The following is a 57,025-nucleotide window of genomic DNA, read 5'->3' as shown; positions in this document are numbered from 1 at the left end:
CGGTGACGACGGTGAACGTGCCGCGCGGCAGCGTCAGGTCCACGCCGTGCACGCCGCGCCCGCCGGGGTGCCGCACGGTCAGCCCCCGCGCCTCCAGCACCTCCAGCACCTCGCCGACCGGGGGCGTCTCCGCAGGAGGGGGCGATGGGGTGTGGCGGAGGTGGAGGGTGCGGTCGCGGGTCAGGTCGGCGGCGTCCTGGTGCGGGGCGAGCAGCGCCGTCAGCCGTTCGGCCGAGACCTCCGCCCTGGGCAGCCGGTACAGGACGGAGCCGATCGTGCGCGGCAGCGCCGTCAGCCAGCCGACGTAGCTGGTGAACAGCGCCAGGTCGCCCACGGTGAACTCGCCCCGCCGCATCGCCCCGGCGGCCAGCAGCAGCACGACGCCGACGCCCAGCTCGACCGTGGTGCCCGTGGCGGCCTCCATCAGGTCGGTGGCCAGGCGGCTGCGTACGGCGGCGTCGCGGCGGCGGGCGTTGAGCGTACGCAGCCGGTCCAGCGCCGCCCGCCCGGCCCCGGCCGTCTTGATCGCGAGCACGCCGCCGAACAGCTCGCCGACGAAGGCCGTCACGCCCGCGCCCAGCTCCCTGGCCCGCTGGTGCCGCCGCCCGACCACCCGTCCCATGAGCCTGCTCAGTAGGCCGATCGCGAGCATCGGCACGACCAGCGTCACGGTGACGACGGGGTCGATCGAGACCATGACGGCCAGCGCCGCCCCGCCGAACAGCACGCCTCCGGCCAGGGGGACCGACTCGTCGGCGAGCTCCACCAGCTCGGCCACGTCGTCGCGCAGCCGGGCCAGCGACTCGCCCGGGGAGCTCGGCAGGCGGGCGGCGACCGGGCCGCGCGCCGTCAGCACCGAGCCCAGCACGTTGGCGCGCAGCAGGGTGGCCGCCGCGTCCCACCAGTAGGAGCCGTAGGCCCAGGCGAACGTCAGGACGACGCCGCGCAGCAACTCGACGCCCGCGAACGCCGCGCACAGCCACAACGACTGTCGCAACGTCGCCGGGCTGTGCCCGCTGACCTGGTCGAAGAGCTGCCGCAGCACCAGCCCGCCGCCGAGCGGGAGCACGTGGACCGGCAGCCACAGCAGGATCTGCAGCACGTACAGGCGCGGGTCGAAGCCGATCAGGCGGCCCGTCACGCCCAGGGCCCGGCGCGGGCTCATCGGCTCACCCCCGCGGCGTCCAGGAGCCTGCCGAACCTGCTGTGCGGGTCGGCGGCCAGGTCGGCGCGGCGGCCGTACTCGACGAGCTTGCCGCCGTCCAGCACGGCGACCTTGTCCACGTGGGCCAGGGAGGAGAGCCGGTGGGCGATGAGCACGCCGGTCCGCCCGTCCAGCAGCCGCCGTACGCCGTCCTCGACGTGCCGTTCGGTGGCCGGGTCGAGCCTGCTGGACGCCTCGTCGAGAATGACCAGACCGGGGTCGGCCAGGAACGCCCGCGCGAAGGCGAGCAGCTGCGCCTCGCCGGCGGACAGGCCGCCGGGTTCGCTGTCGAGCCCGCCGGGCAGGGCCGCCAGCCAGCCGCCCAGCCCCACCCCGGCCAGCACGTCCCGCAGGCGGTCGTCGTCGTCACCGGAGAGCGCGCCGAACAGGGTGAGGTTGTCGCGGACGCTGCCGGCGAACAGCCGGACGTCCTGGGTGACCACGCCGACCCGGCGGCGCAGCGACTCCGGGTCTGCCTCACGCAGGTCCAGACCGCCGAGCGCGACCGTGCCGCCGGTCGGGTCGTACAGGCGCAGCAGCAGCTTGGCGAGGGTGGTCTTGCCGCTGCCGGTGCGTCCCACCAGGCCCAGGCGTTCGCCGGGGGCCAGGGTGAGGGTGATGCCCGACAGCGTGGTCTCGCCGTCGTCGGGATAGGCGAAGCTCACGTCGTCCAGCCGCAGGGCGAGCGCGCCGGAGGCGGGCAGCGTCCGGGGCGCGGCGGGCGCGGGCAGCGCGGGCCGCTCGGCCAGCAGGGCGCCGATGCGGGCGAACCCGGCCAGCGCCCCCTGGAACTGCCTGAGCTGGTCGATGAGCCGCTCGAACGGCGTGCGGATCATCATCGTGTACTGGAAGAGCAGCACGGCGGCCCCGACCGTGAGCGCGCCCGCGTCCAGCAGCCAGGCGGCCAGGGCCAGCATCAGCGCGGTCCCGGCCGCGAACGCCACGTTCGTGGCCGCGAGCAGGCCGCCCGCGATGCGGGAGCCGTGCCACTCGGCGCGGAACCAGGCCCCGGCCACCTGGTGGAAGCGGCCGAGCGCGTGCCGGCCCGCGCCGTTGGCCCGCAGGTCCTCGGCCCCGGCCAGCCGCTCTTCGAGGTGGCCGTAGAGCGCGGCGCTCGCCTCCCGCGACCGGGTCGCCGACGGCACGGCGAGCCGCTGCGCGACGGCCATCCCGAGCCCGGCCGCCAGGCAGTACGCCAGCAGCGCCGCGCCCAGCCGCCAGTCGACGGTGAACACGACGGCGAGCACGCCGGCCAGCAGCAGCAGCCCGGCCACGACGTCGAGCACGAAGGCGACGACGAAGTCGGCCACGGCCGCCACGTCGCCGTCCACGCGTTCGATCAGCTCGCCGGGCGAGTGGCGGGCGTGGAAGGCCAGGTCGAGGCCGAGCACGTGCCCGGCCAGGTGTTCGCGCAGGTGGTTGGTGCCGTCCCAGGCCAGGCGGCCGGCGAGCCACGCGGCGGCCATGCGGGCGGCCTGACCGGCGGCGGCCAGGGCGAGGTAGCCGAGCGCGATCAGGATCAGGTGGCGCAGCCCGGCGCCGCCTGCGGCGTCGTCGACGAAGCGGCGGGTGATCTGGGGCGCGGCCAGCGGCAGCGCCGTGGCCGCGGCGGTGGCGGCGGCCAGCGCGAGCGCGGCGCGCGGGCCGGGGAGCAGGTGGCGCAGCGCCTGCCGGGCGGGTCTATCTACATGCGGAAACGTCTCGGTACGCGGAGATGTCAAGAAGCGTCATGCCCTCTGAATAGGTGGGATTCCTGTGCTGAAAGGTCATGAACGCTGCTCTCATCGTGCCGCTCCTCCGGCCGGTTACTGGTGCCGCCGGGAAGTACAACAGCCGCCCGCGCCGCGCCGCAACGGGTTTTCGGCCGTCTACGGGATCTATACGCCGCCTATACAGCCGCTGATCACGCTGAGCACCGAACAGCCTTACACCCCCCGCGGAGGTTGGACGGTGTTGAAGAAACGCAGGCGGCTGACTCCCTTGCCGCCGATCCTCGTCCTGTTGCTGACGTCCACGGCCCTCGCGCCGCTCCCCGCGCGGGCCGCCCCGCCCGCGCCCGCCAAGGCCGCGGCGACCGCGGTCTGCCCGGACGAGATGCCCACCGAGATCTCCGCCCGGCTGGCCGCCACGGTCTGCGGCAAGCGGATCAAGGCGGTCTCGCTGACCACCGAGACCGACGAGTTCTTCGTCAACCCGGCCGGCACGGTCACCCAGGAGCACCGCTACCGCCCGGTCCGGGTCAGGCGGGGCGAGGCGTGGGTGCCCGCCGACCCGACGCTCGCCCTGGACCAGGACGGCACGGTGGCGCCGAAGGCCGCCGCGGTCTCCTACCGCTTCTCCGGCGGCGGCGACGGCCCGCTGGTGACCGCCACCGAGCGGGGCACCCGGCTCAGCCTCGGCGCGCCGCTCGGCGCCCTGCCCAAGCCGGTGCTGGACGGCGCCACCGCCACCTACCCCGAGGTGCTGCCGGGCGTGGACCTGGTGCTGACCGCGGACGTGGACGGCTTCGCCGAGAAGCTCGTCGTCAAGACCCGGCAGGCGGCGGCGAACCCGGCGCTGAAGGAGCTGACGTTCGCCACGTCGGTGAAGAAGGGCGAGGCCAGGACCGACAAGCACGGCAACGTCTCGATCCTCGACGCCGAGGGCGAGCCGGTGTTCGGCTCGGCGGCCCCGGAGATGTGGGACGCCGCCACCGAGTCGGCCATGACCCGCAACCCGGCCACCCCGGCGCTGGCCGCCCAGCCGGGCCGGCGGGCCAGGATGGGCGTGCGGCTGACGGGCCGCGAGCTGCGCGTCACCCCCGACGCCGCCCTGCTGGCCGACTCCGCCACGGTCTTCCCGGTGACGATCGACCCGAGCTTCACCTCGGCCAAGTCCGGCTGGACGTACGTGGACTCGGCCTATCCCACCAGCGCGTACTGGAACTCGACGAACGACGCGACGGCCGGCACCAGCAACGGCGGCGGCTACAAGCGGCGGTCGTTCTTCAACATGGGCCTGTCGGGCCTGGCCGGCAAGCACATCACGGCGGCCACCTTCAACATCAAGGAGACGTGGGCCTGGTCCTGCTCGGCGCGGAACGTCGAGCTGCACAGGACCGCCGCCGTCGGCTCGGGCACCACGTGGAACAACCAGCCCGCCTCGAACCTGAACGTCGGCGCCAAGAACGTCGCCTACGGCTGGTCGTCGGCCGGTCAGGGCGGCGCGTCGACCTGCCCGGCGGCCTGGGTCGGCTGGGACGTCACCAGCGCCGTGCAGAGCGTGGTGAGCGCGAACGGCACGTCGGTCACGTTCATGGTCAAGGCCGGGAGCGAGACCGACAACTACTACTGGAAGCGCTTCGCCAACAACCCGAACATCGCCATCACCTACAACTCGCTGCCGGGCACACCGTCGGCCCTGGCCGTCGCGCCCTGCTCGGTGTGCGCCAGCCCGGCCATGGTGGGCGCGGCGCAGCCGACGCTGTCGGCCAAGGTGAGCGACGCCGACGGGCAGGCGCAGCGGGCCGACTTCGAGGTCTGGACGGCCGACCACGCGACCAAGGTGACCGGCGGCTCGGCCGCGAACGTCGCGAACGGCGCCACCGCGTCCTGGAAGGTCGGCACGGCCCTGGCGAGCACGTCCTACGCCTGGCGGGTGCGCTCCCATGACGGCACCGACTACGGCCCCTGGTCGGCCTGGTTCGCGTTCACGGTGGACGCCGCCCCGCCGCCCGCCCCCGAGGTGTCCTCCGGCGACTACCCCGAGGACGCGTGGGCCAAGGGCGCCGGTCAGGCCGGCCAGTTCACCATCACGCCGGCCTCGGCCGACGTGTCCTCGGTGTCGTGGTCCTTCGACGGCGGCACCCAGCAGTCGGCGGCGAGCACCGGCTCCCCGCACACCGTGAGCTGGACGCCGCCCGCCGACGGCCCGCACACCCTCAAGGCGTGGGTCAAGGACAAGGCGGGCAACCTGTCGGAGGCGACGACGTACGCGTTCAACGCGGGCGGCTCGGCGGTCACCTCGCCCAAGGACGGGCAGTCCACCGCCCGCCGGACGGTCCTGGCGGCGACGGGCAGCGCGGGGCTGAGCGCGGTCACCTTCTCCTACCGGCGCGGCGAGGCCGACTCCTGGCACCAGGTGCCGGCGGCCGACGTGCGCAGGAAGTCCGACGGGTCGGCGGTCGCCTGGCCGGTGGCGATGAGCGCGGGCGCCTCGCCCGAGCTGGTCTGGGACACCACGCACACGCTGACCGAGGACGGCTCGATCGAGATCAGGGCCGAGTTCACCACCTCCTCGGGCACGGCCGCCTCCCAGCCGGTGGACCTGGTCGTGGACCGGGACGGCGAGGGCGCCTCCACCCAGCCGGTCGGCCCGGGCTCGGTCAACACGCTCACCGGCGACTTCAGGATGGCCGCGACCGACGCCAACGTGTACGGCATCGGCCTGATGCGCTCGTTCTCCTCGCGTGACCCGCGCAAGGGCTCGGCGCTGCCGGGCGTGGCGGCCGTCTTCGGCACCGAGTGGACGCCGACCGGGCTCGCCCAATCGGGTCAGGGCACGTTCGCCCAGCTCCGGGCCACCTCCTCCACCTCGGTGGAGCTGAGCGGCGAGGGCTCGGCGCTGGCCTTCACCAAGAACGCCGACGGCTCGTACGAGCCGCAGCAGGACGCGGCGAGCCTGAAGCTGACCTTCGACGCCGCGGCCGACCGCTACACCCTGTCGGACACGAACTCGGCCGAGCGCACGGTGTTCGCCAAGGTGGACGCCGCGGCGCCGATCTATCTGGTGCGGGCGGTCTACCCGGCCAGCGGCAAGGGCAGCACGGCGTTCGTGTGGCAGTCGGTGACCGGCTCCGACGGCAAGGCGCTGGCCCGGCCGGTCAAGATCATCGCGCCGTCGTACACGCAGGCCGACTGCGACGTGGACACGCTGGCGAGCCTGCCCCAGGGCTGCCGGCTGATCAAGCTGGACTACGCCACGACCACGACCGCGGGCGCGCAGCTCGGCGACGTGGCCGGGCAGGTCAAGGCGATCAGCCTGTGGGAGGGCGGCGCGAGCGCGCCGATGGGCCTGTCGGAGTACCGCTACGACGACCTGGGCCGCCTGCGCGAGCAGTGGAACCCGGCCACCCCCGAGATCAGGACGCGCTACGACTACGACCTCGGCGGCCGGGTGAACCGCTACACCCCGCCGGGCGAGCTGCCGTGGACGTTCACCTACGGCAAGGCGGGCAACGCCGACACCGCCGCGGACGGCATGCTGCTGGCCGTCTCCCGGCCGACGCTGCGGCCCGGCACGCCGAGCGAGACGAACGGCACCGCGGTCACGTCGGTGGTCTACGACGTGCCGATCAGCGGGGCCGGGGCGCCGTACGGGCTGGGCGAGACGGCCACGGCCGCCTGGGGGCAGAGCGACTCCCCGGTGGACGCGACCGCGATCTTCCCGGCCGACCAGGTGCCGGCCAACCACACCGGGCGGGGCGGGCTGGCCGCCTCCGACTACGGCCGCGCCACGATCACCTACCTGAACGCCTCCGGCCAGACGGTCAACCGGGTGGAGCCCGGCGGCGCCGTCTCGACCAGCCAGTACGACGCGCAGGGCAACACGGTGCTGTCGCTGTCGGCGGGCAACAGGGCGCTCGCCCTCGGGCAGTCGCCGAACGCCGGGACCGAGCTGACCCGGCTCGGGCTGCTCAACGCCTCGACCGCCGACCGGGCGCGGCTGCTGGCCGAGGAGTCCGCCTACAGCTCCGACGGGCAGCGGATGGTCTCCGAGCTGGGCCCGCTGCACCTGGTCACGCTGAACGGCACGCAGGCCGCGGCCAGGAAGCACACGGTCAACACCTTCGACGAGGGCCGGCCGGCCGACGCCAAGGTGTCGAACCTGGCCACGACGGTCGCGGTGGGCGCCTACGTGCCCGGCGCGGCCTCCGACGCCGACGTGCGGACGAACCGGACGTACTACGACTGGAACACCGGTAAGAGCGTCAAGACCGTGGAGGACCCCGGCGGTCTGGCGATCACCAAGACGACCGTGTACGACTCCGACGGCCGAGTGGTCGCCACCACGATGCCGAAGTCGTCCGGCGACGACGCGGGCACCACGACCAGCGAGTACTACACCTCCGACGGCACCGGCGCGTGCGGCGGCAGGGCCGAGTGGGCCGGGCAGCTGTGCCGGACGAAGTCGAAGACGGGCGTCGGCGACAACGGCACCCGTCCGGCCGAGCTGGTCACCAAGGTGTACGCCTACGAGCCCGGCGGCCGCGTGTCGTCGGTGACCGAGACGGCCAACGGGGTGACCAGGACCACGACGACCACGTACAACCCGGCGGGCGACATCGTCAAGACCGTCGTGAGCGGCGGGGCCGGCACGGCGGTGCCGGAGGTGAGCACCACCTACGACGCGGCCGGACGGGCCGTCAGGACCACGGCCTCCAACGGGACCGTGATCATCCGCGAGTACGACGCGCTGGGCCGCCAGACGGCCTACACCGACGCCGACGGCGGCGTGACCAGGGTCGAGTACGACGCCCTCGACCGCATCACCAAGAAGACCGACGGCGCCCCCTCGACGGTCACCTACGCCTACGACGACGTGCGCGGCGCGCTGGCCACCATGACCGACTCGGTGGCCGGGACGTTCACCGCCACGTACACCGTCGACGGCTCGATCAGCCACGAGAACCTGCCGGGAGGCATCTCCTACGACCTCACCCGCGACCCGTCGGGCGCGCCCTCCGCCCGCGTCTACCAGACCGCGGCCGGGGTGCGGCTGCTGGACGACTCGGTGACCTGGTCGATCCACGGCCAGCAGGTCACGCACAACGGGCTGTCCGCGCAGAAGATCGGCTACGACAAGCTGGGCAGGATCGCCTCGGTGGACGACACCGTCAGCGGCACCTGCTCGCGCCGGGCCTACGGCTACGACGCCAACTCCAACAGGACCGGGCTGACCACGAGCGCCTGCGACGGCTCGGGGGCGGTCACCGAGAACCACGCCTACGACGGCGGCGACCGGCTGGCCGACGCCGGCTACGAGTACGACGCCTACGGCCGCACGACGGCCACGCCGGCCGGGCTGAAGGCGGAGTACTACACCACCGACCTGGTCAGGCAGATGACGTCCGGCTCGGTGCGGCAGTCGTACACGCTGGACCCGGAGCTGCGCCGCAACACCACCACGCTGGAGCAGCTGTCCGGCGGCACGTGGAGCCCGGCCGGCAAGCGGGTCGAGCACTTCGACGCCGACGACGACACGCCCGCCTGGGTCGTGGAGGGCGGCGCCGTCACCAGGAACGTGCACTCCATCTCCGGCGGCCTGGCCGCGGTCACCTCGGCGACCGGGGACGTGCGGCTGCAACTGACGAACCTGCACGACGACATCAACGTGGTCTACGCCGGCGGCGTGCCGCTGGCGCTGGACTTCGACGAGTTCGGCAACCCGCGCGCCGGCCAGCCGGCGATGCGGTACGGCTGGCACGGCGCGGCCGAGCGGGCCGCCGACACCCCCGACGGCACGATCCTCATGGGCGTCCGGCTCTACCAGCCCAAGCTGGGACGGTTCCTGCAGACCGACCCGGTGGAGGGCGGCAGCGCCAACGCCTACGACTACGCCAACCAGTCGCCGACCTCCAACGCCGACCTGGACGGCAAGAAGTGGTACTGGTGCACCAACTTCTGGCACTTCGCCTTCAACCACTGCGGCGTCAGCTACGCCTACTACCACGGGAGCTGGCGTTACGTGCAGTGGAAGAAGACGCCGGCCGGCTGGTGGGTGCGCGGCGTGTACTACGACTACTGCACCAAGTCCCCCGACAAGCCGCTCGGCTACGACTTCCGCCAGGCGTGCATGATGCACGACTACGGGTACGCCCTGCGCAACATGGGGTACGTCCATAGCAAGTACCAGGTGGATTACATCTTCTACTACGTCCTGTACTGGGGCGTCTGCTCCCACTACTTCTTCAAGGGGACATGTCGCAGCATCGCGTACGCGTACTTCCTTTCGGTGGTCGCCTTCGGCCACCCGTGACCTAGGATGAGCCACCGGCGGGAGCTACCACGAAAGGCTCCCGCCGGTGCCCTTTTCTCCCGGTCGGCACAGGGTTGACGGGAGTCGGACGTTGATGCACATTGAAGCAGCTTTGATCTTCCTTGTGCACCAACGTCCTTGCCGGGAGCGCGATGGAGTTCGCCGTACTTGGGCCGCTTCACGTCTCGGGAGACCAAGGGCCGCTGCCGCTCGGCGTCGGCAAGCAGCGCACCCTGCTGGCCGAGCTCCTGTGCCGGGCCGGCCGCCCGGTCTCCCCCGCCACCCTCGTCGAGGCCCTGTGGCAGCAGCGCCCGCCACGCACCGCCGCCGACAACCTCCGCCTGTACGTCCACCAGCTCCGCCGCACGCTCGGCCAGGACCGCATCACCCGCACCGACGCCGGCTTCGTCCTGGCCGTGCACCCGGGCGAGCTGGACGCCGAACGCTTCGAGACCCTGGCCGGCCGGGGCGGCGCCGCGCTGACCGGCGGCGACCACGAACGGGCCGCCGCGCTGCTGCGCCAGGCGTTGGAGCTGTGGCGCGGCCCCGCGTACGCGGGGCTGAACCTCACCGCCGGGCTCCGCGACCACGCCCGCCGCCTGGAGGAGGAGCGCCTGGCGGCGCTGGAGCAGCGGATCGAGGCGGACCTGGCCCGCGGCCTGCACGCCGTGCTCATCGCGGAGCTGACCGAGCTGGTCGCCGAGCACCCCCTGCGCGAACGCCCGCGCCGCCAGCTCATGCTCGCCCTGGCCAGGTCAGGACGGCAGGCCGAGGCGCTGGCCACCTACCGCGAGGCCCGCCGGGTGTTCGCCGCCGAGCTGGGCCTCGACCCCGGCGACGAGCTCAACCGCCTGCACCAGGCCATCCTCACCGGCACCCTCGACCCGGCCCCCGCCGGCGCCGCGACGCCCGCCGCGCGGCCGCCCGCCCAGCTCCCGACCGACATCTCCGACTTCACCGGCCGCGACGAACAGCTCGCCCAGCTCGCCGCCCTCCTCGGCGACGAACCGCCGCAGGGCCCCGGCCAGGTGCGCATGTGCGTGATCGCGGGCATGGGCGGCGTCGGCAAGACCACGCTGGCCGTGCACGCCGCGCACCGCATCGCCCGCCACTACCCCGACGGCCAGCTGCACACGAACCTGCACGGCGCCGAGGCCAGCCCCGCCGACCCCGGCCAGGTGCTGGCCGCCTTCCTCACCGCGCTCGGCGTGCCGCGCTCCACCCTGCCCGAGACCGTGGACGAGCGGGCCGCGCTGTTCCGCAGCAGCCTGGCCGAGCGCCGCATGCTGATCGTGCTCGACAACGCCGCCTCCGAGCAGCAGGTGCGCCCGCTGCTGCCCGGCACGTCCGGCTGCGCCGTCGTCATCACCAGCAGGGCCAGGCTGAGCGGCCTGTCCGGCGCGGCCCTGATCGAGCTGTCGGTGCTGCACCTGCGGCAGGGCGTACGCCTGCTGGCCAGGATCGCCGGCGCCGGACGCGTGCAGGCCGAGCCCGAGGCGGCGGCGGAGATCGTCCGGCTCTCCGACGGGATCCCGCTGGCCGTGCGGGTGGCCGGGGCCCGGCTGGTGGCCCGGCCGCACTGGCCGCTGACCCGGCTGGCCGGCCAGCTCAAGGACGAGCGGCGGCGGCTCGACCAGTTCGCGACCGGCGACCTGGCGGTCCGGGCCAGCCTGGCGCTCAGCTACGTGGGGCTGGAACCGGCCGCGCGGCGGGCCTTCCGGCTGCTCGGCGCGCTGGAGGTGCCCGACTTCGCCGGATGGGTGGCGGGCGCGCTGCTGGACGTGCCCGTACCGGTGGGCGAGGAGCTGGTGGAGTCGCTGGTGGACAGCCAGCTCGTGCTGATCAGCGGCGTCGACCCGGCCGGGCAGCCGCGCTACCGCTTCCACGACCTCGTCCGCCTGTACGCCCGCGAGCGCGCCGAGCTGGAGGACCGGCCCGAGGCGGTCGCGGCGGCGCTCGGCCGGGCCTTCGGCGGCTGGCTCGCGCTGGCCGAGCAGGCGACCGAACGCGTCCAGGGCAGCTCCTCGGCCATCATCCACGGCTCGGCCGCGCGCTGGAGCTCGCCCGACGGCACGCCGTGGGAGATCCGGCAGGACCCGATGGCCTGGTTCGACACCGAACGCACCGCGCTGGTCGCGGCGATCCGGCAGGCGTGCGCGCTCGGCCTGGCCGAGGTCGCCTGGGACACCGCCTGCTGCGCCGAGCGCTACTTCGACGTGAGCGGCCTGTTCGACGACTGGCGGGCGCTGCACGAGCGGGTGCTGGCCGCGTGCCTGGCCGCCGGCGACCGGCTGGGCGAGGCGGTGATCAGGCGCGGCCTCATGCACGCCACCACCTGGACCGAGACCGGCGAGGCCATGGCCGCCCAGTACGACGGCGCCGAACAACTCATCGCCCTGTTCACCGACCTGGACGAGCGGCGCGGCCTGTCGGACGCGTACGTGCTGCGCGCCTGGGGCGAGGCCGCCAGGGGCGACATGGCGCAGGGCCTGCGCTCGGGCCGCCTCGCGCTGGAACTGGCCGAACGCAGCGGCCACCAGGGCGGCGAGGCCAGGGCGCACGTGTGCATGGCCGTGGCCTACGGCACCAGGGACATCAAGATGGCCATCGTCCACCTGCTGCGCGGCCTCGACCTGGCCACCAAGCTCGGCAACCCGCGTTTCGAGGCCACGACCCTGCAGTTCCTCGGGCTCGCCCACGCCCACGCCAAGGAGTTCGAGGCCGGGCTGGAGTACATGGTCCGGGCGCTGGCCATCTACCGGCAGATCCGCGACCCGCTGCTGGAGGCGATGGGCCTGGTCGCGCTGGCCAAGCTGTACGCCGGGCACCACGACCCGCGGGCCAGGGCGGTCGCCGAGGCGGCCGAGCTGCTGAGCCGCTCCCACCGGCTGGCCCACCACCGGGCCGACGCGCTGTGGGTGCTGGGCGGGGTGGACCTGGCCGAGGGCCGGGTGGAGGAGGCGGTCGCGCATCTGGAGGAGTCGGTGCGGCTGTGGCGCACGCGGGGGTGGCAGGAGTTCCTGGCGGGGGCGCTGGGCAGCCTGGCCGAGGCGTACACGGCGGCGGGCGACCACGCGGCGGCGGCCACGGCCCGCCTGGAGGCCGAAGAACTCGCCGGCTCCCCTCAGCCGGGCTGAGCCAGGCGCCCCGCCTGCTTGCCTGTTCTCCCAGGCGGGTCGAGCCGGACGCTTGCCTGTTCTCCTCAGGCGGGTTGAGTAGGTGAGCGCTCGTGTCCCCGGGCCCGCTGCGGGCATGCTGGCCCTCAGGACCAGTGTGAGGAGTGAGATGCCGCGTTCCGCCGTGCTGTGGGCAGTGATCCTGATCGCCGGAGGCGTCGCCGCCGTCGCCGTGTGCGTGCTGACCGCGCCCGCGGTCGCCCCGGACGCGCCCAAGGACGTCCTCGACTCGCCCGCGCTGCTTCCGGCCTTCGCCGCGCTGGCGGTCCTGGCCGGGCTCGCCGCGTGGGCCGTCCCGCATCCGCTGTGGGGGGCCGTCGCCGCCGCGCCGTTCTTCGTGCACTTCGCCGCCGGGGTGGTGGGCGAGCTGCGGTCGGGCGGGCAGGGGTTGTGGCCGGTCGGGCTGCTGTTCCTGGCCGGCCTGACGCTGCTGCCGCTGGCCGCCTCGCTCGTCATGTCGTTGATCGCCCGGTCCCGCTGATCGCCGGTTTTCCAGGAGCCCACGGCCACCGTATGGCGTACGGTACGATCGCCTACCCTGCTCCCCATTTGATGTGACAAGAAGGGATTCCGTGGCCACCAGCGCCAAGACCGACGCCGTACGCGCCCGCTCCTCCGATCACACCGCCGCCGACAGCCACGACATCATCCAGGTACGCGGCGCCCGCGAGAACAACCTCACCGGCGTCGACCTCGACCTGCCCAAGCGCCGCCTCACCGTGTTCACCGGCGTGTCCGGGTCCGGGAAGTCCTCGCTCGTCTTCGACACGATCGCCGCGGAGTCCCGGCGGCTGATCGACGAGACGTACACCACGTTCGTCCAGAACTTCATGCCGAGCCTCGCCCGTCCGGACGTCGACTCGCTGCGGAACCTGAGCGCGGCGATCATCGTGGACCAGGAGCGGATGGGCGCCAACGCCCGCTCGACCGTGGGCACCGCCACCGACACGTACACGATGTTGCGGATCCTGTTCAGCCGGCTCGGCTCTCCGCAGGTCGGGCCGCCGTTCGCGTTCAGCTTCAACCGCGCCGAGGGCATGTGCCCCGAGTGCGAGGGGCTCGGCAAGGTCGCCGGCGTCGACGTCGACGAGCTGGTCGACCGGGACAGGACCCTGAACGAGGGCGCGATCAAGGTCCCCGGTTTCGCGGTGGACACCTGGTACTGGCAGATCATGGTCGGCTCCGGCCTGTACGACCCCGACACCAAGCTGCGCGACTTCACCCCCGAGCAGTGGGCGGACCTGCTCGACAAGCCCGCCACGAAGATCAAGTACGGCACGAGCAACTTCACCTACGAGGGGCTCGTCACCAAGGTCAAGCGCCAGTACCTGGCCAAGGACCGCGAGTCGATGCAGCCGCAGGCGCGGGCCTTCGCCGACCGGGCGCTCAAGCTGACCGGCTGCACCGCCTGCGGCGGCTCCCGCCTGAACGAGGCCGCCAGGTCCTCCCTCATCGGCGGCCGCAACATCGCCGACTGCTCGGCCATGCAGATCAACGACCTGGCCGAGTTCGTCAAGGGCATCGACGAGCCGAGCGTCGGCCCGGTGCTGCTCGGGCTGCGCGACACGCTGGACTCGCTGGTCGAGATCGGCCTCGGCTACCTCAGCCTCGACCGCGAGTCCGGCACGCTGTCGGGCGGCGAGGCCCAGCGCGTGAAGATGGTGCGGCACCTGACCTCCAGCCTGACCGACGTCACCTACGTCTTCGACGAGCCGACCGCCGGGCTGCACCCGCACGACATCCAGCGGATGAACAACCTGCTGCTCCAGCTCCGCGACAAGGGCAACACCGTGCTCGTGGTCGAGCACAAGCCCGAGGTGATCGAGATCGCCGACCACGTCGTGGACCTCGGTCCCGGCGCGGGCACCGGGGGCGGCCGCATCTGCTACGCCGGCGACCTCGGCGGGCTGCGCGACTCCGGCACCCTGACCGGCCGCTACCTCGGCCACCGGGCCGCGCTGCGCACCGGCGTCCGCCCGGCCAAGGGGCACCTGGAGGTCCGCGGCGCGACCCTGCACAACCTGCGGGGCGTCGACGTGGACATCCCGCTCGGGGTGCTCACCGTCGTCACGGGCGTGGCCGGCTCGGGCAAGAGCTCGCTCATCCACGGGTACGTCTCCGGCCGCGAGGGCGTGGTGGTCGCCGACCAGTCGCCGATCCGCGGGTCCAGGCGCAGCAACCCGGCCACGTACACGGGCGTGCTCGACCCCATCCGCACGGCGTTCGCCAAGGCCAACGGGGTCAAGCCGGCCCTGTTCAGCGCGAACTCCGAAGGCGCCTGCCCGGCCTGCAAGGGCATCGGCCTGATCTACACCGAGCTGGCGATGATGGCCGACGTGGCGTCGGTGTGCGAGGCGTGCGAGGGCCGGCGGTTCACGCCGGAGGTGCTGACGTACCGGCTGCGCGGCAAGAACATCAGCGAGGTCCTGGAGATGCCGGTGGCCGAGGCGCGCGAGTTCTTCACCACCGGCCAGGCCAGGACGATCCTCGACCGCCTCCACTCGGTCGGCCTGGGCTACGTCGGGCTCGGCCAGCCGCTCACCACGCTGTCGGGCGGCGAGCGCCAGCGGCTCAAGCTGGCCATCAACATGGCCAGGAACGGCACCACGTACGTGCTGGACGAGCCCACCACGGGCCTGCACCTGGCCGACGTGGACAAGTTGCTGGCCCTGCTGGACCGGCTGGTGGACGACGGCAACACGGTCATCGTGATCGAGCACCACCAGGCCGTGATGGCCCACGCCGACTGGATCATCGACCTCGGTCCGGGCGCCGGCCACGACGGCGGCCAGGTGGTGTTCACCGGCACCCCGGCGCGGCTCGTGGCGGAGGGCGACTCGCTCACCGCGGTGCACCTGCGCGACTACGTGGGACACCAGGCCCCGTAGCGGGCCGGACCTCCCGGGCCGCCGGGCCCGGGGAGGTCCGCGCGTCATCCCGGCGTGCCGCCGCTCCCCCGCTGCCGGGACCTGACGACCGCCACCACGTCGGAGGCGCGCAGCAGACCGAAGTGCCGCGAGTCCACGCTGCACCGCGGGTTGTCACCGAGGACGGCGATCCGCCCGGCGGGCACGAGCCCGCCGCCCAGGACGGCGGGCAGCCGCTCGCCCCCGCCCGCGACCAGCCGCTTGACCAGCAACGGCGGGTTGGGGGCGGTGGCGTTCGGGTTGCGCACGATCACGATGTCGCCGGTCGTCCCCTCGACCCGCCGGGCCAGCAGCCGCTGCCCCGGCCGCAGCGTCGGCTCCATGCTGACGCCCTCGACCCGTACCGACAGGAACCGCCGTCGCGCCCACACCAAGGCGGCGGCGGCCACCACCAGCACGAGCCCGGCCAGGTAGCTCATCCGGCCGGCTCCTCGACGTAACCGGCGGACTGCAGGGTGAACAGCCGGGCGTAGGGGCCCCGCCGGGCCATCAGCTCCTCGTGCCGTCCCCGCTCGGCCACCCGTCCCTCCTCCAGCACGACGATGAGGTCGGCGTCGCGGACGGTGTTGAGCCGGTGCGAGACGAGCAGCCCGGTACGCCCCGCCCGCCCGGCCCGCATCCGGACGTGCACGTCGTGCTCGGCCTCGGGGTCCAGGCCGGAGCTGGGCTCGTCGAGGATCATCAGGTCGGGGGCGTCGCGCAGCAGCGCGCGGGCTATGGCGACGCGCTGCCACTGCCCGCCCGACAGCTCGACCCCGGCCCGCGCGCCGTCTCCCTCTCCGTCGTCGCCGACGAAGAGCCTGGTCAGCGGGGTTCGGTAGCCGTGCGGGAGGGCGGCGAGCGTGTCGTGCACGCCGGCCTGCCGGGCCGCGGCCTCGATGGCGGGCCGGTGGCCGAGCTGGGCGAGGTTGCCCAGGCCGATGTTCTCGGCGGCGGTCAGGTCGTAGGCCATGTGGTCCTGGAAGACGGCGCCGATGCGGGCGCGCAGGGTGGCCGGGTCGAGGCGGCGCAGGTCGGTCCCGTCCCACAGGATCGTGCCCCTGGTGGGGTCGTAGAAGCGGCACAGCAGCTTGACCAGGGTGCTCTTGCCCGCGCCGTTCAGGCCGACCAGGGCGAGGCTGTGGCCGCGCGGGATGAACAGGCTCACGCCGCGCAGGATCCAGGGATGCTCGTCGCCGTAGCGGAACCACACGTCGCGCAGTTCGATGCCGTGCCGCAGCTCCGGCGCCGGGGCCGCCGCCACGGGCAGGTCGGAGGGGGTGCCGGCGACGTCCAGGTAGTGGCCGAACAGGCGCAGGCTCTGCGCCATCTGCGCGATCATCTGCACCATCGTGTTGAGCCCCGCCTGTGTGCCGGCCATCGCGCCGATGAACATGGCCACGTCGCCGACGCCGATCCGGCCCGCGCCCGCCGCCACGCCCGCCCAGAGCAGCCCGCCTCCGGCCACCAGCGCCGCCAGCAGTTCGAGCGCGCCGTTCGCGGCCAGGCGGCGCAGGTCGAGGCGGCGCTCGGCGCGGTCGATGCGGGCCCGTTCGGTCAGCATCCGCCCGCGCAGGAACCCGCCGATCCCGAACAGCCGGACCTCCTTGGCGGCCTCGGCGCTGGTCAGGAGCTGTCCGTAGAACAGCTCCCGCCGCTCGGCGTGGCTGGTCTGCCAGAGCATCGCCACCTGCCTCCTGGCCAGGCGCAGCTGTACGGCGAGCGCCGGCACCAGCGAGGCCAGCACGACGGCCGCCAGCCACGGATCGACCACGGCCAGCACGCCGAGGAACCCGGTGACCGTCAGCGCGGCCCTGCCGACGTCGAAGGCGGACCCGAGCAGCGTGGGACAGGTGACGGTGGCCTGCTGCGCCAGCCGCAGCCGGTCCAGGAACGCGGGGTCCTCGAAGTGGCGCAGTCCGGCGAAGCGTTCGGTGGCGGCGAACAGCCGGTCGGTGGCGCGCAGCCCGGCGGCCCTGCCCAGGGCGGCGTTGGCGTAGCCGGACAGGCTCGGCAGCACGCCGGCGGCCAGCCCGCTCGCCGCCAGCCCGAGCGCCGGGCCCGTCACCGATCCGTCGTGGGCGGTCAGCACGTCGAACACGCTCTTGGTGAACCAGGCCGCCGCGATCGGGACGGCGGCCTGCGCCAGGGTGGCCGCCAGGTAGCCGACGACCATGGCCGGCGCGCTGCTCCAGGCCAGCCGGGCCACCGCGAGCGGCCCGGACCGCTCAGTCACGCGCGACCGCCGTCACGCCGGCCAGGTCGTGTCCGGCCGCGAGCACGGTACGGCTGTCGTCGACGAGGAAGACCTTGGGGAAGACCTCGACCTTGAACGCCCGCGCCGGCTGCCCGCCGTCGGGCTCGCCGGCGAAGACCGTGGCCACCGGGTCGAGCAGCGCGCGCATGGGCTCCGCCTCGCCGGGCGGGCCCGCGATCACGGCGACGACCTGCGCGCGCGGCATCGTGGCGGCCAGTTCGGCGAACCGGGGGGCCAGTTCCTCGCACGGCGCGCAGGACGGGGAGAAGAAGCCGACCAGCGTGCGCGCGGGCAGGTCGGCCCCCGGCAGGAACTCCGCGGCCGTGTCGCCGGGTTCGAGCGAGGGCGGCGGGCCGCCGGCGGATCCGTCCAGGGCGTCGAGCCGTTCGGCGTGCGCCCGCAACCGGCGGACGATCCCCAGGCCCACCATCAGGTTGAGCACGGTCAGCGCCGCCAGCACCAGCACGGCCGCCGCCAGGGCGTGAATCACTGAGACCTCCTCGTCACGGGGGACAGCGGGCCGGACCCCGTCGGCGGAGCCCGGCCCGTCACGTCAGATCGCGGTGCCTACAGGCAGTACGTCGACCAGCCGTTGCACCTGACGCCCTTGTCGCCGTAGTCGCAGCAGCGGCGGCACAGACCGTTCTTCCGCTCGACCCAGCAACCGGCCGCCGCGGCGGTCACCTGGGGGACGAGACGCGCGACGAGACGGTCGCAGAGTCCGGTGAGAATACGCATGTACCCCTGCCTTCCGTGATCCCCGCCGGATCCGGCCCGGCGGGAGGACGAACTGACCCGGGCAGCCTCACCCGGCCGTCTGAGCGACTTCTCAATGACTTCTCAATGCCGTCTCGAAGACGTGACAACGCGGGATGAACCGGTCCCCCTTGATTAGGCTCGAAGATCATGATGATTCGGTTGCTCGGACCGGTGGAGCTGGAGCGCGCGGATCAGACCAGGCCGGTACGGCCTCCGCAGGCCGCGCTCGCGCTCGCCGCGCTGGCCTGGGAGGTGGGCCGGGTCGTGCCCGCCGAGACGCTGGAGGCCCGGATCTGGGGCGAACGCGTGCCGCCGGGCGCGCGGAACACGCTGTACACGATCATCACCCGGCTGCGTCGCGAGGTGCTCGGCGACGAGGGCCGCGTGCTGCGCCGGGTCGGCGGCTATCAGCTCGACGTGGCCGAGCCGGGCGTGGATCTGCGGCGCTTCCGGAGCCTGGCCGAGGTGGCGGCGACGGCGGCCGATCCTCGTCCGCCGCTGGAGGAGGCGCTGGCGTTGTGGCGCGGCGACCCGCTGACCGGGCTGCCGGGCGAGTGGACCGAACGGGTGCGCCGGCGGTTGTGGGAGGAGCGCAAGGAGGTCGTGCTGCGCTGGGCCCGTACGGTGTCGGCCGAGGACCCCGGGGCCGCGGTCGCGGCACTGTCACCGCTGGCCGAGGCGTACCCGCTGGACGAGCTGGTGGCCGTCGCGCTCATCGAGGCGCTGCACGAGGGCGGCCGGACCGCCGAGGCACTGGCCCGCTACGCCGGCGTACGCCGCACCCTCGCCGAGGAACTGGGCGTCGAACCCGGCGCCGCCCTCCGCGACCTCCACCACCTGCTCCTCCGAACAGGCGGGACAGGCCGGACAACCGGAACACGCCGTCAGGCGGCACCGGAGCCCCGGCCGGGCCCGCCGGGCGGGGACGCTCCGGGCGGGACCGCGCCGGGCGTGGACGCGCCGCCGGTTCCCGCGCAGTTGCCCGCCCGACTCGCCGGTTTCGTGGGCCGCAAGGCCGAGCTGGAGCGCCTGGCCGGCTCCGCGGCCGTCTGCGTGATCTCGGGACCGCCCGGCGTCGGCAAGTCCTCGCTGGCGCTGCACTGGGCGCACCACCACCGCGACCGGTTCCCCGGCGGCCAGCTCCACGCCCACCTCGGCGCCCTCGACCCGGCCGACGCCTCAGCCGTCCTGTCCCGCTTCCTGGGCGCGCTCGGCGTGCCGGAGACCCGGATCCCGCCGGGCGTCGAGGACCGGACCGGGCTCTACCGCAGCCTGCTGGCCACCCGCCGGGTGCTCGTCGTGCTGGACGACGTCCGCGCCGCCGAGCAGGTCACCCCGCTCCTGGCCACGGCACCCGGCTGCCTGACCGTGATCACCAGCCGGACGGAGCTGCCCGCGCTGTCGGTCACCGTGGGCGCGTCCCTGCTGCACCTGGACGTCCTGTCCGCCGACGAGGCGCACGGCCTGCTGGCCGCCCGGGTGGGCGCGGACCGCCTGGCCGCCGAACCCGAGGCCGCGGAGCTGATCGTCGACAGGTGCGGCCGCCTGCCGCTGGCCCTGGCCATCGTGGCGGCCCGTACGGTCCGCCGCTCCGACCTCCCCCTGGCCGAGATCGCCGCCGGTCTGGACCGCGCGGGTACGGATCTGGAGCCGTTCGCCGACACCGATCCCGCGATCGACCTGCGGACCGTGTTCGGCCGGTCCTACCGCGAGCTGCCCGAGGAGGCCGCACGGCTGTTCCGCCGGCTCGGCGGCCAGGCCGGACCGCACCTCGCGCTGGCCGCGGTCGCGAGCCTGGCCGGCCTGCCCGTGGAGCGCACCCGCGGGCTCGTCGACCAGCTCGACCGCGCCAACCTGGTCGAGCTGTCGGCCCGCGGCCGGCCGCGCCTGCACGACCTGCTGCGCGCGTACGCCGCCGAGCAGGCACGGGCCGCCGACCGCCCGGCCACCCGCCGGGCCGCCACGCGCCGCCTGCTGGACCACTACCTGCACTCGGCCTGCGCGGCCAGCGCCGCCTGCTACCCGCACCGCGAGCACATCGCCCCGGCGCGGCCCGCCCGCGGCGTCACCGTCGAGCGCTTCACCGCCCCGGAGGAGGCCCTGCGCTGGTACGCCGCCGAGTCGGTGGCGCTGCCCGCGCTGGTGGCGGAGGCGGCGCGGGCCGGGCTGGACCGGCACGCCTGGCAGCTCGCCTGGGGGTTCGGCGAGTTCATGCAGCGCCGCGGCCCCTGGGAGGAGATCCTGGGCGTCCAGGAGGTGGCGCTGGAGTGCGCGGAGCGGCTCGGCGACCTCCTGGCCCAGGCGGGCTGTCACAGCCGCCTGGCCCGCGCCCACGCCAAGCTCGGCGACGACCAGCTGGCGGTCGCGCACTTCGAGCAGGCCGTCGAGCTGCACCGCGACCTCGGGGAGCCGGTCCTGGAGGCGCACCTGCACCTCGGCCTGGCCGTTCCGGTCAGCCGGGTGCGGCCCGGCGAGGAGCTGCGCCACGCGCTGCGGGCCCTGGAGCTGTTCGAGGCGGGCGGCGACGCCATCGGCCAGGCCCGCGCGCTGAACAACGCCGGCTGGTGGCGCGCCCAGCGCCGCGAGTACGACCAGGCGTACGCGGACTGCAGCCGGGCGCAGCGCATCCTGGCCGACCTCGGCTACGCCCAGGGCGAGGGCCACGCCTGGGACAGCGTCGCCTACGTCCTGGACGCCATGGGCGACCACGTACGGGCCGTGGCCTGCTACGAGCGGGCGGCCGAGCTCCTGCTGGCCTGCGACGACCCGCACCCGGCCGCGGAGACGCTGGTGCGGCTCGGCGACACGCACGCCGCCGCAGGCGACCCCGCCAAGGCCCTGAACGCCTGGAGGCGGGCCCTGGAGTGCTACGACACCCTCGGGGACGCCCAGGCGGAGTCGGTCCGCGCCCGCTGCGCGGCCCTGCGCCACGGGGAACACCCGCCGCGGGGCCGGTGAGCCGTCCGGCGGGTCAGACGGCCAGGCGGGCGATGATGCGGGCGAACTCCGGCGGCGGCGCCACCACCAGCCTCGTCTGCCCCTGCTGCACCACGATGTCGGCCCGGATCAGCGTCAGCCGCCCCTGGTGCCACCAGTAGACCTGCGGGCTCATCCCGCCCGTACGCGCCGCGTGCACCCGCAGCCGCTCGATGGCCCGCACCACCCCGATGCCGTCCACCGGGTGCACCAGCATCGTGTACGGGTCCGGCAGCACCACCAGCACCCCGTCGGCGGGCACCGCGAGGTGGTCGCCGAGCCAGCGCAGATGGGTGGCGGCCGCCGGGGTCATGCCGGTCAGCCGGGTCACCGGCGTGCCGCCCAGCTCGATGCTCTCGGCCCGCAGCCGCTCCTCCCGCCGGACGTTCGCGACGGCCAGGTCGAGCGCCTGAGCGGTCGGGACGGGCCAGCAGCCGGCCTCCTCGGGCCGCACCAGGCGGGAGCCGACGGTCAGCAGCTCCACCAGGTCGGCGTTGAGGTGCCGCCCCACCACCCGGGTCAGGTCGGCGACCTCGTCGACGGCCTCCACCCGGGTGCGCAGCAGGGACGCGACCTGGTCGAGGTCGCAGGCGTCGTAGCGCTCGTCGGCGGTGGCGAGGGCGTGCGCGAGGTGCTCGGAGACCAGCACCGGCCAGTCCTCCCTGGCCCGGCGCCCGGCCTCGCGGCGCAGCCCGGTCAGCTTCACGACCAGCTCGGCGATGCCGTCGCCGCGCAGGGTCAGCGACGCGCCGTCGCGGGCGAACTCGCACACGAACCCCAGGGACTCCGCCACGAGGCCGAGCAGGGAGTCGAGGTCGACGTCCTCGATCGGCCGGCGGGAGGGCTCAGGGTCGCGCCTGAAGAAGCTCACACACCGTCCCCTCTGTCGGGTTCGTCCCTTTACGTGTCTTCCTACCTTGCCTGCTCCCCATCGCGGAACGGACCAGCCAGGGAGCACGATTCGGTATCGATAGCCCCAAGCTCCCCCAGCCACACGCTCATCTGTGGTGACCCGTGTCCCACCGGAAGCCCGGCCACCACGGGCACCCCGAGCGGCGCCAGCCGGTCCACCAGCACCGGGTACGGATCGCCGCAGTCCACCCACGACCCCAGCACGATCCCGCGCACCCCGTCGAACGCCCCCGCCTGGAGCAGTTGCGTCACCATCCGGTCGATCCGGTACGGCTCCTCCCCGATGTCCTCCAGCAGCACCAGCCTGCCGTCGAACGAGGGCTGGTACCGGGTGCCGCACATCGAGGCGAGCAGCGACAGGTTGCCGCCGGTGAGCACGCCCTCGGCCCGGCCGGGCACCAGCACCCGGTCGCCGCGCACGGTCGCGCGCTCCCCGGCCAGCGCCGCCCACAGGCTCTCCCACGAGCTCGGCTCGGGGCCCTGCTCGCCGGCGATGAGGTCGCAGGCCGGCATCGGGCCGTGCAGCGTCGGCACGCCCAGCTCGATCGCGAAGGCGTTGTGCAGGGCCGTGATGTCGCTCGACCCGACGAGCACCTTCGGCCCGGCCGCGCGCATGGCGTCCCAGTCGAGCAGGTCGAGCAGCCTGGCCGCGCCGTAGCCGCCCCTGCCGCAGAAGACCACCGAGACGGCCGGGTCGCACCAGGCTGCCTGGAGGTCGGCGGCGCGGGCGGCGTCCTCACCGGCCAGGTAGTCGAGGTCCTGGCGGTCGAGCGCGTGCGGCCCGGCCACCACCTTCAGACCGCGGGCCTCCAGCCGCTCGACACCCCGCCCGAGCAGGACGGCCGAGGGCGGCCCCGACGGCATGACGATCGCGACGGTGTCACCTTGCTGCATCGATCAACTCCTGGACGCCTGGGAGCGCCGGGGCCCGCGTAAGCACCGAAACGCTGATTGGCTCGTTCACCTGCCAAACGGTGTCACACTTGTGGTCCAGTATGCGACTTCCGCCCCACATCCTCGTGGTCAACGGCATCAAGGTCCGCAGGCCCGTCTTCCTGCTCGGCGCCCCGCACTCCGGCGCGGACCTGCTGGCCCGTGCCCTGAAACGCTCCCCGGGCTTCCACGTCACGATGGGCCGCGCGAACGTGGCGCACGTCGTGTACGCCTTCGCCCGCAAACCGTCCATCGGCCGCACGTCGGGCGCGGTCCGCGTGCTGCGCGACGCGCTGGCCGAGTCCTGGCAGGTCTCCCCGCGTTCGTGCGCGCAGTGCGCCGAGCCGTGCCGGGAGGCGGGCGGCGTGACCGGCAGCGGCCCGTGCGTGGCGGCGGAGGAGGTGACGCGGTTCGGCGACGGCAGCCCCGACCTGCTCTACAGCGCGCTCGTGCTGCTCCAGGCGTTCCCCGACGCCCGTTTCGTCCAGCTGATCAGGGACGGCAGGGACGCCGTCGCCGGCATGCTCGGCGACCCGGCGTGCCTGGCCTGGTTCAAGCCCGCGATGCTCTCCGAGAGCACCGAGTTCCCCAACGCCTTCCTCGGCGTCAACAAGGACGAGCACCTCGACCGGTGGAAGGGCATGCCCGCGGCGGGCAAGGCGGCGCTGCGCTGGCGCAGCGCCGTGCGGCTGAGCGCCGAGCTGCGCCGGGAGCTGCCCGAGCAGCAGCTCCTCACCGTCCGCTACGAGGACCTGGCGCTCAAGCCCGCCGAGACGATCGCCGCGCTCACCGGCTTCCTGGAGACGCGGGTGTCCAAGATCGCCCTGTACGGCTCCCGCGCCCCCGAGGTCGGCGCCTGGCGCGAGCGGCTGCGGCCGGCCGACCTGGAGCTGGTGGAGAAGGTGGCCCGCCAGGAGCTCACCCGGCTGGGCTACCTCCCGAGCTGAACTGCGTGCGGTAGAGCTCGGCGTAGTGGCCGCCGCGCTCCAGCAGCTCCTCGTGCCGGCCGCGCTCGGCCACCCGCCCGTCGTGCACGACGAGGATCTCGTCGGCCTCCCTGATCGTGGACAGCCGGTGGGCGATGACCAGCGACGTACGGCCCTGCAGGGCCTTCTTGAGCGCGAGCTGCACGGCCGCCTCGGACTCGGAGTCGAGGTGCGCGGTCGCCTCGTCGAGCACGACCACCCGTGGCGCCTTCAGCAGCAGCCTGGCCAGCGCGAGCCGCTGCTTCTCGCCGCCGGACAGCCGGTAGCCGCGGTCGCCGACGACGGTGTCGAGCCCGTCGGGCAGCCCCTCGACGAGGTCGCCGATCTGCGCGGCGCGCAGGGCGTCCCGGATCTCCTCGTCGCTCGCGCCGGGCCGGGCGTAGCGGAGGTTGGCGCCGATCGTGTCGTGGAAGAGGTGGGCGTCCTGCATGACGACGCCGACGGTGTCGCGCAGCGAGTCGAGCGTGGCCTCGCGCACGTCGAGCCCGTTGATCCGGACGGCCCCCGCGCCGACGTCGTAGAGGCGGGAGACCAGGGAGGTGATGGTGGTCTTGCCCGCGCCGGAGTGGCCGACCAGAGCGATCATCTCCCCGGGACGGGCGGTGAACGAGACGCCCTTGAGCACCTCCTGCGACGGCCCCCCGGAGTCCTGCCGGGCCACCGACTCCAGCGAGGCCAGCGAGACCTCCTCGGCCGACGGGTAGCGGAAGCGCACGTCGTCGAAGTCGATGGTGACCGGCCCCTCGGGCACCGGCCGCGCGCCGGACCGCTGGGCGACCATCGGCTTGAGGTCGAGGATCTCGAAGACGCGGTCGAAGCTGACCAGCGCCGTCATCACGTCGACGTGCACGTTGGACAGGGACGTCAGCGGGCCGTACAGGCGCATCAGCAGGGCGGTCAGGGCCACCAGGGTGCCCAGCTCGAAGGCGCCCCCGACGGCGAGCACGCCGCCGATGCCGTAGACCAGCGCGGTGGCCAGGGCGGCGACCAGGCCGAGCGCGACCCGGAACACCGTGCCGTACATGCCGACGGTCACGCCGACGTCGCGGACGCGGGCCGCGCGGGCGGCGTAGGTGGCCGCGTCGTCCTCGGGCCGGCCGTAGAGCTTGGCGACCATGGCGCCGGCCACGTTGAAGCGTTCGGTGGTGACCGAGCTCATCTCGGCGTCGAGCTGCATCTGCTCGCGGGTGAGCGCGGACATGCGCCGGCCGACGTACTTGGCGGGCACGATGAAGATCGGCAGCAGCACCAGCGCGACCAGCGTCACCTGCCACGACAGCGCCAGCATCGCGCCCAGCACCAGGACCAGGCTGACCACGTTGGACACCACCGACGACAACGTGCTGGTCAGCGCCCGCTGGGCGCCGATCACGTCGCTGTTGAGCCTGCTGACCAGCGCGCCGGTCTGGGCCCGCATGAAGAAGGCCACCGGCATGCGCTGCACGTGGTCGAACACCTCGGTGCGCAGGTCGTAGATGAGCCCCTCGCCGATGCGCGCGGAGAACCAGCGTTGCGCCAGCGTCAGCCCGGCGTCGAGGACCGCGAGCGCGGCGATGGCCACGGCCAGGCCGATCACCACGCCGGTGCGCCCGGTCAGGATGCCGTCGTCGATGATCGCCTTCATCAGCAGCGGGTTGGCGACCACGATCACCGCCCCCACCGTCACGAGCAGCAGGAACGCCACGATCTTCCTGGTGTGCGGGCGCGCGTGCCGCCCGATGCGCCGGACCGTGCCCGGCGCGATGCGCTGCTTGGTCACCGAGCCGTCACGGCGCAGCGACGTCCAGACATGAGGGCCGAAGCCCCCTCCCATCATCGCCATACGGGGGATCCCTCCTCCTCCCCCGGGTCAGCGTCACGAGGACACCCGGCGATTCCACGATCCGCTCACGGCGAACCAGAGCCCCGCCCCCGAGCGGTGGCTCTAACGCGGTCCGAACAGGGATGTGATGCGCTTGGCCTGTTCCCTGCCCTCGGCCGCACTCTGCTCCTCCAGGGAGCGCGCCCGCGCCCCCTGGAGGAGGCGCTTCGTCGCCACCGCCGCGTCCCGGTTCGTCGACAGCAGCTCCGCGATCTTGTTCTGTACGGTCTTGTCCAGGTCGCCCCCGGCGACCACCTGCTCCGCGAGGCCGATGCGCATGGCCTCCTCGGCGTACACGTTCCTGGCGGTCAGGCAGATGTCGATCGCCTTGGCCAGTCCGACCAGCTCGACCAGCGGTTTGGTCCCCGTCAGATCCGGGACCAGGCCCAGTGCGGGCTCTTTCATGCAGAAGGTGACGTCGTCGGCCACGATGCGCAGGTCACAGGCGAGCGCGAGCTGGAACCCCGCGCCGATCGCGTGCCCCTGCACGGCGGCGATGGAGACGATCTCCGGGCGGCGCAGCCACAGGAACCCGTCCTGGGCCTGACGTATGCGCTGCTCGAAGGTCTCGCCGTCGGTTGCGGCGGCCGAACTGAACGAGCCCTGTCCGGGCACTCCCTCTGGTGTGAACATCCGCAGGTCGATTCCTGCCGAGAAGGACGGTCCCTCACCTTTGACGACGACGACGCGCACCTGCTCGGGCAGGCTCTCGCCGATGCGAGCCAGCGCCGACCATGTCGCGAACGTCTGTGCGTTGCGCTTTTCCGGCCGGTCCAGCGTGATCGTCGCTATCTCACCGTCCACCTCATGACGAAGCCCGATCTCCGCCAGCCTTTCGGCAGAGACGTCCTCCGCGTTCCCCCCGCGCTGTTGCGCCTGTGCTTCCGCCATCGCCTGCTCCCTCCGTCCGGTCGCGCACGGGGTGCGAGACCAAGGCTGACCGTCGCGCCCGAGCTTACAGAATATGATTCTGGCTCGGGCGCGACAGCGACTGACAAGGGACGGGCGGCTGCGGTCGCACGTACCGAGGCAGCCGTCAGCGCTTGGACTTGCCTCGAGTCGCCCCGCCGCGCCCGCGCAGAGTCACACCGGACTCGCTAAGGATGCGGTGGATGAACCCGTAGGACCGACCGGTCGAAGCGGCCAGGGCGCGGATGCTCTCGCCCTGCGCATAGCGCTTCTTGAGATCGCCGGCCAGTTTTTCCCGGTCGGCCCCGGTGACCCGGGTGCCCTTCTTCAGTGTCTCGGCCACGAGTACCTCCTGTAGTGCCGGACTTCCGCAGCGTTACTCCGCCATGATCAGTCATTTCAGCGGGATCGGCTACCTACTCCACGGGAAAAGATCCGTACCCACTCAAATTAAGATCAGGCAAGTGCCACAAGATCGGAAAATTCGTCGCTCCACGCGTCTTCAGTTCCGTCAGGCAGCAAGATCACCCTATCCGGTGACAAGGCGTCAACGGCACCCTCGTCATGGGTGACGAGGACGATTGCTCCTGAATACGACCTCAGAGCGTTGAGAACCTGCTCGCGGCTGACCGGATCGAGGTTGTTCGTGGGCTCGTCGAGCAGCAGGACGTTGGCGCTCGACAACACCAGGATGGCCAGCGCCAGCCGGGTCTTCTCGCCGCCGGACAGGACACCGGCGGGCTTGTCGACGTCGTCGCCGGAGAACAGGAACGAGCCGAGGACCTTGCGCAACTCGGTGTCGGTGAACTCGCCGCCCGCCGAACGCATGTTCTCCAGCAGCGTACGAGAAGGGTCGAGAGTCTCGTGCTCCTGGGCGTAGTAGCCGACCTTCAGGCCGTGGCCGGGCTTGAGGTCGCCGGTGTCGGGGGACTCGATGCCGCCGAGTATGCGCAGCAGCGTGGTCTTGCCGGCGCCGTTGAGGCCGAGGATGACGACCCTGTGACCTCGGTCGATGGCCACGTTGACGTCGGTGAACACCTCAAGGGAGCCGTAGGACTTCGACAGGCCCTCGGCCATGAGCGGCGTGCGGCCGCACGGCCGGGGCTCGGGGAAGCGCAGGCGGGCGACCTTGTCGCTCTGGCGCTCCTCCTCGGTGCCGGCCAGCAGGCGGTGGGCCCGGCGCATCATGTCCTGGGCCGCCTTGGCCTTGGTGGCCTTGGCGCGCATCTTGTCGGCCTGGGCCAGCAGCGCGCCCGCCTGCTTCTCGGCGTTGGCCCGCTCGCGCTTCCTGCGCTTCTCGTCGGTCTCGCGCTGGGCCAGGTAGGCCGTCCAGCCGACGTTGTAGTGGTCGATCACCGAGCGGTTGGCGTCGAGGTGGAGGACCTTGTTGACCGTGGCTTCAAGAAGGCCGACGTCGTGACTGATGATCACCAAGCCACCTTGATGAGAGCGCAAAAAATCACGAAGCCACCCGATTGAGTCCGCATCTAGGTGGTTTGTCGGCTCGTCTAGAAGGAGAGTTTCCGCTCCGCTGAAAAGAATTCGCGCCAATTCCACGCGGCGCCGCTGGCCGCCGGAAAGCGTTTGCAACGTCTGGCCGAGGACCCGGTCGGGCAGACCGAGGCTGGAGGCGATGGAGGCGGCCTCGGATTCGGCCGCGTAGCCGCCCAGAACGTGCATCTGGTCTTCGAGCCGGCCGTACTTCCTGACGGCCTTCTCGCGGGTGCGCTCGTCGGCCGAGGACATGCCGACCTCGGCCTCGCGCAGCTTGCGCAGGACCTCGTCGAGGCCGCGCGCGGACAGGATGCGGTCGCGCGCCAGCACCTGCAGGTCGCCCTGACGGGGGTCCTGGGGCAGGTAGCCGATGCTGCCGGAGGAGGTGACCGCGCCCGCGGCGGGCAGCGCCTCGCCCGCGAGCACCTTGGTCAGCGTGGTCTTGCCCGCGCCGTTGCGGCCGACCAGACCTATCTTGTCGCCGGGGTTGACCCGGAAGGAGGCGTTCTCGATGAGCAGACGCGCGCCCGCGCGCAGCTCGATGTCACTGGCGATGATCATGTTGGCGGACACTCCCGAGCTAGGAAACGAGGATTGGGCGTGCGACCGCCGGTCAATCGGGAGTATGCATACAGATCAGTGTAGGGCCCCCGTGCCAGGCGCTACCTCTGCTTATAGGGGCTCCAGGTGCCCCGCGGTACGCGTGGGACGGGCGTTCTCAGCCGGGAAGAGGAGTCGCCGCACCGGCGGCCATCCCGTCGAGCACGAGGTGCAGATACTTCTCCGGACGGGCGGCCACCGGGCCGGGCAACCCGTCCGGATGGCAGGTGAAGACGTTGAGCAGGCTGACGACGTCCTCCCAGGTCACGTCGTGACGCATGCCACCCTCCGACTGGGCCCGGCGGACGAGCCCCTGGAGCAGGCCGAGCCAGCGCTCCTTGCTCTCGGCGAACTCCGCCGTGCCCGCGATCGCCGCCTGCGGCAGGTGGGCCAGGGCGGCGGCCAGCGCGACGCGTCCGGGGGCGGCGGCCCACAGCACGAAGCCGCGCAGCGCGCTCCAGGCGTCCCGCTCGCCGTCCGTGGCCTGTTCCAGGGCCTCGGCCAGCGACTGGACGTAATGCTCGCCGAGCGCGGCGATGAGCGCCTCGCGGTCGGGGAAGCGGCGGTAGAGGGTGCCCACGCCGACGCCCGCGTGCCGCGCGATGAGCTCCATGGGCGCGTTGACGCCGCGTTCGGCCATCACCTGGGCGGCGGCGTCGAGGATCTTGACCAGGTTCCTTCTGGCGTCCGCGCGCACGGGGCGACCTCCTAAGTGGACGAATTGTTTCCGCTTAGTGTACCGTCCAGCCAAGCGGACGAAGAGATTCCACTTAGGAGGCCATCATGATCGTGATCACCGGCGCGACCGGTTCCATCGGCCGGGCCCTGGTCGCCCAGCTCGCCGGCCAGGACGTGCTCGCGGTGTCCCGTAAGCCCGCCGACCTGGGCGTACGGCACGCCGTCGGCGACTTCACCGCCCCGGAGACGATCGGCAGGCTGCTGTCCCCCGGCGACCGGCTGTTCCTCAACAGCTCGCCGTTCCCCGCGTTCGCCGAGCGGCTCAACGAGGTGATCGACCTGGCCGCCGAGGCGGGCGTGGCGCAGATCGTCGAGGTCTCCGTACGCGACGCCGCCCCCGGAGCCGCGCTCAGTGCCGGACCCCACGGCGAGGTCGACGAGCACCTGCGGGCCTCGGGCGTGCCGCACGCGATCCTCCAGCCGACCGGGTTCATGCAGAACCTCCTCGGCGAGGTGCGCGGCGACCGCTTCCACGGCTCCTGGGGCACCGGCGGCATGAACTACATCGACGCCAGGGACATCGCCGCCGTGGCCGCCGCCCTGCTGACCCGGCCGGTGGGGGCGTCGGGCTCCTACCTGCTGACCGGGCCCGAGTCGCCCAGCCACGAGGAGATCGCCGCGACGATGACCGGCGTGCTCGGGCGCCCCGTCTCCTACGTGGACCTGCCGGTGCCGGAGATGGCCGCGCGGCTGGCCGGGCAGGGCATCCCGGAGCCGTTCGCCACCGAGCTGGCCACCGCGCAGGCGACGCTGAGCCGGACCGGCTGGGCGGAGATCACCACGGCCGTCGAGGAGGTCACCGGCCGGCCGCCGCGCACCCTGGCCGCCTTCCTCGCCGACCACGCCGACGCCTTCCTCCCCGCCTCCTGACCGCTCCCCCGGCCCCCCGACCAGCGCCGCCGACCGACCGCGCGCCGTCGGCTCAGGACGGGTCGACCACGCGGATCCGTACGGCACGGAACTGGGCGGGCGTCTCGCGCAGGACCGCGAGCCGCGGGTCGGGCACCATCAGGAACGGCTCGCTCTCCAGCGCGAACACCGGCGCGAGCCGCCGGTCGCCGCGCAGCGCGTCGACCGCCCGCCGGTCGCCGCCCAGCACCACCGCCGCCAGCTCCCCCAGCCGCGGCACGAGGACCCGCACGGCCGTGTCCGCCGCGCTGTCGAACGCCTGGGCCGCCTGCTTCTGCCGCCTCCTGGCGAAGCGCTGCTGCGACCACCCGCCGGCCGCCGTACGCCCCTGCACCAGCCGGGAGCCGACCTTGGACTCCAGCAGCTCGGCACCCTGGAACACCCCGGCCGCGTAACCGCCGAGCCGCACCAGCAGGACGCCCACCCGCCGCGCGGCCCGCGCGTGCGCGACCAGCCCGGTCACGTACGGCGGGCCGGGGGCCATGGGCGGGAACGGCGCGTGCAGCTCGGCCAGCGCGCCGTCGACGGCGGTCAGGCGGACCACGCGGTCGTCGCCGGTGGCCTCGAAGGGCCCGTGGCGGGCGGCGAACCCGTCGATCCAGGGGTGCACGCGCTCGGGCGGCACCGTCACCCACCGGCCGCCGCCTCTGGCCGGACGCGCGCTCATGCGGGAAGGGTAACCGAACGACATTCCCGTCACGAGAAGGGGGGAACTATAGCGGAAATGTCGGTGAACTTCGTTTCGGGGGACTTCTGCCGTACCCGTGCCGGCCGGATCATCTGAACGTGTCCTCCCTGCTCACCAGCCCCATGGTGGATCTTGACACCGGGGCAGTCATCGCGCAGCCCGCGGTCGTCGACCCGGCGGGCGTCCTCCGGGCGGCGCCGCTGCCCATGGTGCTGGAACTGCCCCTGCACGTGGTGCTCGCGGGCGCCGGGGCGCTGGCCCCCCTCCACGAGGCCCTCCGGCGGGCGGGCAGGCACCCCCGGGAGGCGATCCTGATGCTCACCGGATCGTGCCAGGAGTCGGACCGCCCGCTGCTCAAGGTCGGCCTCGACGGGCTGCGCACGATCGGCTACCTGCTGGGCTTCGCCGACGTGGGCGCGGGCGGCCCGGCGCTGGACGTCGTCACCGACTCCGCGCCGTACCTGCTGGGGCTGGACGAGGAGCTGGTGACCAGGCTGCCGGGCGACCACCGGGCGGCGGCGGTGGCGCGCGCGGTGGTGACGCTGGCCCGCGGGATCGGCGCGCACGTGCTGGCCCCCGGCGTCGAGCGCGAGGGGCAGGTGGCTGTGGCCAGGGGGCTGGGCGTGCGCCTGGCCCACGGCCCGCTGCTGGCTCCCGGCCCGGACGGCAAGATCCGGGTGCCGCTGCCCGTGGCCGACGAGTCGCCGGACACGCTGATGCTCGGGCCGCGCGTGCAGGAGATGCTGCTCCCGGCGGTGACGCTGCCGGCCGGGGCCAGGGCGGAGGAGGCGGTGGCGGCGTTCGGGCACGAGCCCACGATCACCAGCGTCATCCTGGTGGACGAGTACCAGCGCCCCAAGGGCAGCCTCGACCGCAGCCGCTTCCTGCTGTCGTTCGCCGCCCGGTACGGGCACGCCCTGCACGGCTCCAAGCCCGCCCAGCGCCTGGCCGACCCGCCGCGCACCGTCCCGAGGACGACCCCGGCCATCGCCGCCATGCAGGCGGCCGGCCGGGACGCGGCCCGCGTCTACGACGACCTGGTGGTGACCGACGAGCTCAATCGCTGCCTGGGCATCGTCCGGGTGGCGGACCTGATCCGGCAGATCGCCGCTATGCGGACCTGAGCCCCGGCCGGATCCGGCCTGAGACCCGGCCTCAGACCCAGCCCTGCGCCCTGGCCCGGCGCACGGCCTCGATGCGGTTGCGCGCGTGCGTCTTCTGGATGGCCGAGGACAGGTAGTTGCGCACGGTGCCCTCCGACAGGTGCAGGCGCAGGGCGATGTCCCCGATCGTGGAGCCGTCGGCGGCGGCGGCCAGCACGTCGCGTTCGCGCGCCGACAGCGGGTTCGGCCCCGCGCTCAGCGCCGCCGCGGCCAGCCCCGGGTCGATGACCCGCTCCCCCGCCTGCACCCGGCGGATGGCCGCCGCGAGGTCCTTCGCCGGACTGTCCTTGACCAGGAACGCCACCGCCCCGGCCTCCATCGCGGTCCGCAGGTAGCCGGGCCGCCCGAACGTCGTCAGGATCATCACCCGGCAGCCCGGCACCCGGCCGGCGATCTCGGCGGCGGCGGTGAGCCCGTCCTTGCCGGGCATCTCGATGTCCAGCAGCGCGATGTCGGGGCTCACGGCGAGCGCGACGGCGACGGCCTCGTTCCCGTCGGCGGCCTCGCCGACGACCTCGATGTCGGGCTCCAGGCCGAGCAGCGAGGCCAGCGCGCCGCGGATCATCCCCTGGTCCTCGGCCAGCATCACCCGGATCACGCGGCCGTCCCCACCTGGGCCGGGACGAGCACCCGCAACCGGAACCCGCCCTTCGGCGCGCTGCCGGCCTCCATGGTGCCGCCCGCGCCCGTCACCCGTTCGCGCAGGCCGCTGAGCCCGCTGCCGGTGCCCTGCGGCTCGCCGCCGCGTCCGTCGTCCATGATCTCCAGGGTGGCGCTTGATCCGTCGTACGTCACCTGGATCTCGCAACGGGCGGCCCGCGCGTGCCGCACGACGTTGGTGACGCCCTCGCGCACCCCCCAGCCGAACAGCCCGTCGAGCAGGTCGGGCAGCGGCGTTCCGGACACCCGCACCTCGGCCCGCACGCCCGCCGCCCGCAGCACCGACCGCGCGCCGTCGAGCTCCTCCGACAGGCTGCGCTGCCGGTAGCCGGTGACCGCCTCGCGCACCTCCACCAGCGCCTGCCTGGCGACGGACTCGATGTCGGCGATCTCCTGCCGCACCTGCGGCGACTCCTCGGCCAGCCGCCCTGCCAGCTCGCTCTTGAGCACGATCAGCGACAGGCTGTGGCCGAGCAGGTCGTGCAGGTCGCGGGCGATGCGCAGGCGCTCCTCGGTAGCCGCCAGCCTGGCCACCTCGCCCTGCGCCTCGTGCAGCCTCATCGTCAGCACCCTGCTGTTGCGGATGCTGATGAACAGCACCCCCAGCGTGACGACCTGAAGCCCCAGGACGATGACGCCGGCGAACTCGTCGCCGGTCACCAGCCCGGCCGCCACGACCACCGCCAGGTTCACGCCCACCCCGGCCAGCGCCCAGGCGGGCGGCAGGATGAACCCGTAGAGCACGACCGTGTAGACCGGCAGGGTGAGCCAGGCGCCGCCGAAGGCGAACGCGCTGACCAACGCGATCGACGAGGTCACCGCGAGCAGGGGGAAGGTGGCCCGCGAGCGCTCGTGGAAGCTCTTGGCGCTGACCACCGTGCCGACGAAGCAGCCGACGAAGGCGAGCAGCGCCACGGCCCCCCACACCGCGCGGGCGCCCGTGACGCCGCCCGCGACGATCTCGGCGATCGGGAAGACGAGGTAGACCATGCCGACGGACATGCCGAGCAGCCTCCGTCTGGGCGAGGGCCGCCCGTCCCCGAAGTGCAGCTTGTCGGCGAAGCTCATGCCCGAACAGTAGCCCGGCGGTAGAGGTAGGCGGCAGCCCCGCCCAGGACGACCGCCCATCCGGCGACGACCAGCACGTCCGTCAGCTCCACGCCGTGCCCGGCGACGATGCTCCAGCCGAGGCTGGCGTAGTGGTAGGAGGGCATGACGTTGGCGACGGTCCGCATGGTCTCGCCGAACACCTCGGGCGGGAACCACAGGCCGCCCGCGATCGCCAGCACGAACATGCAGATCATCGAGGCCGGCTGCGCCGCGTCGGCCGTCAGCAGCGACCCGATCGCCAGGCCCAGCGCGATGAACGGGATCGTCCCCAGCCACATGGCCAGCATCAGCGGCACCCACTGGCCGACCGGCATCGACACGCCCTGCTGGACGACCCCGACGACGGCCACCAGCAGCAGCGAGGGCAGCACGAGCAGCATGGCGGTGCCGAGCTTGGTGGCGATGATCATCCAGTTCGGCAGCGGGGTGATCTGGAGCTGGCGCAGCCAGCCGGACTGGCGTTCGGTCGCCCACGGCACCGCCGAGCTCATCATCGACGAGGCCAGCGCCCCGTACGCGGCCATGGAGACCATCAGCACGACGCTGTAGCGCACGCCGGCGCCGTCGGTCTGCTTGCCGTAGATGTTGGCGTTGATCAGGTACAGCACGACAGGGAAGACCACGACGAAGATGATGTAGCGCCGGTTGCGCAGCATGCGCATGGCCTCGGTCTTGGCGTAGAACAGCATCAGGACTCCCTGGTGAGCGCGAGGAAGGCGTCTTCGAGGTCGGCGCCGGCGAGCTGGATGCCCCGGATGTCGAGCTCGGTGCCCCGGTACAGGGCGGCCACGGTCGCGTCGGGGTCGGAGGTGTGCAGCGTGGCGGTGCCGGCGGCGACCTCGACGGCGGTGACGCCGGGCAGCCGGTCGAGCCCGGCCGCGGGCTGGTCGCCCAGGGTGAAGCGGACGACCTGCCCGCCCACGCCCGCCTTGATCTCGGCGGCGGTGCCGTCGGCGGCCAGCCGGCCGCGGGCGATGACGATCACCCGGTCGGAGTGCTCGTCGGCCTCCTCCAGGTAGTGGGTGGCGAACAGCACGGTTCTGCCGCCGGCGGCGTAGTCGTGCATGCTGGCCCAGAAGCGCAGCCTGGACTCCACGTCCATGGCCGCGGTCGGCTCGTCGAGCAGCAGGATCTTCGGCGCACCCGCGATGGCCAGGGCGAACCGCACGCGCTGCGTCTGGCCGCCGGACAGCTTGTTCGCGCGCCGCTTGACCAGCTCCGACAGGTCGGCCAGCTTGAGGATCTCCTCCAGCGGCAGCGGGTCGGGGTAGAGCCTGCGGACCAGGTCGATGAGTTCCCTGACCGACAGCTCGGGGATGAGGGCGCCGTTCTGGAGCATCGCGCCCAGCTCACCGGCCCGCACCGCGTGCTCGGGCGAGCGGCCGTGGATGGTGACCGTGCCACTGCTGGGCCGCAGCAGGCCGAGCAGCATGTTGATCGACGTGGACTTGCCCGCGCCGTTGGGGCCGAGCAGGGCCACGGTCCTGCCCGGCTCGATGGCGAGCGAGAGGTCGTCGACGGCAAGCACGTCCCCGTAGCGCTTGCTGACCTGGTCGAACACGATGGCGTTCATGTCAGCAAACGCTACGGGCGCGGCCTTTTCCCCGTTAGTGCGATCCTTCCGGGGTTGACCGTGACATTTGTCAGAGGCGGCAGGCGTAGATGTCGGTGACCAGGATGGCCCGCGCGCCGATGTCCCAGAGCTGGTCCATCACCTGCTGGTGGCCCTTGCGCCGGACCATGGCCCGGACGGCGACCCAGCCCTCGCGGTGGAGCGGCGAGACCGTGGGCCCCTCCATGCCGGGCGTGAGGGCGATGGCCTCCTCGATGCGCTCGGCGCGGATGTCGTAGTCCATCATGACGAAGTCGCGGGCGTGCACGACGCCCTGGAGGCGGCGTACGAGCTGGCCCATGCCCGGCGTCTCCGGCGCGCTCTGCCGCTTGATCAGCACGCCCTCGGAACGCATGATCGGGTCGCCGAACACCTCCAGGCCGACGTTGCGCAGCGTGGTGCCGGTCTCCACGACGTCGGCGACCGCGTCGGCGACACCGAGCCGGATCGCGGTCTCGACGGCGCCGTCGAGCTTGATCACGCGGGCGTCGACGCCCTGGTCGGACAGGTACTTGTCGAGCAGCCCCGCGTAGGAGGTGGCGATGCGCTGCCCGTCGAGGTCTTTGACCGACGACATCGTGCCCGCCTTGGCGGCCAGGCGGAAGGTGGAGCCGCCGAAGCCGAGCGGCATGATCTCCTCGACCGGCGCGCCGGAGTCGATCAGCATGTCGCGGCCGGTGATGCCGAGGTCGAGGGTGCCCTCCCCGACGTAGACGGCGATGTCGCGGGGACGCAGGAAGAACAGCTCACAGCCGTTGTCCTCGTCGAGGACGACGAGCTCCTTGCTGTCCCTGCGGGGCCGGTAGCCGGCCTCCTTGAGCATGTTCTGGGCGGCATCGCTGAGCGCGCCCTTGTTCGGTACTGCCAGACGCAGCATGTTCGGGTCTTCTTCCTCACTCATGGATCGACGGGACGCCGGGGCGGGCGCGGAAGCGCCCTAGAGATGCTTGTACACCTCGTCGAGCCCGATGCCCTTGGCGATCATGAGCACCTGCACGTGGTAGAGGAGCTGGGAGATCTCCTCCGCCGCCCTGTCGTTCGACTCGTGCTCGGCGGCCATCCAGCTCTCGGCGGCCTCCTCGACGACCTTCTTGCCGATGGCATGCACGCCGGCGTCGAGCGCGGCCACGGTGCCCGAGCCCGCGGGCCTGGTACGCGCCTTGTCTGACAGCTCGGCGAACAGCTCTTCGAAGGTCTTCATGGTCTCTCTCGTCGGTCGGTTGGCGTGCCTGACAAGCCTAGTCTGCGCACGACGATGACACCGCCCGGAGTCCGCCACGCGAGACGGCGACTTCCTGCCCGCCGTACGGGGGCGGCTTGGCCGGGGAGGACCGTTCTAGGCTGGTGGTCATGGACATCGCGACCGTGGGCAAGCTCTGGGACGCCGATCCGGGCTGGCTCAACACCCCTTCGTACGGCCTTCCGCCGCGTGCGGCCTTCGAGGAGCTGCAGGCCGTGCTGACCCAGTGGCGGCACGGCAGCAGCGACTGGACGCCCTGGGACGCCTCCGTCGGCCGGGCCCGCACGGCCTTCGCGCACCTGGTCGACGCCGACCCCGCCGACGTGACGATCGGCTCGACGGTGTCGCAGATCATGTCCACGGTGGCCACCGCGCTGCCGCCGGGGGCGCGGGTGCTGGTGCCGGAGATCGAGTTCACCAGCAACCTGTTCCCGTGGGCGGTGGCGGCCGAGGTCGAGACCGTGCCGGCCGACCGCCTGGCCGACGCCGTCACGAGCCGGACCGACGCCGTCGCCTTCAGCCTCGTGCAGTCGGCCACCGGCTACGTCACGCCGCTGCACGACGTCGTCGCCGCCGCCCGCGCCCATGACGCGCTGGTCCTCGCCGACGGCTCCCAGGCGTGCGGGTGGCTGCCGGTGTCGGTGGCCGACGGGATCGACGTGCTGGCGTGCGCGGCGTACAAGTGGCTCATGGCACCGCGCGGGGCCGCGTTCGGCTACCTGTCTCCCCGGGTGCGCTCCCGGATGCGCCCGCTGGCGGCCAACTGGTACGCCGGCGAGGACCCGGGCGGCTCCTTCTACGGGCCGCCGCTGCGGCTGGCCTCCGACGCCCGTGCCTTCGACCTGTCGCCGGCCTGGTTCTGCTACGTGGGCGCGGCGCCCGCGATCGAACTGCTCAACGAGATCGGCGTCCAGCGCGTCCACGAGCACGACGTCGCGCTGGCCAACCGCTTCCGGGCCGGGCTCGGGCTGGAGCCGTCCGACTCGGCGATCGTGTCGGTGGAGGCTCCGGGCGAGCGGCTGGCGGCGGCCGGCATCCGCGCCGCCGTACGGGCCGGCCGCGTCCGCGCGGGCTTCCACGTCTACAACACCCCCGACGACGTGGACCGCGCCCTTGACGTCCTGACCTCGTGACGTCCCCGACCTCGTGACGTCCCCGGGAACGACGAAGCCCGCCGCGCCTTCCCCGGAGGGAGGCGCGACGGGCAGTCGGTCGTTCAGGCGGGATCAGCGCTCGAAGCGGCGGCCGCCGCCGCCGTTGTTGCGGCGGAACCCGCCGTTGCCGCGGTCCTCGGAACGGTAGCCGCCGCCGGAGCGGAAGCCGTCGCGGGGGGCGCGCTCGTCGGAGCGGGCGGGCCGGTCCCGGTCGCCCGAGACCGGACGGCCGCGGTCGGCGCCGACGCGGCCACGGTCGTCGGACCGGAAACCGCCACCGCGCTGGCCGTCACGGTAACCGCCGCCACGCGGGCCCTCGGACCGGTAGCCGCGGTCGTCCTGACGGAACGGCCGGTCGTCGGAGCGGAAACCGCCACGGTCGTCCTGACGGGCGGGACGGTCGTCGGCGGGACGGAACCCGCCGCGGTCGTCCTGACGCGCGGGACGGTCGTCGGAGCGGAAGCCGCCGCGCCTGCGGTCGTCGCCGAACGTGCGCGGCTCGGAGGAGCGCTGCCCGCCGCCGAACGGCCGCTCGCCCTCGGCGTGCCGGCGCGGACGACGGTCCTCGCCACCGGACTCCTCGTGGCGGCGCGGACGACGGTCGTCGCCACCGGCGAAGGAACCGTCCTCGTGCCGGCGCGGACGACGCTCGCCGTCGAACTCGCGGCGCGGACGACGCCCGCCCCGGCGCTCGGCGCCGCCGTGACCGCCCTCACGGCGCGGGCGCAGCGGCTTGCGCACGTCGGGCTCCCACACGGGGATGGCCTCGCCGCTCGGCGTCCTGGCCCCGGCCACCTCGGCCAGCCGGGGGTGCCCCGGGGTGGCCTTGAGCCGGAACGGGTGGATGCCGGCGCGCCTGGTCAGCGCGTCGGTCGAGCGGCGCTCGTTGGGCAGCACCAGCGTGACGACGGTGCCCTTCTCGCCCGCGCGGGCGGTACGGCCGCCGCGGTGCAGGTAGCTCTTGTGGTCCTGCGGCGGGTCGACGTGCAGCACCAGGCTGATGTTGTCGACGTGGATGCCGCGGGCCGCGACGTCGGTGCAGACCAGCACGTTGATCGAGCCCTCGCGGAACTCGGCCAGGATGCGGGTGCGCTGGTTCTGGCGCTTGCCGCCGTGCAGGCCTCCGGACTTGATGCCGACCCGGGCCAGCTGCTTGCACAGCCGGTCGACGCCGTGCTGGGTGCGGACGAAGATGATCGTCCGGCCCTCGCGGTTGGCGATCTCGGCCGTGACGTCGAACTTGTCGTCACGCGTGACCTGCATCACGTGGTGCTCCATGGTGTCGACCGGAGAGGTCGCCGGGGCCACGGAGTGGGTGATCGGGTCCTTGAGGAAGCGGCGCACCAGCTTGTCGACGTCGCCGTCGAGGGTGGCCGAGAACAGCAGTCGCTGCCCCTCGGGCGCGGTCTGGGCCAGCAGCTCGGTGACGACCGGGAAGAAGCCGAGGTCGCACATGTGGTCGGCCTCGTCCAGGACGGAGACCTCGACCTGCGCGAGCGAGCACTCGCCCTGCCGGATCAGGTCGCCCAGGCGGCCCGGGGTGGCGATCACGATGTCGACGCCGCGGCGCAGCGCCTCGATCTGCTTGCCCATGGACATGCCGCCGACGACGACCTTCATCCGCAGCCCGAGGCCGCGTCCGAGCGGTTCGAGCGCGTCGTGCACCTGAAGCGCCAGCTCACGGGTGGGCACAAGGATCATCGCGCGCGGGTGGCCGGGGGCGGGCCGCACCCCCGCGATGCGCGCCATGGTCGGCAAACCGAAGGCCAGGGTCTTGCCCGAGCCGGTCTGGCCGCGGCCGAGGACGTCATGGCCGGCCAGCACGTCGGGGATCGTCGCACTCTGGATGGGGAAGGGGCTGTCGATGCCCTGCTTGGCCAGACCGCTGATGAGCGGCTTGGGAAGGCCGAGCAGTTCGAACTCCGACGGGCCCGTCTCGGGGGCGGTCTCGTCGAACGCGGGCATGACAGAGTCAAGCATGGTCACGAAATTCGTGCCTTTCAGTCGAAGTGGCGCGTCACTTCTGCGAAAGGACGAGCCGGGACATACGGCCTGATGCCGTACACGTTGCAGTACGCCCGCCTTCGAGGCGGGACTTCACAGGGGAGATACACCGGGGCACCGGCCGCAGGCGGCGCGATGACGCGAGATGAGGCGTCTGGTGTATACCTGGTGCCAACGCCGGGGATGTTAGCGGATATTCCCTGGCTGGTTACGGACCTTCCGAAACCCCTCCTTGGCACACTGAAACGGCTGACGCCGAACGTCAGCCGTTTCAGCTAAAGATCAGACGTTGAAGCCTAGCATACGGAGCTGCTCACGCCCCTCGTCAGTGATTTTGTCAGGGCCCCACGGCGGCAGCCAGACCCAGTTGATCTTGACGTCGGAGACCATGCCCTCAAGGGCCGAGTGGGCCTGGTCCTCGATGACGTCGGTCAGCGGGCAGGCCGCGCTGGTCAGCGTCATGTCGATGGTGGCCACCGGCTGACCGCCCTCGGACGGGTCGAGGTTGAGCCCGTAGATCAGCCCCAGGTCCACGACGTTGATGCCGAGCTCGGGGTCGACGACGTCCTTGAGCGCCTCCATGACCTCCTCGACGGTGGTGTCACCGTCGAAACCGGTCGGAGTCTCCACAGGCTTGCTCATCGGGCACTCCTCACAACAGCGTCCTTGTAGGCCATCCACGACAGCAGCGCGCACTTGACGCGCGCCGGGAACTTGGCCACGCCCGCGAACGCCACCGCGTCCCCGAGCACCTCCTCGTCGGCCTCGACCTGCCCCCGGCCCTGCATGAGCCGGGTGAACTCGTCGACCACCGACAGCGACTCCTCGACCGTCGAGCCGGTGGTCAGCTCGTGCAGCACGGAGGCGGCCGCCTGGCTGATCGAACAGCCCTGGCCGTCGTAGGAGACGTCTTCGATCTTACCGGCGTCGCCCACCCTGACCCGCAGCGTGATCTCGTCGCCGCACGTCGGGTTCACGTGGTGAACCTCCGCGTCGTACGGCTCGCGCAGCCCCCGCCCCTGCGGGTGCTTGTAGTGTTCCAGGATCAGCTCCTGGTACATCGACTCGCCGATCATGGCTATGCGAACACCTTCTGAACGTGATGGAGGCCGCGCACCAGGGCGTCGATCTCGCCCGTGGTGTTGTACAGGTAGAACGACGCCCGGGTGGTCGCCGGTATTCCGAACCGCAGGTGCAGCGGGCGCGCGCAATGGTGCCCGACGCGTACGGCCACCCCGAACTGGTCGTCCAGGATCTGCCCCACATCGTGGGGGTGTATGCCTTCCAGCGTGAACGACAGCGTGCTGCCGCGCTGGTCGAGCGAGTCGGGCCCGATCAGGCGCAGCGACGGCACCTCGCGCAGGGCGTCGAGGGCGTAGGCCGTCAGCGAGCGCTCGTGCGCCTCGATGGCGTCCATGCCGACCCCGGTGAGGTAGTCGACCGCCGCGCCCAGGCCGATGGCCTCGACGATGGGCGGCGTGCCCGCCTCGAACTTGTGCGGGATCGGCGCGTACGTCGAGCGGTCCATCCAGACCGCCTCGATCATCTCGCCGCCGCCCAGGAACGGGGGCATGGCCTCCAGCAGCTCGGTACGGCCCCACAACACGCCGATGCCCGATGGGCCGACCATCTTGTGACCGGTGAAGGCCACGAAGTCGGCGCCCAGCGCGGCCATGTCCACCGGGTGGTGCGGCACGGACTGGGAGGCGTCGAGCATGATCAGCGCGCCGACCTCGTGTGCCCGCGCGGCCACCGCGGCGACCGGGTTGACCGTGCCGAGCACGTTCGACTGGTGGGCGATCGAGACGATCTTCGTCCGCTCGGTGACGACGGCCGGGTCGAAGTCGAGCCGCCCGTCGTCGGTGACGCCGAACCACTTCAGCGTCGCGCCGGTGCGCTGTGCGAGCATCTGCCACGGCACGATGTTGGAGTGGTGCTCCATCTCGGAGATGACGATCTCGTCGCCGGGGCCGAGGGCGAAGCGGGGGTCGGTGTTGGCGGGGTTGCCGAAGGAGTAGGCCACGAGGTTGAGGGCCTCGGAGGCGTTCTTGGTGAAGATCACCTCATCGCGCGAGCCCGCCCCGACGAACGCCGCCACCTTGTCGCGCGCGCCCTCGTACGCCTCGGTCGACTCCGCGCCGAGGACGTGCATGGCCCGCCCGACGTTGCTGTAGTGCAGCGCCAGGTGGTCGCGCATGGTGTCGATGACCTGGTTGGGCTTCTGTGAGGAGTTGCCCGAGTCGAGGTAGACGAGCGGTCGCCCGTCGGGCAGCTCGCGGGAGAAGACCGGGAAGTCCTTCCTGATCTTCTCCACGTCCAAGCTGGTGGAAGTCATGCAGACGCCTTCGTGTACTGCTCGTAGCCCTCGGCCTCAAGCTTGTCGGCCAGCTCCGGCCCACCCTCCTCGACGATCCGGCCGCCGGCGAAGACGTGCACGAAGTCGGGCTTCACGTACCGCAGGATGCGGGTGTAGTGGGTGATCAGCAGCACGCCGGTCTCACCCGTGGAGCGGAAGCGGTTGATGCCCTCGGAGACCACCCGCAGCGCGTCGACGTCGAGGCCGGAGTCGGTCTCGTCGAGCACGGCGATCTTCGGCTTGAGCAGCTCCAGCTGGAGGATCTCGTGGCGCTTCTTCTCGCCGCCGGAGAAGCCCTCGTTGAGGTTGCGCTGGGCGAAGGCGGCGTCGATGGACAGCGCGTCCATGCCGGCCTTGAGGTCCTTGGCGAACTCGCGCAGCTTGGGCGCCTCACCGCGGACCGAGGTGACGGCCGAGCGCAGGAAGTTCGACACCGACACGCCGGGGACCTCGACCGGGTACTGCATGGCGAGGAACAGGCCGGCGCGGGCACGCTCGTCGACCGACAGCTCCAGCAGGTCGACGCCGTCGAGCAGCACCTGGCCGCCGGTGATCGTGTACTTGGGGTGACCGGCGATCGCGTAGGCGAGCGTGGACTTGCCCGAGCCGTTGGGGCCCATGATGGCGTGCGTCTCGCCGGACTTCACCGTCAGGTTGACGCCGCGCAGGATTTCCTTGTCCTCGACGGCGACCTTGAGGTCACGGATCTCTAGGGTGGACATGTTGTTATGACTCCTTCGAGAGCGAGACGAGGACGTCATCGCCGTCGATCTTGACTGTGTAGACGTTCACGGGCTTGGTGGCGGGCGGGCCGGTCGGCTTGCCGGAGCGCACGTCGAAGCACGAGCCGTGCAGCCAGCACTCCAGCGTGCCGTCGTAGACCTCGCCCTCGCTGAGCTTCACCTCGGCGTGCGAGCAGACGTCGTGCAGGGCGAAGACGTCGTCGCCCTTGCGCACCAGCGCCACCGGGGTCTCCCCGACCTCGACGCCGATGACGCCGCCGTCGGGGATGTCGGCGATCTGGCAGACCTTCTCGAAACTCATCGCGCGAGCTCCGCCTCCACCGCGGCCAGCACCCGGTCGCGGATCTCCTCGATCTGGATCTTCTCGATGAGCTGGCCGAGGAAGCCCCTGATGACCAGGCGGCGGGCCTCGTCGTAGGGGATGCCGCGGGCCTGGAGGTAGAAGATGTGCTCGTCGTCGAGGCGGCCCGAGGCCGAGGCGTGCCCGGCTCCGGCGACCTCGCCGGTGAGGATCTCCAGGTTGGGGACCGAGTCGGCGCGGGCGCCGTCGGTGAGGATGAGGTTGCGGTTGAGCTCGTAGGTGTCGGTGCCCTCGGCCTCGACCCTGATGATCACGTCGCCGATCCAGACGGCGTGCGCGTCCTGCCCCTGCAGCGCGCCGCGGTAGTCGACGTTGCTCTTGCAGTTGGGCTGGGAGTGGTCGACCAGGAGGCGGTGCTCCAGGTGCTGGCCGGCGTCGACGAAGTAGACGCCCGACATGTCGGCGTCGCCGCCCGGCGCGGTGTAGGCCACGCTGGGCGAGAGCCGGACCAGGTCGCCGCCGAGGGTCACCACGAAGCTGCGGAAGGTGGCGTCCTTGGCGAGCTGGGCGTGGTGGTGGGAGACGTGGACGGCGTCGTCGTCCCAGTCCTGGAGGCTGACGACCTTGAGGTTGGCGCCGTCGCCGACGACGAACTCGATGTTGTCGGCGTAGACGGCGCTGCCCTTGTGGTCGAGCACGACCACGGCCTCGGCCATCGGCTCCACCTTGACCACGATGTGGCCGTAGGCGGCGCCGTCGCCCTCACCGGTCAGGGTGAGCACGGTCGGCCTCGACGTGACGGCCTCGCGCGGCACCGTGAGCACGGTCGCCTTCTCGAAGCTGTTCCACGCCTGCGCGCTGACCCGGTCGGTGGGCGTGAACGCCTTGCCGACGCGGGCGTCGTCGCGCCCGACCGTCTCCACGACGACCTCGGGCGCGGCCTCGACGTCGAGGCGCACGTGGCCCACGGGGTCGGCCTTGCCGTTGTGCAGGCCCTTCAGGCGGGAGAGCGGCGTGAAGCGCCACGACTCCTCGCGCCCGTTCGGGACCTCGAAGTCGCCCAGGTCGAAGGACGCCTTCTCGTGCAGGGTCGACAGGGGCTTCTCGTTCAGGCCCATCAGCCGACGGCTCCTTCCATCTGCAGCTCGATCAGCCGGTTGAGCTCGAGCGCGTATTCCATGGGCAGCTCACGGGCGATCGGCTCGACGAAGCCGCGCACGATCATCGCCATCGCCTCGTCCTCGCCGAGCCCGCGGCTCATGAGGTAGAAGAGCTGGTCCTCGCTGACCTTGGAGACCGTGGCCTCGTGGCCCATCGAGACGTCGTCCTCGCGCACGTCGACGTACGGGTAGGTGTCGGAGCGGCTGATCTGGTCGACCAGGAGCGCGTCGCACTTGACGGTGCTGGCGCTGCCGTGGGCGCCCTCCTCGATCTGCACGAGACCGCGGTAGGAGGTGCGGCCGCCGCCGCGCGCCACCGACTTGGAGATGACGCTGGAGCTGGTGTTGGGCGCCAGGTGCACCATCTTGGAGCCGGCGTCCTGGTGCTGGCCCTCGCCGGCGAAGGCGACGCTCAGCGTCTCGCCCTTGGCGTGCTCGCCCATCAGGTAGACGGCCGGGTACTTCATCGTGACCTTGGAGCCGATGTTGCCGTCGATCCACTCCATGGTCGCGCCCTCGTAGGCGACGGCGCGCTTGGTGACCAGGTTGTAGACGTTGTTCGACCAGTTCTGGATGGTCGTGTAACGGCAGCGGGCGTTCTTCTTCACGATGATCTCGACGACCGCGCTGTGCAGCGAGTCGGAGGAGTAGATCGGCGCGGTGCAGCCCTCGACGTAGTGGACGTAGGAGTTCTCGTCCACGACGATCAGGGTCCGCTCGAACTGGCCCATGTTCTCGGTGTTGATCCGGAAGTAGGCCTGCAGCGGGATCTCGACCTCGACGTTCGGCGGCACGTAGATGAAGGAGCCACCGGACCACACGGAGGTGTTGAGCGCGGCGAACTTGTTGTCGCCGACCGGGATCACCGAGCCGAAGTACTCCTTGAAGAGCTCCTCGTGCTCCTTCAGGCCCGTGTCGGTGTCGACGAAGATGACGCCCTTCTCCTCAAGGTCCTCACGGATCTTGTGGTAGACGACCTCCGACTCGTACTGGGCCGCGACGCCGGCGATGAGGCGCTGCTTCTCCGCCTCGGGGATGCCGAGCTTGTCGTAGGTGTTCTTGATGTCGGCGGGCAGCTCGTCCCAGGAAGCGGCCTGCTTCTCGGTCGAGCGCACGAAGTACTTGATGTTGTCGAAGTCGATGCCGGTGAGGTCGGAGCCCCAGGTGGGCAGCGGCTTCTTGGCGAACAGGCGGAGGCCCTTCAGGCGAAGGTCGAGCATCCACTCCGGCTCGTTCTTGAGCGCGGAGATGTTGCGGACGACCTCCTCGGACAGGCCACGCTTGGCCGCCGCGCCCGCGGCATCCGGGTCGGCCCAGCCGAACTTGTAATTCCCGAGGCCTTCCAGCTCCGGGCGGTCGGTGACAGTCACCTTCCGGTCTCCTTGCTCTTGTCTCTGTGTGCGGATTCAGCCAGCGACTTGGGGCTCACGTGGGTCGTGCAGACCCCGTCACCGTGCGCGATCGTGGCCAGGCGCTGCACCGGGGTGCCGAGCAGTTGCGCGAACGCCTCCGTCTCGGCCTCGCAGAGCTGCGGGAACTCCGCAGCCGCGTGAGCCACCGGGCAGTGGTGCTGGCAGAGCTGGTCGCCGCCCGACTTGGCCTTGCTGGCCGAGGCGGCGTACCCCTCTGCCGACAGCGCCTGCGCCAGCACCTGTACGCGCTGGTCCGCCGGCACCGTCCGCATGACCGGCTCCAGCCGCGTCAGCAGGCTCGACACCTGCGAGCGGGCGAAGTCGGTCACGGCTTCTCGCCCCATGCGCTCGGCCAGGAAGCGGAGTGCGCTCCCGGCGAGGTCGTCATAGGCGTGCTCGAAAGCACTGCGCCCCGCGTCGGTGATGGCGAACAGCTTGGCGGGCCGTCCGCGCCCGCGCTGACCGCGCGGCCTGACCGTGCGAGGCTCTATCATTCCCTCGGCCAGCAACGCGTCGAGGTGCCTGCGCACCGCGGCGGGCGTCAGCCCCAGCCGCTCGCCGAGCGAGGCGGCCGTCACGGGACCATGCTCGAGGATCAGCCTGGCGACACGCGCGCGTGTGCTGCGCTCGCTACCGGGCTCGATCGTGGGCATGTTTTTCACAACATCAGTGTGCCGTAATTCCTTCCCGGTTCACAAACGAATCGGAGCAGGCCACCAATGGAATTCCTCACGCAGGTTAGGCTTACCTAACCTTTCGGCGTCCCAGAAGGGCGAACGCGAGCGCCGAGCACGTGATCAGCCCGAGCATCACGCAGGCCATCGGCAGGGCCGTGCCCTCGCCCGCCAGGCCGACCAGCGGGGCCGCCACGGCGCCCAGCGCGAACTGCATCACGCCGAGCAGCGCCGAGGCGCTGCCCGCGATCTGGGCGGGCTGCCCGGCCAGGGCCAGCGCGCCGGTGCCGGGCAGGACGAGCCCCTGGCCCAGCATGATCACGAACAGGCCCGCCACGATGCCGGCCAGGCCGAGCCCGCTGAGCGCGGCGGTCAGCAGCAGCCCCGCGCCCACCAGGGCGGTGACCAGCCCGGCGACGACCAGGCGGGCGGGCTCCACGCGGCCCGACAGGCGGCCGCCGACCTGGGCCATCACGGTCAGGCCGAGCGCGTTGAGGCCGAAGATGAGCGAGTACTGCTGCGGGGTGGCGCCGTACACCTGCTGGAGCACGAACGGCGAGCCGGAGATGTAGCCGAACATCGCCGCGAAGGCCAGCCCGGCGGTGAGCGCGCAGCCCATGAACGAGCGGTCGCGCAGAAGCTGCCAGAAGGTGCGCACGGTGTGCGCGAGCCCGCCGCTCTCGCGCTGACCGGCGGGCAGCGTCTCGCGCACGCCCGGCAGCACGGCCAGCAGCAGCACGAGCCCGGCGAGGCTGAGCGCCACGAACACGCCGCGCCAGGAGGTGAAGGCGAGCAGCTGGGCCCCCGCGATGGGGGCCAGGATCGGGGCCAGGCCGCTGACCAGCATGAGCGTGGCGAAGATGCGGGCGATGGCGGCGCCGTCGTACAGGTCGCGGACGACCGCGCGCACGATGACCAGCGCGGCACCGCCCAGGACGCCCTGGAGCAGCCGCAGCACGATCAGCACGGGCACCGAGGGCGCGAACGCGCACAGCAGCGAGGCCACCATGAACCCGGCCACGCCCACGATCAGCGGGACGCGGCGCCCGCGCACGTCGCTGACCGGCCCGGCGACGACCTGGCCGACGGAGACGCCGATGAGGCACGCGGTGAGGGTGAGCTGGACCTGCGCCGGAGCGCTGAGCATCTCCTCGGTGATGGCGGGCAGCGCGGGCAGGTACATGTCGATGGACAGCGGGCCGATCGCCGACAGCGCGCCCAGGATGACCAGCAGCAGCCCCCGCCTCCCGCCCTTGGCCTCGCGCTTGCTTCCCATGGCGGCGGACGCGGCTTCTGCCACGGACATGCCCGAACCCCTCTCCCTCGCAGGCCGATGACCCACGAGGGCCGAGGGATCAAACCGGGATTCGGTCCTCCTAATTCCCGGTTATCAGATATTTCAGGCTGTTTCGTTCAGTTGGATGACCCCGAAGGCCGCGCCCTGCGGGTCGATCAGCTGCGCGAACCGGCCGGGCGGCGCCTCGGTCACGCAGGTGAGCACGTCCGCGCCCGCGTCGGCGGCGGTGTGCAGGGCCACGTCCAGGTCGGCGACCGCGAAGTAGGTCAGCCAGAAGGACGGCAGGTCCGCCGGGGCCTCCTCGGGCATCGGCATCATGCCCGCCACGCCCGTCTCCCCCGCCGTCCACTCGGTGTAGGCCATGCCGCCCAGGTCCGACGTGCGCGACGTCCAGCCGAAGACCGCCGCGTAGAAGCGCTCGGCGTCCGGCACGTCGCGCGTGTACAGCTCGTTCCAGCAGAACGCGCCGGGCTCGTTGACCAGCTCGGCCCCCGCGTGGGCGGCCGCCTGCCAGGCTCCGGCGTAGGAGCCGTCCGGGGCCAGCAGGACGGTCATGGTGCCCTCGTCGAAGATCGCCATGGGCTCGGCCACGACGGTCCCGCCGGCGTCCCTGACCCGGCCGGCCAGGGCGGCGGCGTCGTCGGTGGCGACGTAGGTGTTCCACATCGAGGCCGGGCCGCCGTCGCGGGCGGGGCCGATCCCGGCGACCTTGCTGCCCTCGTGGACGAACATCCCGTAGCCGCCGGCCGCCGGGTCGTCCACCATGTCGGCCCGCCAGCCGAACAGGTCCCCGTAGAACCGGACCGAGCCGGGGACGTCGGTGCTGGCCAGGTCCACCCAGCACGGGACTCCTGGGTCGTACTCACTGCGTCGCGACATGCAACCTCCTCAGACGTGGAGCTCATCGCCGCGCTTCCCCTCGTTCTCACGCCTTTGCGGGGAACGGTCCGGTCAAGAGCCGTCCATTTCCGGGCAGGGGGCCCGCCGCCCGTTCGCCGGGCGCGTACCTGGGGGCCGGACCGCCCGGCGCAGTCCCTAAACTCGTGCCATGGATTCCCCAGCCGTCGAGATCGTCGACCTGGTCAAACGCTACGGCGGCAGGACCGCCCTCGACGGCCTCACCCTGCGGGCCGGCCGCGGCGCGGTCACCGCCGTCCTCGGGCCCAACGGCGCGGGCAAGACGTCCACGGTCGAGATCTGCGAGGGGTTCCGCAAGGCCGACTCCGGCACGGTGCGGGTGCTCGGCCTGTCGCCCACGCTGCCCGAGCTGCGCCCGCGCGTCGGGGTGATGCTCCAGGCCGGCGGGGTGCCGCCGGCGATGCGCTGCGCCGAGTGGCTGCACCTGGTCTCGCGCTTCTACGCCCGTCCCCACGACCCCGGCGCGCTGCTGACCCGGCTCGGGCTGGCCGAGCATGCGCGCACCGCCTACCGGCGGCTTTCGGGCGGGCAGCAGCAGCGGCTCTCGCTGGCCGCGGCCGTGATCGGCAGGCCGGAGCTGGTCTTCCTCGACGAGCCGACCGCCGGTCTCGACCCGCAGGCCCGGCACGCCTGCTGGGAGCTGGTCGGCGAGCTGCGCACCGCCGGGGTGTCGGTGGTGCTGACCACCCACCACATGGAGGAGGCCGAGCGGCTGGCCGACCACGTCGTGATCATCGACAGGGGGCGGGTGGTGGCCGAGGGCAGCCCGGCCTCGCTGACCGGGGCCGAGCGGCAGCTCAGGTTCAGGGCCAGGCCGGGGCTCACGCTGGAGGAGCTGCTCAACGCGCTCCCGGCGGGCAGCGCGGCCAAGGAGTCGCCCGCCGGCCACTACATCATCGAGGGCCAGGTCGGGCCCGAGCTGCTGGCCACGGTCACGGCCTGGTGCGCGGCCGAGGGCGTCACGGCCGACGACCTGCGCATCGAGCGCCGCACCCTCGAAGACGTCTTCCTCGAACTGACCGGCAGGGAGCTGCGATGACGCCCGCGCTCGACCTCTCGCCCGCTCCGGGCGCCGCGCCCTTCCCGCGCATGGTGCTCGCGCAGGCCGGCTCCGAGGTCCGCACGATGCTCCGCAACGGCGAGCAGCTCCTGCTCACGCTGATCATCCCGGTGCTGCTGCTGGTCGGTTTCTCGCTGGCGCCGCTGGTCGACGTCGGCGGCGGCCGGCGGGTCGACTTCCTGGTCCCCGGCGTGCTGGCGCTGGCCGTCATGTCCACCGCCTTCACCGGGCAGGCCATCGGCACCGGCTTCGAGCGCCGCTACGGCGTGCTGAAGCGGCTGGGCGCGACCCCGCTGTCCAGGGCCGGCCTCATGCTGGCCAAGACGGGCGCGGTGGTGGCCGTGGAGGTCATCCAGGCCGCGGTGATCGTGGCCGTCGGGCTGGCGCTGGGCTGGCGGCCCCACGGGTCGTTCCTGGCCGCCGCGGTGCTGGTCGTGCTGGGCACGGCGGCCTTCAGCGGCCTCGGGCTGCTCATGGCGGGCACGCTGCGGGCCGAGGCGACGCTGGCCGCGGCCAACCTGGTCTACCTGGTGCTGCTGGGGGCGGGCGGGGTGGTGTTCCCGCTGTCGAAGTTCCCCGAGGGCGCGCGGCCGGTCCTGGAGCTGCTGCCGATCTCGGCGCTGACCGGCGGCCTGCGCGCGGTACTCGCCCAGGGGGCGGCGCTGCCGCTGGGGCCCGTGCTCGTCCTGGCCGGCTGGGCCGTGCTGACCCTGGCCCTGGTCTCGCGCCTGTTCAGGTGGGAGTGAGGGGCGCGCCACCCCCCTGTGCGGAGATGTCGTACGAGGTCAGTACTCTCTGACGACTGTCCCAGCTTCCTCCGAGGTGTTCCGTGACCGACTTCGCCCTCGACGATCCCTTCGATCGCCGGCAGGCGCTGCCCCGGCCCGGGCGCCTGCTGCGCCAGGCCGCGGACTCGATCCCGCCCTCGTCGCTCGTCCTGCTGTCCATCGTCTCGGTGCAGCTCGGCGCCGCGTTCGCCAAGGAGCTGTTCGCCGTCCTGCCGCCGAGCGCCGTGGTGTTCCTGCGCATCGCCGCCGGCGGTCTGATCATGGCGGCGGTGGCCAGGCCGAAGCTCAAGGGGCTGGGGTGGCGCGACTGGGCGGTCGGGGTCGGCTTCGGCCTGACGCTCGCCCTGATGAACCTGTCCTACTACGAGGCCCTGTCGCGGCTGCCGATGGGCGTCGCGGTGGCGATCGAGTTCCTCGGCCCGCTGGGCGTGGCCGTGGCCGCCTCCCGGCGCAGGCTCGACCTGGCCTGGATCGGCCTGGCGGGCCTCGGCGTGGCGCTGCTGGCGCCCTGGGGGCAGCAGGCGTCGGCGAGCTGGTGGATCGGCATCGGGTTCGCCCTGGTGGCGGGCGCGTGCTGGGCGGGCTACATCCTGCTGTCGGCCGCGGCCGGAGGGCGGTTCCCCGGCACCACCGGGCTGTCGTTCGCGATGATCGTCTCTGCGCTGGTGATCGCGCCGGTGGGCGTCACGACCGGCGGCGCCGACCTGTTGCAGCCGTCCCTGCTGCTGATCGGGCTGGGCGTGGGGCTGCTGTCGTCGGTGATCCCGTACTCGCTGGAGCTCCACGCGCTGCGGCGCATGCCCAAGCACGTGTTCGGCATTCTCATGAGCCTCGAACCGGCGGTGGCGGCGATGGCGGGTGTGCTGGTGCTGGGCGAGGTCCTGCACGTGCAGCAGTGGGCGGCGATCGTGTGCGTCGTGGCCGCGAGCCTGGGCTCCACCCGGATGAACGGGCGGTAGGGTGCCGCCGCGCGCCCGCGGGGATGGGGTTCTCTCGGGCGCGCGGCGGAGGGCTCGGCTTCAGGTGGGCGGGTCGCCGAGCCCGGGGAAGGTCAGCGGAGCGGGCTTCCGCGTGACCGGGCTTGTACAGCTTCACGTAGATCAGTTCGTGAAAGCTTTCACAAACACATTACCCCAAAACGGACAAACCTTCTAAATTCGGACGGCAAAGAATCGCGGCCGGGTCAGTGCTCGGCCCAGATGCCCCGGACGTGGCCGATGTGCTCGCCCATGAGGTGGCCGACCGCCGCGCCGTCGCCGCTCTTGAGCGCGTCGAGCAGGGCCAGGTGCTCCCGGGCGGAGTCGGTCAGCGAGCCGCGCTCGGCGAGCTGGGACAGGCCGTAGAGCCGGGCCCGGTTACGCAGGTCGCGCACCACGCCCACCAGGTGGACGTTGCCGGACAGGGCCAGCAGCTCCAGGTGGAAGCGCAGGTCGGCGTCGATGTAGGCGAGCAGGTCGCCCCGGTCGGCGGCCGAGACGATCTCCTGGGCGACCGGGCGCAGCCGTTCGAACTCCTCGGCACGGGCGCTGTCGGCCAGCCGTGAGACGGTGGGCACCTCGATCAGCTCGCGGATCTGGGTCAGCTCGTCGAGGTCGCGGTCGGACAGCTCGGTCACCCGGAAGCCCTTGTTGCGCACGGCCTCGACCAGGCCCTCCTTCGCCAGGTCGAGCATCGCCTCGCGGACCGGCGTGGCCGAGACGCCGAACTGCGCGGCGAGCACGGGCGCGGAGTAGACCACCCCTGGCCGCATCTCACCGGTGATCAGCGCGGCCCGCAGCGCGTGCGCGACCTGCTCGCGCAGGCTCTGCCGCTCCCCCACCATGGGCAGGTCGAGCCGGTCCTCGGCAGTCATCCGCCTTCCCTCCTACTTCCACGCCTCGTACGCGGCCGCGGCCACCACCAGGTCCTCCCACGCCATGCCGGTGCTCTTGAACACCCGCGGGCCGGGACCGGCCACCACCCTTCCGGCGATCAGCTCGGCGAGGTTTCCGGCGAGATGACCAGAGGTGATCGTACCGTGGCGGATCGGGATGATCACGTCGCCGGCCTCCTCCAGGGCGGCCGACCTGGCCTCGACGACCACGGTGGCGCGGGCGACGAGGTCGCCGTCGAGCTCCCGGACGCCGGGCTCGTGCGACCCGACCGCGACCACGGTGACGCCGTCGCGGGCGAGCTTACCGGGGAACAGCGGCTCGGCGGCGGTGGTGCAGCAGGCGACGAGGTCGGCGGCCCGGACCGCGTCCGCCGCCGCCGGGGCGTCCGCGCCATGGGCCTGCGCGGCCAGGCCCAGGTCGCGGCAGCGGCCGGCCAGCGCGGCGGCGCGGACGGGGTCGCGGCCGACGACCGTGACATGCTCGACGGGACGTACCTCGCGCAGGGCCAGGACGTGGCCGTACGCCTGCGGCCCGCTGCCGAACACCACCAGGCGGCGGGCGTCCGGCTCGGCCAGGTGTGCGACGGCCAGCGCGGAGACGGCGGGGGTGCGCAGGGACGTGAGCGCGATGCCGTCCAGGGCGGCCAGCGGGGCCAGGGTGTCGCCGTCCAGCAGCAGGTACGTGCCCTGGACGCGGGGCAGCCCGCGCCCGGGGTTGGCGGGCGTGACGGTGACGGCCTTGACCCCGGCGTAGCGCCCGGCGGCCGCGGGCATGAGCAGGAGCTGCCCGGCCGGCAGGTCCACGACGGGCCGCCGGGGCGTCAGCTCGGGGTCGAGCCCGGCGCGCAGGGCCTGTTCGAGCACGGCCACCGCGCGCCCGACCGGCACCAGCCGCTCCAGGGTCTCCCCGTCGATGTAGGGCAGGTCGCTCATCGCAGCGTGAACCCCGTTCCGATCGGGTCGGCGGGATCGAGCTCGAAGACGTGCCTGCCGGTGCGGTAGGCCATGCCCTCGATCTCCGGCACGATCCCCTCGGGCGTCACCCCGGCCACGCGCGCCCGGAAGACGGACCCGACGATGCTCTCGTGGACCAGCGTGCCGCGCAGGCCCTCCTCGTGCAGCAGCGCCATCCTGGCGGCGGTGCCCGAGCCGCACGGCGACCGGTCCACCTCGCCGTCGGCGAAGACGGTGACGTTGCGCTGGCGGACGCTCCCGGCGGCGTCCGGCGGCTCGTCGCCCGGCAGGTCCTCGTGGAAGATCACGCCGTAGACGCCGGAGAGCCGGTCGTCACGCGGGTGGCGGGTGGCGGGGTGGCCGGCCAGGGCGGTCTTGAGGCGGCGGGCGTGCTCGACGAGGGCGGTCAGATGGCGCGGCTCGACGGACAACCCGAGTGCCCCTGCCGAAACAGACGCATAAATCGCCCCACCATACGAAATGTCAACCTTGCTCCCGGCGGCGTCCACGTCCCGCGCGATCACGTACGACGGGACGCTCACGAACGTCACCCCCTCCACCCGTCCGCCCGAGCACCGCACCCGGGCCCTGACCCGCCCCGACGGCACGTCCACCACCACGTCGGTCTCCCCGTCGGGATCGGCCTCGACCAGCCCCTCGTGCACCGCGTACGCCCCGAGCGCGATCGTGCCGTGCCCGCAGGCGGTGGAGAAGCCGTCCTTGTGCCAGAACAGCACGCCCAGATGCGCCCCGGCGTCGTCGGGCGGGACCAGGAAGCAGCCGTACATGTCGGCGTGCCCGCGCGGCTCGTGGCACAGCAGCCGCCGGACGTGGTCGGCGTGGCCGGGGGCGTTCTCCCGCCGGGTGAGCACGTCCGCGCCGGGGATCTCGGGCACGCCCGCGGTGACGATCCGGAACGGCTCGCCGCCCGTGTGGTAGTCGACAGTAGTGATCACCTTGTGAACCCCTCCGGGCCGGGTCGAGGAAGCCGCCAGGAGTAACATGTCACATTGTCAGGCTGTGGAGAAGCCCCTGACGGGACCGTCCCACCTGGCCCGTACCATCGTTGACGTGAAGGAATCCACCGGCCGCCCCAACGTCCTCGTCCGCGCCCTGCGCTCGTTCTGGGCGCCGACCACGCGCTCGATGCGCGGCTGGGCGCTGGCCTCCGTGGTGGCCAACGCGGGCATCGCGGTGACCGGCGCGGGGGTGCGGGTGACCGGTTCCGGGCTCGGCTGCCCGACCTGGCCGAGGTGCACTCCCGACAGCTTCGTGCCGATCGCCCATCCCGAGATGTCGATGCTCACGATGCTCATCGAGTTCGGCAACCGGCTGCTGACGTTCCTGGTGCTCGCGGTGGGCGCGGCGTGCGTGCTCGCGGCGCTGCGCCTGGCCCCCCGCCGGCGGGCGCTGGTGCGCCTGGCGCTGCTGCAACCGGCGGGCGTGCTGGCCCAGGCCCTGTGGGGCGGGCTGGTGGTCAGGAGCGCGCTCAGCCCGTTCACGGTCGGCATGCACTTCCTGATCTCCATGGCCCTGATCGCCGCCTGCTGGCTGCTCTACGCTCGCGCCGGCGAGGGCGACGGCCCGGCCGCCGGGGTCGTCCACCGCGACATCCGGCCGCTCGGCTACGCGCTGCTCGCGGCCACGGCCGTGCTGCTGGTGGCGGGCGTGGTGGTCAGCGGCACGGGTCCGCACTCGGGCGACGTCATCGCCTCCCGGTTCGGCTTCGACATCGAGACCGTGGCCCGGCTGCACGCCGACATCGTCTACGTCGTCGTCGGCCTGACCTTCGCGCTGCTGTTCGCGCTGCGCGTGACCGGCGCGCCGCGACCGGCCAGGCGGGCCGCGCTCGGGCTGTTCGCGGTCGAGCTGGCCCAGGGCGTGATCGGCTACACCCAGTACTTCCTGGCCGTGCCGGCCGCGCTGGTGCTGCTGCACGTGCTCGGCGCCTCGCTGGTGTGGATCGCCGCGCTGCGGGTGGTCACCGCGCTGCGCACCCGAGGCCCGCTGGAGGCCCCGGCCGCCGCCGCTCCTGCGGAAGCGCCCGCCACGGTCTGACCCCTTGTGCGAGGGTATGGGGTGTGCTGCGACTTCCTAGGCTCTCGCGCAGGCTGCTGCGCCGCGCGTACCAGGGGCTGGTGCTGGTCAGCGTGCTCGCCCTGGCGCCCATGACGTGGGCCTGGCTCGACAGCTCGCCCCACCGCGTGGTGGCCGACACGGGCGGCTGGCTGGGCCGGGTGCCGTCCACGCAGGCCGCGCTGGTGCTCGGCGCGGGCCTGTGGGGCGCGCAGCCCACGCCCATGCTGGCCCGGCGGCTCGACGTCGCCGCCGAGCTCTACCGGGCGGGCAAGGTGCGCGCGCTGCTGCTGTCGGGCGACAACAGCCGCAAGGACTACGACGAGCCCACCGCCATGCGCGACTACCTGGTACGCAGAGGCGTGCCGGCGGGCGTGATCGTGCTCGACTACGCCGGGTTCGACACCTGGGACTCCTGCGTACGGGCCCGCCGGGTGTTCGGCGCCGAACGCGTCACCGTCGTCACCCAGGTCTTCCACCTGCCGAGGGCCGTGGCGCTGTGCCGGACGGCCGGGCTGGAGACGTTCGGCGTGGGCGACGACTCCACCCGCCAGTGGGCGGCCACCACGTACGTCTACGCCACCCGCGAGCTGCTGGCCACCGGCAAGGCCGTCGTCGACGCGCTGCTGCTGCACTCCGACCCGGTCTACCCCGGGCCGCGCGAGGTCTCGCTGACCGAGATCCTGGCTCAGCGCGGCGGCGGCGCGCCGGGCGCGTAGCCGGGCGGCGGGGTGCCCCTGGACATGCGGTGGGCGTGCACGGGCGGCACCGGGAAGTCGGCGCGGGCGGTGCTCATGCACTCCAGCAGGGCGCGCTGCTCCTCGTGGAAGGCCTGCTCGTCGACCATGTGGCGGGCCGCCCGCTCGTGCAGCAGGCCCAGCTCGGTGGCGGCGAGCTGGTAGTCGCGCATCGCGCGCACGCCCTTCTTGCCGCCGTAGGCCCTGGCCCACTGCCTGGCCTGGCGGCGCCTGGCGAACGTGGACAACATGTAGATGTCGGCCGCCCCGACCAGCTTGGTCGGCTCGTACGGCGGCAGGTAGGTCTGGATGAGCGCGACGATGCGCCGCCGGTCCCTGAACACCACGCCGATCAGCACGACGAGCACCACCAGCAGCGCCAGGTAGGCCACCACGAGCCCGGGGAAGC

The 57,025-nt window shown here is 72.6% G+C and carries 49 protein-coding genes (2 of these 49 running past the window's edge); 14 read left to right on the top strand and 35 right to left on the bottom strand.

Annotated elements, in window-relative coordinates:
• Both ABZ815_RS36635 and ABZ815_RS36630 read right to left on the bottom strand, forming a co-directional pair.
• Window positions 1–1,165: the 5' portion of an ABC transporter ATP-binding protein gene (locus ABZ815_RS36635; protein ID WP_357705799.1), read on the bottom strand. The gene continues 629 nt to the left of window position 1, outside the view; only the first 1,165 of its 1,794 coding nucleotides appear in the window; the start codon lies at window positions 1,163–1,165; its stop codon lies off the left edge, out of view.
• The gene (locus tag ABZ815_RS36630) at window positions 1,162–2,925 is read right to left on the bottom strand and encodes an ABC transporter ATP-binding protein (protein WP_357705797.1); all 1,764 of its coding nucleotides are present in this window, start codon (window positions 2,923–2,925) and stop codon (window positions 1,162–1,164) included. Before ABZ815_RS36630 ends, ABZ815_RS36635 begins: the two co-directional genes overlap by 4 nt.
• A gap of 229 nt (window positions 2,926–3,154) precedes the next feature.
• Here ABZ815_RS36630 and ABZ815_RS36625 point away from each other — a divergent pair, with 229 nt between their 5' ends.
• The 4 genes from ABZ815_RS36625 to ABZ815_RS36610 all read left to right on the top strand — a co-directional run bounded on the left by ABZ815_RS36625 (window position 3,155) and on the right by ABZ815_RS36610 (window position 15,284).
• A complete protein-coding gene (locus tag ABZ815_RS36625; RefSeq protein WP_357705796.1) occupies window positions 3,155–9,220 on the top strand; it encodes a phospholipase A2 in 6,066 nt (2,021 codons plus the stop codon).
• A gap of 152 nt (window positions 9,221–9,372) precedes the next feature.
• Complete coding sequence (locus tag ABZ815_RS36620; protein ID WP_357705795.1) at window positions 9,373–12,357, top strand: BTAD domain-containing putative transcriptional regulator; 2,985 nt, start codon at window positions 9,373–9,375, stop codon at window positions 12,355–12,357.
• 148 nt (window positions 12,358–12,505) lie between these two features.
• Window positions 12,506–12,877: a hypothetical protein gene (locus ABZ815_RS36615; protein ID WP_357705794.1), complete on the top strand. Its 372-nt coding sequence runs from the start codon at window positions 12,506–12,508 to the stop codon at window positions 12,875–12,877.
• Between the two features lie 91 nt (window positions 12,878–12,968).
• Window positions 12,969–15,284, top strand: a complete 2,316-nt coding sequence (locus ABZ815_RS36610) for an excinuclease ABC subunit UvrA (protein WP_357705793.1) — start codon at window positions 12,969–12,971, stop codon at window positions 15,282–15,284.
• A gap of 44 nt (window positions 15,285–15,328) precedes the next feature.
• On the opposite strand, the gene ABZ815_RS36605 is transcribed toward ABZ815_RS36610, so the two are convergent.
• The 4 genes from ABZ815_RS36605 to ABZ815_RS36590 form a co-directional block, all read right to left on the bottom strand.
• On the bottom strand, window positions 15,329–15,742 hold the full coding sequence (locus ABZ815_RS36605) for a S26 family signal peptidase (protein ID WP_357705792.1): 414 nt from the start codon (window positions 15,740–15,742) through the stop codon (window positions 15,329–15,331).
• Entirely contained in the window at window positions 15,739–17,538 is a 1,800-nt protein-coding gene (locus ABZ815_RS36600; protein WP_357705791.1) for an ABC transporter ATP-binding protein, read from the bottom strand. Before ABZ815_RS36600 ends, ABZ815_RS36605 begins: the two co-directional genes overlap by 4 nt.
• Complete coding sequence (locus ABZ815_RS36595) at window positions 17,531–18,049, bottom strand: hypothetical protein (protein WP_357705790.1); 519 nt, start codon at window positions 18,047–18,049, stop codon at window positions 17,531–17,533. The genes ABZ815_RS36600 and ABZ815_RS36595 overlap by 8 nt, the downstream gene beginning before the upstream one ends.
• 77 nt (window positions 18,050–18,126) lie before the next feature.
• Window positions 18,127–18,297: a hypothetical protein gene (locus ABZ815_RS36590; protein WP_357705789.1), complete on the bottom strand. Its 171-nt coding sequence runs from the start codon at window positions 18,295–18,297 to the stop codon at window positions 18,127–18,129.
• 168 nt (window positions 18,298–18,465) lie between these two features.
• On the opposite strand from ABZ815_RS36590, the gene ABZ815_RS36585 reads away from it, so the two are divergent.
• Window positions 18,466–21,276, top strand: coding sequence for a BTAD domain-containing putative transcriptional regulator (locus ABZ815_RS36585; protein WP_357705788.1), 2,811 nt, complete (start codon window positions 18,466–18,468; stop codon window positions 21,274–21,276).
• A gap of 13 nt (window positions 21,277–21,289) precedes the next feature.
• Here ABZ815_RS36585 and ABZ815_RS36580 read toward each other — a convergent pair whose 3' ends face one another.
• Entirely contained in the window at window positions 21,290–22,165 is an 876-nt protein-coding gene (locus ABZ815_RS36580) for a hypothetical protein (protein ID WP_357705787.1), read from the bottom strand.
• A 41-nt stretch (window positions 22,166–22,206) separates the two neighbouring features.
• On the bottom strand, window positions 22,207–23,100 hold the full coding sequence (locus ABZ815_RS36575) for an LD-carboxypeptidase (RefSeq protein ID WP_357705786.1): 894 nt from the start codon (window positions 23,098–23,100) through the stop codon (window positions 22,207–22,209).
• A 101-nt stretch (window positions 23,101–23,201) separates the two neighbouring features.
• Between ABZ815_RS36575 and ABZ815_RS36570 the strand changes: the two genes are divergently transcribed.
• Window positions 23,202–24,086 (top strand): sulfotransferase, encoded by an 885-nt coding sequence (locus ABZ815_RS36570; RefSeq protein WP_357705785.1) that lies wholly within the window; start codon window positions 23,202–23,204, stop codon window positions 24,084–24,086.
• On the opposite strand, the gene ABZ815_RS36565 is transcribed toward ABZ815_RS36570, so the two are convergent.
• The 5 genes from ABZ815_RS36565 to ABZ815_RS36545 form a co-directional block, all read right to left on the bottom strand.
• Window positions 24,058–25,947, bottom strand: a complete 1,890-nt coding sequence (locus ABZ815_RS36565) for an ABC transporter ATP-binding protein (protein WP_357705784.1) — start codon at window positions 25,945–25,947, stop codon at window positions 24,058–24,060. The genes ABZ815_RS36570 and ABZ815_RS36565 overlap by 29 nt on opposite strands.
• A 102-nt stretch (window positions 25,948–26,049) precedes the next feature.
• Window positions 26,050–26,877 (bottom strand): enoyl-CoA hydratase/isomerase family protein, encoded by an 828-nt coding sequence (locus ABZ815_RS36560; protein WP_357705782.1) that lies wholly within the window; start codon window positions 26,875–26,877, stop codon window positions 26,050–26,052.
• A 145-nt stretch (window positions 26,878–27,022) separates the two neighbouring features.
• Entirely contained in the window at window positions 27,023–27,238 is a 216-nt protein-coding gene (locus ABZ815_RS36555) for a helix-turn-helix domain-containing protein (RefSeq protein WP_125642298.1), read from the bottom strand.
• Window positions 27,239–27,351: 113 nt separating this feature from the next.
• Entirely contained in the window at window positions 27,352–28,950 is a 1,599-nt protein-coding gene (locus tag ABZ815_RS36550) for an ABC-F family ATP-binding cassette domain-containing protein (protein WP_357705781.1), read from the bottom strand.
• A 157-nt stretch (window positions 28,951–29,107) separates the two neighbouring features.
• The gene (locus ABZ815_RS36545) at window positions 29,108–29,686 is read right to left on the bottom strand and encodes a helix-turn-helix domain-containing protein (RefSeq protein ID WP_357705780.1); all 579 of its coding nucleotides are present in this window, start codon (window positions 29,684–29,686) and stop codon (window positions 29,108–29,110) included.
• Between the two features lie 86 nt (window positions 29,687–29,772).
• Here ABZ815_RS36545 and ABZ815_RS36540 point away from each other — a divergent pair, with 86 nt between their 5' ends.
• Complete coding sequence (locus ABZ815_RS36540) at window positions 29,773–30,597, top strand: NAD(P)H-binding protein (RefSeq protein ID WP_357705779.1); 825 nt, start codon at window positions 29,773–29,775, stop codon at window positions 30,595–30,597.
• 52 nt (window positions 30,598–30,649) lie between these two features.
• On the opposite strand, the gene ABZ815_RS36535 is transcribed toward ABZ815_RS36540, so the two are convergent.
• On the bottom strand, window positions 30,650–31,303 hold the full coding sequence (locus tag ABZ815_RS36535; RefSeq protein ID WP_357705778.1) for an acVLRF1 family peptidyl-tRNA hydrolase: 654 nt from the start codon (window positions 31,301–31,303) through the stop codon (window positions 30,650–30,652).
• A gap of 119 nt (window positions 31,304–31,422) precedes the next feature.
• Between ABZ815_RS36535 and ABZ815_RS36530 the strand changes: the two genes are divergently transcribed.
• Window positions 31,423–32,448 carry an EAL domain-containing protein gene (locus ABZ815_RS36530; protein WP_357705777.1) on the top strand — a complete coding sequence of 342 codons (1,026 nt, stop codon included), beginning with the start codon at window positions 31,423–31,425 and terminating at the stop codon, window positions 32,446–32,448.
• A 31-nt stretch (window positions 32,449–32,479) separates the two neighbouring features.
• On the opposite strand, the gene ABZ815_RS36525 is transcribed toward ABZ815_RS36530, so the two are convergent.
• The 6 genes from ABZ815_RS36525 to ABZ815_RS36500 form a co-directional block, all read right to left on the bottom strand.
• Entirely contained in the window at window positions 32,480–33,085 is a 606-nt protein-coding gene (locus ABZ815_RS36525; protein WP_357705776.1) for a response regulator transcription factor, read from the bottom strand.
• Window positions 33,082–34,215 carry a sensor histidine kinase gene (locus tag ABZ815_RS36520; RefSeq protein WP_357705775.1) on the bottom strand — a complete coding sequence of 378 codons (1,134 nt, stop codon included), beginning with the start codon at window positions 34,213–34,215 and terminating at the stop codon, window positions 33,082–33,084. The genes ABZ815_RS36525 and ABZ815_RS36520 overlap by 4 nt, the downstream gene beginning before the upstream one ends.
• Window positions 34,212–34,946 (bottom strand): ABC transporter permease, encoded by a 735-nt coding sequence (locus ABZ815_RS36515; protein WP_357705774.1) that lies wholly within the window; start codon window positions 34,944–34,946, stop codon window positions 34,212–34,214. Before ABZ815_RS36515 ends, ABZ815_RS36520 begins: the two co-directional genes overlap by 4 nt.
• Complete coding sequence (locus ABZ815_RS36510) at window positions 34,946–35,830, bottom strand: ABC transporter ATP-binding protein (protein ID WP_357705773.1); 885 nt, start codon at window positions 35,828–35,830, stop codon at window positions 34,946–34,948. The genes ABZ815_RS36515 and ABZ815_RS36510 overlap by 1 nt, the downstream gene beginning before the upstream one ends.
• 70 nt (window positions 35,831–35,900) lie before the next feature.
• Window positions 35,901–36,746 carry an ATP phosphoribosyltransferase gene (gene hisG, locus ABZ815_RS36505; protein WP_357705816.1) on the bottom strand — a complete coding sequence of 282 codons (846 nt, stop codon included), beginning with the start codon at window positions 36,744–36,746 and terminating at the stop codon, window positions 35,901–35,903.
• 60 nt (window positions 36,747–36,806) lie between these two features.
• Window positions 36,807–37,070, bottom strand: a complete 264-nt coding sequence (locus ABZ815_RS36500) for a phosphoribosyl-ATP diphosphatase (RefSeq protein WP_189652386.1) — start codon at window positions 37,068–37,070, stop codon at window positions 36,807–36,809.
• Between the two features lie 149 nt (window positions 37,071–37,219).
• Here ABZ815_RS36500 and ABZ815_RS36495 point away from each other — a divergent pair, with 149 nt between their 5' ends.
• Complete coding sequence (locus ABZ815_RS36495; RefSeq protein WP_357705772.1) at window positions 37,220–38,242, top strand: aminotransferase class V-fold PLP-dependent enzyme; 1,023 nt, start codon at window positions 37,220–37,222, stop codon at window positions 38,240–38,242.
• A gap of 93 nt (window positions 38,243–38,335) precedes the next feature.
• Here ABZ815_RS36495 and ABZ815_RS36490 read toward each other — a convergent pair whose 3' ends face one another.
• The 11 genes from ABZ815_RS36490 to ABZ815_RS36440 all read right to left on the bottom strand — a co-directional run bounded on the left by ABZ815_RS36490 (window position 38,336) and on the right by ABZ815_RS36440 (window position 49,089).
• A complete protein-coding gene (locus ABZ815_RS36490) occupies window positions 38,336–40,243 on the bottom strand; it encodes a DEAD/DEAH box helicase (protein WP_357705771.1) in 1,908 nt (635 codons plus the stop codon).
• Window positions 40,244–40,549: 306 nt separating this feature from the next.
• Entirely contained in the window at window positions 40,550–40,909 is a 360-nt protein-coding gene (locus tag ABZ815_RS36485) for a metal-sulfur cluster assembly factor (RefSeq protein WP_357705770.1), read from the bottom strand.
• Window positions 40,906–41,343, bottom strand: coding sequence for a Fe-S cluster assembly sulfur transfer protein SufU (sufU, locus tag ABZ815_RS36480; RefSeq protein WP_357705769.1), 438 nt, complete (start codon window positions 41,341–41,343; stop codon window positions 40,906–40,908). The genes ABZ815_RS36485 and sufU overlap by 4 nt, the downstream gene beginning before the upstream one ends.
• A gap of 2 nt (window positions 41,344–41,345) precedes the next feature.
• Window positions 41,346–42,602: a cysteine desulfurase gene (locus tag ABZ815_RS36475; RefSeq protein WP_357705768.1), complete on the bottom strand. Its 1,257-nt coding sequence runs from the start codon at window positions 42,600–42,602 to the stop codon at window positions 41,346–41,348.
• Window positions 42,599–43,345, bottom strand: a complete 747-nt coding sequence (sufC, locus tag ABZ815_RS36470) for a Fe-S cluster assembly ATPase SufC (protein ID WP_352325533.1) — start codon at window positions 43,343–43,345, stop codon at window positions 42,599–42,601. Before sufC ends, ABZ815_RS36475 begins: the two co-directional genes overlap by 4 nt.
• A 4-nt stretch (window positions 43,346–43,349) precedes the next feature.
• Window positions 43,350–43,667, bottom strand: a complete 318-nt coding sequence (locus ABZ815_RS36465; protein WP_357705767.1) for a non-heme iron oxygenase ferredoxin subunit — start codon at window positions 43,665–43,667, stop codon at window positions 43,350–43,352.
• On the bottom strand, window positions 43,664–44,785 hold the full coding sequence (sufD, locus tag ABZ815_RS36460) for a Fe-S cluster assembly protein SufD (protein ID WP_357705766.1): 1,122 nt from the start codon (window positions 44,783–44,785) through the stop codon (window positions 43,664–43,666). Before sufD ends, ABZ815_RS36465 begins: the two co-directional genes overlap by 4 nt.
• A complete protein-coding gene (gene sufB, locus ABZ815_RS36455; RefSeq protein WP_357705765.1) occupies window positions 44,785–46,197 on the bottom strand; it encodes a Fe-S cluster assembly protein SufB in 1,413 nt (470 codons plus the stop codon). The genes sufD and sufB overlap by 1 nt, the downstream gene beginning before the upstream one ends.
• Window positions 46,194–46,892: a metalloregulator ArsR/SmtB family transcription factor gene (locus ABZ815_RS36450; RefSeq protein ID WP_352328768.1), complete on the bottom strand. Its 699-nt coding sequence runs from the start codon at window positions 46,890–46,892 to the stop codon at window positions 46,194–46,196. The genes sufB and ABZ815_RS36450 overlap by 4 nt, the downstream gene beginning before the upstream one ends.
• A gap of 91 nt (window positions 46,893–46,983) precedes the next feature.
• Window positions 46,984–48,219 (bottom strand): multidrug effflux MFS transporter, encoded by a 1,236-nt coding sequence (locus tag ABZ815_RS36445; RefSeq protein WP_357705764.1) that lies wholly within the window; start codon window positions 48,217–48,219, stop codon window positions 46,984–46,986.
• Window positions 48,220–48,312: 93 nt separating this feature from the next.
• The gene (locus ABZ815_RS36440; RefSeq protein ID WP_357705763.1) at window positions 48,313–49,089 is read right to left on the bottom strand and encodes a VOC family protein; all 777 of its coding nucleotides are present in this window, start codon (window positions 49,087–49,089) and stop codon (window positions 48,313–48,315) included.
• Between the two features lie 169 nt (window positions 49,090–49,258).
• Here ABZ815_RS36440 and ABZ815_RS36435 point away from each other — a divergent pair, with 169 nt between their 5' ends.
• The 3 genes from ABZ815_RS36435 (at window position 49,259) to ABZ815_RS36425 (ending at window position 51,935) form a co-directional block, all read left to right on the top strand.
• Entirely contained in the window at window positions 49,259–50,167 is a 909-nt protein-coding gene (locus ABZ815_RS36435; protein WP_357705762.1) for an ABC transporter ATP-binding protein, read from the top strand.
• Entirely contained in the window at window positions 50,164–50,934 is a 771-nt protein-coding gene (locus ABZ815_RS36430) for an ABC transporter permease (protein WP_357705761.1), read from the top strand. The genes ABZ815_RS36435 and ABZ815_RS36430 overlap by 4 nt, the downstream gene beginning before the upstream one ends.
• Window positions 50,935–51,017: 83 nt before the next feature.
• Complete coding sequence (locus ABZ815_RS36425; protein ID WP_357705760.1) at window positions 51,018–51,935, top strand: EamA family transporter; 918 nt, start codon at window positions 51,018–51,020, stop codon at window positions 51,933–51,935.
• Between the two features lie 224 nt (window positions 51,936–52,159).
• Here ABZ815_RS36425 and ABZ815_RS36420 read toward each other — a convergent pair whose 3' ends face one another.
• Genes ABZ815_RS36420 through ABZ815_RS36410 form a run of 3 tightly spaced genes read right to left on the bottom strand, consistent with a single transcriptional unit; the run spans window position 52,160 to window position 54,759 of the window.
• Window positions 52,160–52,828, bottom strand: coding sequence for a GntR family transcriptional regulator (locus ABZ815_RS36420; RefSeq protein WP_357705759.1), 669 nt, complete (start codon window positions 52,826–52,828; stop codon window positions 52,160–52,162).
• 12 nt (window positions 52,829–52,840) lie between these two features.
• Window positions 52,841–53,782, bottom strand: a complete 942-nt coding sequence (locus ABZ815_RS36415) for an ornithine cyclodeaminase family protein (protein WP_357705758.1) — start codon at window positions 53,780–53,782, stop codon at window positions 52,841–52,843.
• Window positions 53,779–54,759 carry a proline racemase family protein gene (locus ABZ815_RS36410; protein ID WP_357705757.1) on the bottom strand — a complete coding sequence of 327 codons (981 nt, stop codon included), beginning with the start codon at window positions 54,757–54,759 and terminating at the stop codon, window positions 53,779–53,781. The genes ABZ815_RS36415 and ABZ815_RS36410 overlap by 4 nt, the downstream gene beginning before the upstream one ends.
• 115 nt (window positions 54,760–54,874) lie before the next feature.
• Here ABZ815_RS36410 and ABZ815_RS36405 point away from each other — a divergent pair, with 115 nt between their 5' ends.
• Together ABZ815_RS36405 and ABZ815_RS36400 are read left to right on the top strand one after the other, a co-directional pair.
• Window positions 54,875–55,861 (top strand): COX15/CtaA family protein, encoded by a 987-nt coding sequence (locus ABZ815_RS36405; RefSeq protein ID WP_357705756.1) that lies wholly within the window; start codon window positions 54,875–54,877, stop codon window positions 55,859–55,861.
• 23 nt (window positions 55,862–55,884) lie between these two features.
• Complete coding sequence (locus ABZ815_RS36400) at window positions 55,885–56,598, top strand: ElyC/SanA/YdcF family protein (protein WP_357705755.1); 714 nt, start codon at window positions 55,885–55,887, stop codon at window positions 56,596–56,598.
• On the opposite strand, the gene ABZ815_RS36395 is transcribed toward ABZ815_RS36400, so the two are convergent.
• Window positions 56,568–57,025: the 3' end of a PrsW family intramembrane metalloprotease gene (locus tag ABZ815_RS36395; RefSeq protein WP_357705754.1), read on the bottom strand. Its footprint extends 739 nt past the window's final position; only the last 458 of its 1,197 coding nucleotides appear in the window; its start codon lies beyond the right edge, outside the window — the gene reads right to left on this strand; its stop codon occupies window positions 56,568–56,570. The genes ABZ815_RS36400 and ABZ815_RS36395 overlap by 31 nt on opposite strands.

It is taken from the genome of Nonomuraea sp. NPDC047529 (assembly GCF_040642995.1).
In the GTDB taxonomy this organism is placed as follows: domain Bacteria; phylum Actinomycetota; class Actinomycetes; order Streptosporangiales; family Streptosporangiaceae; genus Nonomuraea.
Note: the sequence above shows the minus strand (reverse complement) of the source record. Positions and strands in the feature narration are given on the sequence as shown.

Bases quoted from the DNA above. Each gene is read 5' to 3' on its own strand.
- ABZ815_RS36620 (WP_357705795.1), top strand. From the start codon at position 9,373: ATGGAGTTCGCCGTACTTGGGCCGCTTCACGTCTCGGGAGACCAAGGG.
- ABZ815_RS36615 (WP_357705794.1), top strand. From the start codon at position 12,506: ATGCCGCGTTCCGCCGTGCTGTGGGCAGTGATCCTGATCGCCGGAGGC.
- ABZ815_RS36605 (WP_357705792.1), bottom strand. From the start codon at position 15,742: ATGAGCTACCTGGCCGGGCTCGTGCTGGTGGTGGCCGCCGCCGCCTTG.
- ABZ815_RS36590 (WP_357705789.1), bottom strand. From the start codon at position 18,297: ATGCGTATTCTCACCGGACTCTGCGACCGTCTCGTCGCGCGTCTCGTC.
- ABZ815_RS36585 (WP_357705788.1), top strand. From the start codon at position 18,466: ATGATGATTCGGTTGCTCGGACCGGTGGAGCTGGAGCGCGCGGATCAG.
- ABZ815_RS36575 (WP_357705786.1), bottom strand. From the start codon at position 23,100: ATGCAGCAAGGTGACACCGTCGCGATCGTCATGCCGTCGGGGCCGCCC.
- ABZ815_RS36570 (WP_357705785.1), top strand. From the start codon at position 23,202: ATGCGACTTCCGCCCCACATCCTCGTGGTCAACGGCATCAAGGTCCGC.
- ABZ815_RS36565 (WP_357705784.1), bottom strand. From the start codon at position 25,947: ATGGCGATGATGGGAGGGGGCTTCGGCCCTCATGTCTGGACGTCGCTG.
- ABZ815_RS36560 (WP_357705782.1), bottom strand. From the start codon at position 26,877: ATGGCGGAAGCACAGGCGCAACAGCGCGGGGGGAACGCGGAGGACGTC.
- ABZ815_RS36550 (WP_357705781.1), bottom strand. From the start codon at position 28,950: ATGATCATCGCCAGTGACATCGAGCTGCGCGCGGGCGCGCGTCTGCTC.
- ABZ815_RS36540 (WP_357705779.1), top strand. From the start codon at position 29,773: ATGATCGTGATCACCGGCGCGACCGGTTCCATCGGCCGGGCCCTGGTC.
- ABZ815_RS36535 (WP_357705778.1), bottom strand. From the start codon at position 31,303: ATGAGCGCGCGTCCGGCCAGAGGCGGCGGCCGGTGGGTGACGGTGCCG.
- ABZ815_RS36520 (WP_357705775.1), bottom strand. From the start codon at position 34,215: ATGAGCTTCGCCGACAAGCTGCACTTCGGGGACGGGCGGCCCTCGCCC.
- ABZ815_RS36515 (WP_357705774.1), bottom strand. From the start codon at position 34,946: ATGCTGTTCTACGCCAAGACCGAGGCCATGCGCATGCTGCGCAACCGG.
- ABZ815_RS36510 (WP_357705773.1), bottom strand. From the start codon at position 35,830: ATGAACGCCATCGTGTTCGACCAGGTCAGCAAGCGCTACGGGGACGTG.
- hisG (WP_357705816.1), bottom strand. From the start codon at position 36,746: ATGCTGCGTCTGGCAGTACCGAACAAGGGCGCGCTCAGCGATGCCGCC.
- ABZ815_RS36500 (WP_189652386.1), bottom strand. From the start codon at position 37,070: ATGAAGACCTTCGAAGAGCTGTTCGCCGAGCTGTCAGACAAGGCGCGT.
- ABZ815_RS36495 (WP_357705772.1), top strand. From the start codon at position 37,220: ATGGACATCGCGACCGTGGGCAAGCTCTGGGACGCCGATCCGGGCTGG.
- ABZ815_RS36490 (WP_357705771.1), bottom strand. From the start codon at position 40,243: ATGCTTGACTCTGTCATGCCCGCGTTCGACGAGACCGCCCCCGAGACG.
- ABZ815_RS36485 (WP_357705770.1), bottom strand. From the start codon at position 40,909: ATGAGCAAGCCTGTGGAGACTCCGACCGGTTTCGACGGTGACACCACC.
- sufU (WP_357705769.1), bottom strand. From the start codon at position 41,343: ATGATCGGCGAGTCGATGTACCAGGAGCTGATCCTGGAACACTACAAG.
- ABZ815_RS36475 (WP_357705768.1), bottom strand. From the start codon at position 42,602: ATGACTTCCACCAGCTTGGACGTGGAGAAGATCAGGAAGGACTTCCCG.
- sufC (WP_352325533.1), bottom strand. From the start codon at position 43,345: ATGTCCACCCTAGAGATCCGTGACCTCAAGGTCGCCGTCGAGGACAAG.
- ABZ815_RS36465 (WP_357705767.1), bottom strand. From the start codon at position 43,667: ATGAGTTTCGAGAAGGTCTGCCAGATCGCCGACATCCCCGACGGCGGC.
- sufD (WP_357705766.1), bottom strand. From the start codon at position 44,785: ATGGGCCTGAACGAGAAGCCCCTGTCGACCCTGCACGAGAAGGCGTCC.
- ABZ815_RS36450 (WP_352328768.1), bottom strand. From the start codon at position 46,892: ATGCCCACGATCGAGCCCGGTAGCGAGCGCAGCACACGCGCGCGTGTC.
- ABZ815_RS36445 (WP_357705764.1), bottom strand. From the start codon at position 48,219: ATGTCCGTGGCAGAAGCCGCGTCCGCCGCCATGGGAAGCAAGCGCGAG.
- ABZ815_RS36440 (WP_357705763.1), bottom strand. From the start codon at position 49,089: ATGTCGCGACGCAGTGAGTACGACCCAGGAGTCCCGTGCTGGGTGGAC.
- ABZ815_RS36435 (WP_357705762.1), top strand. From the start codon at position 49,259: ATGGATTCCCCAGCCGTCGAGATCGTCGACCTGGTCAAACGCTACGGC.
- ABZ815_RS36430 (WP_357705761.1), top strand. From the start codon at position 50,164: ATGACGCCCGCGCTCGACCTCTCGCCCGCTCCGGGCGCCGCGCCCTTC.
- ABZ815_RS36420 (WP_357705759.1), bottom strand. From the start codon at position 52,828: ATGACTGCCGAGGACCGGCTCGACCTGCCCATGGTGGGGGAGCGGCAG.
- ABZ815_RS36415 (WP_357705758.1), bottom strand. From the start codon at position 53,782: ATGAGCGACCTGCCCTACATCGACGGGGAGACCCTGGAGCGGCTGGTG.